The sequence below is a fragment of the Streptomyces sp. NPDC004327 genome (genome assembly GCF_042873935.1).
Taxonomy (GTDB): domain Bacteria; phylum Actinomycetota; class Actinomycetes; order Streptomycetales; family Streptomycetaceae; genus Streptomyces.
In genome coordinates this window covers 220,861-276,005 of record NZ_JBIAME010000005.1, presented here as the reverse complement: position 1 = coordinate 276,005, position 55,145 = coordinate 220,861, and the positions used below count along the sequence as shown (strand labels likewise).

Below are 55,145 nucleotides of genomic sequence, written 5' to 3'. Positions count from 1 at the left end.
ACGCCGTCGACCACGCGTCCGCGCCCTCCTTCCCGCAGGAGGCGCGATGAGCTGGCGTCCGGCGCTCGCCCCGGCGGTCGTGCTGCGGCCCGACCGGGTGCGCGGCACCGATCTGCTCGTCATGCCCGAACGGGTGGCCGTGCTGCGCGGCGCGGCCGCCGGCATCCTCGGCCTGTGCGACGGCCGGCGCACGGTGCCCGCGATCCTCGCCGAGCTGACGGCGCGCTTCCCCGGAGCCCCGGTGATCGAGGAGGTCCCGGAGTTCCTGGACGGGCTGCGCGCCGAGGGCTGGCTGCGGTGACGGCGGGCGGGCGCGTGCCACGGCCCTGGGCGCTGCTCGCCGAGCTGACCCACCTGTGCCCGCTGCGCTGCCCTTACTGCTCCAACCCGCTGGAGCTGACCGGCCGTTCGCGCGAGCTGGACACCGCGCGGTGGCGGGACGTGCTGCGGCAGGCCGCCGACCTGGGCGTCGTCCAGACCCATCTGTCCGGCGGGGAGCCGCTGCTGCGCGCGGATCTCGCGGAGATCGTCGAGGCGGCCGAGTCGGCGGGCGTGCACACCCAGCTCGTCACCAGCGGCGTCGGCCTGGACGCGGAGCGGCTGGCCGGTCTGACGGCGGCCGGGCTGCGCGGCGTACAGCTGTCGGTGCAGCACGCCGACGCGCCGGCCTCCGACCGGATCGCCGGGCGCCGGTCGTACGGGGCGAAGGAGCGGGCCGCCGCGCTGGTGAAGGAGGCGGGGCTGCCGCTCGGGCTCAACGTGGTCCTGCACCGGGACAACCTCGATGCCGTCGACGCCCTGGTGGAGCTGGGGCTGGCGTGGGGCGCGGACCGGATCGAGCTGGCCAACGCGCAGTACTACGGCTGGGCCCTGCGCAACCGTGCCGCGCTGCTGCCGAGCGCCGAGGTGCTGGCCCGGGCGGAGGAGCGGGTGCGGTGGTGGCGGTCCCGCCTCGCCGGGCGTACCGAGCTGGTGTGGGTGGCGGCGGATCACTTCGGGGGAGTGGCCAAGCCCTGCATGGGCGGCTGGGGAGCGGTCTCGCTCACGGTCACCCCCGACGGGACCGTCCTGCCGTGTCCGGCGGCGGCCGCGCTGCCCGGCCTGGACGCCCCCAGTGTGCTGGACCGGCCGCTCGCCTGGATCTGGGAGCACTCGGCGGCCTTCCGCCGGTACCGCGGCACCGACTGGATGCGGGAGCCGTGCCGGACCTGCCCGCGCCGCGAGGAGGACTTCGGCGGCTGCCGCTGTCAGGCGTTCGCGTTCACCGGTGACGCCGCCGGCGCCGATCCGGCCTGCCGGCTGTCGCCCGGCCACGGTCTGGTGCGTACGGCGGTGGCGGGCGCCGAGGCGGCGGACGCCGCGGGCACCCGGCCCGGATACGTCTACCGCGCGCACGCACGCGCGCACTCCGGGAAAAGGACCAGGGCCTGACCCCTGTGCAAGGTCAGGCCCTGGTCTTCGAACGCGCCGCGCGGGACCGTAAACCGCGCTGCGCGACGTGGTGACCGTCCGACGGCGCGAGGCTGGCGCGACAGGACGTTCGCGCCGCCGGACGGAGTCTTGTCCCCCTTCCGTGCGAGAAGGGGGAGGCGTTGGGACCGCGGTGGTGCCGACGGGCGCCGCGGCCGGCCCCCTTCCTTCAGGTCAGGAAGAGGAGCCGCGGGCCCTTACCACCGCACTGGCTCGGCGCCACCGCGGTCCGCACGCTGTCCGGCTCGACGGCCACCCCTCATCCGGGCCGGCGAGCCGGACCGCGCACGGCACTGACCTCCCGTCAGGTGCCGTACGCAGCCTTGGAGTCGAAGGCTCAGTCCTCGCGCAGGGCGCGGACGGCCTCCTCGACACGCCGGCCGTACTCGGCGTCGGCGGCGGCGAAGTGGGCGAGGTTCTTCTCGATGATGTCCTCGCGGGCGACCTGGGAGAGGCTGCCGGCGATGTTGGCCACCAGGCGGGACTTCTCGTCCTCGGACATCAGGCGGTAGAGCTCACCGGCCTGGAAGAAGTCGTCGTCCTTGGCGTGCTCGGGCGCCGCGTGGGTGCCCGTCCAGCCGTGGATGGCGAGCGGCGCGGAGAGCGGGGTGTCGGTCTGCGCCGGACCCGAGTACGAGTTGGGCTCGTAGTTCTTGTCGTGGCGCGAGCCGTTGCGGGTGGCCATGAAGCCGTCGCGGCCGTAGTTGTCGGCCGAGGTCGCCTTGGGGGCGTTGACCGGCAGCTGGGTGTGGTTGACGCCGAGGCGGTAGCGGTGGGCGTCCGCGTAGGCGAAGAGGCGGCCCTGGAGCATCTTGTCCGGCGACGGGCCGATGCCCGGGACGAAGTTGTTCGGGGAGAAGGCGGCCTGCTCGACCTCGGCGAACACGTTGTCCGGGTTGCGGTCGAGGACCAGGCGGCCCACGCGCTGCAGCGGGTAGTCGCCGTGCGGCCACACCTTGGTGAGGTCGAACGGGTTGAAGCGGTAGTCCGCGGCCTCGGCGGCCGGCATGATCTGGACGTAGAGCGTCCAGGACGGGGACACGCCGCGCTCGATGGACTGCAGCAGGTCGGTCTGGTGCGAGTTGGGGTCCTTGCCGACCAGCTCGGCGGCCTGCTCGGCGGAGAGCGAGCGGATGCCCTGGTTCGTCTTGAAGTGGTACTTGACGAAGAAGGCCTCGCCCGCCTCGTTGGTCCACTGGTAGGTGTGCGAGCCGTAGCCGTTCATGTGGCGGTACGAGGCCGGGATGCCGCGGTCGCCGAACAGCCAGGTCACCTGGTGGGTCGCCTCGGGGGCGTGGGCCCAGAAGTCCCAGACGTTGTCCGCCTCCTGCTTGCCCGTGAACGGGTCGCGCTTCTGGGAGTGGATGAAGTCGGGGAACTTGATCGGGTCCTTGATGAAGAACACCGGGGTGTTGTTGCCGACGAGGTCGTAGTTGCCGTCCTCGGTGTAGAACTTCAGCGCGAAGCCGCGCGGGTCGCGGACCGCGTCCGCGCCGCCGAGCGAGTCGGCCACGGTGGAGAAGCGCAGGAAGGTCTCGGTCTTCTTGCCGACCTCGGCGAGGAACGCGGCCTTGGTGTAGGCCGTGACGTCGTCGGTCACCTCGAAGTAGCCGTACGCGCCGGAGCCGCGGGCGTGCACCACGCGCTCCGGGATGCGCTCACGGTTGAAGCGCGCGAGCTTCTCCAGGAGGTGCTGGTCCTGGAGCAGGATGGGGCCACCGACGCCGGCGGTGGCGGAGTTCTGGTTGTCGGCGACGGGGGCGCCGGACTCGGTCGTAAGCACGCGCTGAGGCATCGTGTCGGGTCGGACCTTCCGTGAGCTGCACTGCCTGACTGGTTCAAGTGCTCTGGAGCGTAGGTACGCCCGGCAAATGACGTCAACAGTTTGTTGAAAATGAAGTGTGGTGTTCCGGACGGCGGCGACGCCTGGGCGCGACAGGACAGGTTGTCAGCGCCGCCGCCGCCCGGAAATCTGGGTCAGACCTGCTGGCCGGAGAGGCGCTCGACGGCGCGCAGCAGGGCCGAGTGGTCCAGGCCGCCGTCGCCCTGGGCACGCAGGGAGGCGACGAGCTGGGCGACCACGGCGCCGACCGGGAGGGCCGCGCCGACGTTGCGGGCGGCGTCGGTGACGATGCCCATGTCCTTGTGGTGCAGGTCGATCCGGAAGCCGGGCTTGAAGTCCCGGTTCAGGAAGTTGTCCTTCTTGCGGGTCAGCACGGTGGAGCCGGCCAGACCGCCGTTGAGGACGTCGAGGGCGGCGCCCAGGTCCACGCCGGACTTCTCCAGGAAGACCACGGCCTCGGCGCACGCCTGGATGTTGACGGCGACGATCAGCTGGTTGGCGGCCTTCACCGTCTGGCCGGAGCCGTGCGGGCCGCAGAGCACGATGGTCTTGCCGAGGGCCTGGAGGATCGGCAGGGCCTCGTCGAAGTCGGCCTGCTCGCCACCCACCATGATCGACAGGACGGCCTCGATGGCGCCGGCCTCGCCGCCGGAGACGGGGGCGTCGATGACGCGGATGCCCTTCTCCTTGGCGTTCTTGGCCAGGTCGACCGAGGTCTGCGGGGTGATCGACGACATGTCGACGATCAGGGCGCCGGCCCTGGCGTTCTCCAGGATGCCCGCGGGGCCGTAGGAGATGGCCTCGACCTGCGGGGAGGCGGGCACCATCGTGATGATCACGTCGGCGTCCTTGACGGCCTCGGCGATCGAGCCGGCCGCGGTGCCGCCGGCGGCGGCCAGGCGCTCCAGCTTGTCCTGCTCCAGGGTGAAGCCGGTGACGGAGTAGCCGGCCTTGATCAGGTTCTCGGACATGGGGGAGCCCATGATGCCGAGGCCGATCCACGCGATCTTGGGAAGAGTGCTCATGAGGGTGCCTCTCAAAACAGGGTGGTACGGGGAGGGGGCGAGGGTCAGCGCGCCGCGCGGCCCTCGGCGGGCAGCCAGTCGAAGGAGGCGGCGGCGTCGGCGGCCTTGTACTCCAGGCCCACCCAGCCGTCGTAGCCGGCCTTCCGCAGCTCGCCGAGCAGCTGCTCCAGCGGGAGCTCGCCGGTGCCCGGGGCGCCGCGGCCCGGCATGTCCGCGATCTGGACGTGGCCGGTCTTGTCGGCGTAGCGGGCGATGACGTCGCCGACGTCCTCGCCGTTCATGGCCAGGTGGTAGATGTCCAGCAGGAACTTGGCGTTGCCGAGCCCCGTGGCCGCGTTGACCTTGTCGACGATCTCGATCGCGGAGGGGGCGCTCACCAGCGGGTAGAGCGGCGACTCCGGCTTGTTGAGGGTCTCGATCAGCAGGATCGCGCCGACCCGGTCGGCCGCGCGGGCCGCCAGGACCAGGTTCTCCAGGGCGAGTTCGTCCTGCACGGCCGGGTCCACGCCCTCGACGCGGTTGCCGTAGAGCGCGTTCAGCGCCTTGCAGCCCACCGAGGCGGCGAAGTCCGCGGCGATGTCGATGTTGGCCCGGAAGCGGTCCGACTCCTCGCCGGGCACGGAGACCGCGCCGCGGTCCGGGCCGGGGAGCCGGCCCGCGTAGAAGTTCAGCCCCACCAGCTGGGTGCCGGCGTCCTCAAGGGCCTTCTTGAGGGCGTCGAGCTCGCTCTGCTCGGGGGTGGCGGTGTCGATCCAGGGCCACCACAGCTCGACCGCGGTGAAGCCCGCCGCGGCGGCGGCCGCGGGGCGCTCCAGGAGCGGGAGTTCCGTGAAGAGGATCGACAGATTGACGTCGAAGCGCTGGTCCGTGACTGCGCCGTCTGAGAAGCGGGCCATGAGGGGCGGCGCTCCTTCCGTATTGCGGAAGTGACTTTCTGTCTGACGGAATGTTGTAGCGAGGGTGACCGACTTGTCAAGAGCTCCCCGCAGGTCCGGGGCTCCCGCTGGGGCCCGGACGGGCCGTAGCGTGGGGGCATGGTGCGTTTGAGAGTGGAGTTCACGACCGAGCCGTTCGACCTCGACGAGGCGCCGGCGCACGCGGTGGTGGCTCGTGAGGTCATCCAGTCGGCCGAGCTGGACGCGGTGGACGTCGGCCCCTTCGGCAACACGGCGGAGGGCGGCGCCGACGCCGTGCTCACCGCCGTGGACGAGCTGCTGCGCAAGTCCCTGGCGGCGGGCGCCACCCGCGTCTCGCTCCAGGTGAACGTCCTGGACGAGACGGGAGGGGCACGGAAGTGACCGAGCACCCCCTCGTCGCGGCCGTGAAGCCGCTGGTCGACGCGATGGGTGCCGAGCTGCTCGGCCCCGAGCAGGCCGGCACCGACGACGTCGTCCTCGCCTGGGAGGGTGAGGACGTGCTCGCCGTACGGCTGCCGCAGCTGTCCGAGTCCCTGGACCACATCCTCGTGGCGATGGAGCGGCGGCACGGTATGCCGCTGTCCGAACTCGACCGCAAGGCGAAGCAGGAAATCGTCCGCGTCCTGGAGGCGCGCGGGGCCTTCTCGGTGCGCCACGGCGTGGAGACGGTGGCCTCCGCGCTCGGCGTCAGCCGTTTCACCGTCTATAACTACCTGAACCGGGAGACCGCCCTGAACAGGCAAAAACCCCCGAAGAACGCGTAGTTGATCATGTCTTGCCACAAGCCGTCGTCCGCATGTCGGGACGACGGCTTTTGTATGGCCGAGTTTTCAACAAAGTGTTGACGTGATGTTGCCGAGGGCGTTAGCTATCCGCAGCCCGTCCGACGCACAGCGAAAAACAGCCACGGAGGCTTCCCGTGACTTCAGGTACGACTCCGGGTCTCACCCGGTTCAACACCTCGGCGGAGGGCGACGCCGTCGCCGCACTCCACGAGGTGTGCTCCAGTTCGGCGTGGGGGAGCAAGATCCTCGCCCAGCGCCCGTACACCACCGCCGAAGCCCTCTTTCTCGCCAGCGACGCCGCCATGGCCGAGCTGACCGCCGAGGACCTGGCCGAGGCGATGGCGGGCCACCCGCCGATCGGTCGTCCGAAGGCCGGGGACCCGACCTCCTCCCGCGAGCAGAGCGGGATGGCCGGCGCCTCCGCGGAGCTCAAGGCCGAGATGCTCGAACTCAACCTGGCCTACCAGGACCGGTTCGGTCATGTCTTCCTCATCTGCGCCACCGGGAGGACCGGCGAGCAGATGCGCGACGCGATCCGCGCACGGATCGAGAACTCGCCCGAGCAGGAGCGGGAGATCGTCCGCACCGAACTGGGCAAGATCAACCGCATCCGTCTGACCCGTCTCGTAGAGACCGAGGAAGAGAACTGATGAGCACCGACACCTCGGCTTCGCCGAGTAGCTCTGTGTCCACCCACATCCTGGACACCAGCCTCGGCCGTCCGGCCGAGGGTGTGGCCATCGCGCTCGCGGCCCGCGCCGGCTCCGACGCCGAGTGGGTCGCCCTGGGCGGCTCCGCCACCGACGCGGACGGGCGCTGCAAGGACCTGCCGGCCCTGCCGGAGGGCACGACCCACGTACGCCTCGACTTCCAGACCGAGGCGTATTTCCTGAGCAAGCAGAACAAGCAAGCCGAGGCGCAGCAGGACGCCCCCGCGAATCGGGACAGCGGTGCGACCGGAGCGTTCTTCCCGGAGGTGGCGATCACGTTCGCCGTCGTCCCGGGCGAGCACTACCACGTACCGCTGCTGCTCAACCCGTTCGGCTACTCCGTTTACCGAGGGAGCTAGCAGACATGCCCACGATTCTCGGCCAGAACCAGTACGGCAAAGCAGAGAACCGCGTCGTCAAGATCACGCGCGACGGCGGCACGCACCACATCAAGGACCTGAACGTCTCCGTCGCCCTCTCCGGCGACCTCGACGACGTCCACCTCACCGGCTCCAACGCCCACTGCCTCCCCACCGACACGACGAAGAACACCGTCTTCGCGTTCGCCAAGGAGTACGGCATCGAGTCCGCCGAGCAGTTCGGCATCCACCTCGCCCGCCACTTCGTGACGAGCCAGGAGCCGATCAAGCAGGCCCGGATCCGGATCGAGGAGTACTCCTGGGAGCGGATCGCCACCTCGGACGCCAACTCCAAGTTCATCGGCTCCGACGAGGTCAACCACTCCTTCGTCCGCAAGGGCCAGGAGACCCGCACCACCCAGGTCACCTTCGACGGCGAGAAGTGGGAGGTCATCTCCGGCCTCAAGGACCTCGTCGTCATGAACTCCACCAACTCGGAGTTCTGGGGCTACATCAAGGACAAGTACACCACCCTCCAGGAGGCGTACGACCGCATCCTCGCCACCCAGGTGTCCGGTCAGTGGCGGTTCAACTGGACCGACGACGAGCAGCGGATGCCGAACTGGGAGCGGTCCTACGAGCAGACCAAGAAGCACATGCTCGAGGCGTTCGCCGAGACCTACTCGTACTCCCTGCAGCAGACGCTGTACCAGATGGCCACGCGGATCATCAACCACCGCGCGGAGATCGACGAGGTCCGCTTCTCGCTCCCGAACAAGCACCACTTCCTCGTCGACCTCGAGCCCTTCGGCCTCAAGAACGACAACGAGGTCTACTACGCCGCCGACCGCATGTACGGCCTGATCGAGGCCACCATCCTCAGGGACGGCGCCACGGCCCGCATCCCGGTCGACATGACCAACCTCTAAGCGGCACGGAAAAGCCCCCGAGGCACTGCAGTCGCCTCGGGGGCGAGTTCCCGCAACAACCGGTTTCGACCGGAGGGAACCTCACGTGACTCCGCCCCATCGGGGCTTCCCGTTCGGCCGTTCGGCCTCGCGGCGGTCAAGCCCTGACCGCCCCCTTTGAGAGGGGGCGGCCAGTCTACTACGGCTCAGGAGACGTGCATGGCCCGGCAATCGGCCGTCCATCCGGTGGACGAACAGCTCCCCGCCTCGCGGCTCGTCCCCGCCGCGCTCCAGCACATCGCCGCCATGTACGCAGGCGTCGTCACCCCTCCGCTCATCATCGGCCAGGCCGTCGGCCTGGACGCCGCCGGAATGACCCGGCTCATCGCCGCCAGCCTGCTCATCGCCGGCTGCGCCACCATCCTGCAGACCCTCGGCCTCGGCCGCTTCGCCGGCAACCGGCTGCCGTTCGTCAACGCGGCCTCCTCCGCCGGCATCGCGCCCATGCTCGCCATCGCCGAGACCAGCGCCAAGGGCCACCAACTCCCCGCCATCTACGGCGCGGTGATGGTCGCAGGCGTCTTCTGCCTCGCCGTCGGCCCCTTCTTCGGCCGGCTCCTGCGCTTCTTCCCGCCCCTCGTCACCGGCGTCGTGATCACCCTCATTGGGGTCACCCTGATGCCCGTCCCGGTGAGCTGGGCCCAGGGCGGCGACAAGAACGCCGCCGACTTCGGCGCCATGAAGTACCTGGCGCTCGCCGGCTTCACCCTCGTCGTCATCCTGCTCTTCCAGCGCTTCGGCAAGGGCTTCGTCAAGCAGATCGCCCTGCTCCTCGGCCTGTTCATCGGCACGCTCGCCGCGATCCCCTCCGGCATGGCGGACTTCAGCGCCCTGCGCGAGGCGCCGGTCGCCGCGCTGCCCGCCCCCTTCGCCTTCGGCGCCCCCGAGTTCCAGCCCGCAGCGATCCTCTCCCTGTGCATCGTGATGCTGGTCCTGATGACCGAGTCCAGCGCCGGCATGCTCGCCCTCGGCGAGATCTGCGAGCGGCGCAGCGACGGCCGGACCATCACCCGCGGCCTGCGCACCGACGGCATCGCCACCCTCCTCGGCCCGGTCTTCGGAGGCTTCCCCACCTCCGCCTTCGCCCAGAACGTCGGCGTCGTCTCGCTGACCCGGGTGCGCAGCCGGTACGTGGTCGCCGTCGCCGGCGGAGCCCTGCTGATCCTCGGCGCCTTCCCGGTGCTCGGCGCGGTCGTCTCCCTCGTACCGATGCCGGTCCTCGGCGGCGCGGGCATCGTGCTCTTCGGCTCGATCGCCGTCAGCGGCATCCGCACCCTCTCGGAGGCGGGCCTCGACGACAGCTCCAACATCATCCTGGTGGCCGTCGCGCTCGGAGCGGGCATCATCCCGCTCGCCGCGCCCACCTTCTACGCCGGATTCCCCGCCTGGGCGCAGACCGTGCTCGGCTCCGGCATCAGCGCCGGAGCGCTCGTCGCCGTCCTGCTGAACCTCTTCTTCCACCATCTCGGCACCCGGAGCCACCAGACGGCCCCGGCACTCAAATCCTCCTAGGGTCCTGCCGTGCCCGATCGTCCCCCCTGTTGTGAAGGAAGCAGCACCATGGCAGCACCTTCGGCAGCACCCCGGCGCATCGTCATCGAGAACGCGGCGATCGCCACCGTCGACGCGAACGACACCGAGTACGCCGCCGGCCATCTCGTCGTCGCCGGCAACACGATCGAGTCCGTCGGCACCGGCCGCGCACCCGAGGGCCTGGAGAACGTGGTCCGGCGGATCGACGCCACCGGCCACCTGATCACGCCCGGTCTGGTCAACACCCACCACCACTTCTACCAGTGGATCACCCGCGGCCTCGCCACCGACCACAACCTGTTCGACTGGCTGGTCGCGCTCTACCCGACCTGGGCGCGGATCGACGAGGAGATGGTGCGCGTCGCCGCCCAGGGCTCGCTCGCCATGATGGCCCGCGGCGGTGTCACCACCGCGATGGACCACCACTACGTCTATCCGCGCGGCTCCGGCGACCTGTCCGGCGCCATCATCGGCGCCGCCCGCGACATGGGCGTCCGCTTCACCCTCGCCCGCGGCTCCATGGACCGCAGCGAGAAGGACGGCGGACTGCCCCCGGACTTCGCCGTCGAGACCACCGAGGGCGCGCTCGCCGCGACCGAGGAGACGGTGGGCAAGCACCACGACGCCTCCTTCGACGCGATGACGCAGATCGCCGTCGCCCCCTGCTCGCCCTTCTCCATCTCCACCGAACTGCTCCGCGAGGGCGCGGCCCTCGGCCGCCGGCTCGGCGTGCGGATGCACACCCACGGCTCGGAGACCGTGGAGGAGGAGAAGTTCTGCCACGAGCTGTTCGGCATGGGCCCGACCGACTACTTCGAGTCCACCGGCTTCCTCGGCGAGGACGTGTGGATGGCGCACTGCGTCCACATGAACGACTCCGACATCGAGGCCTTCGCCCGCACGAGGACGGGTGTCGCCCACTGCCCCTCGTCCAACGCGCGGCTCGCCGCCGGCATCGCCCGCGTCCCCGACATGCTCAGGGCGGGCGTGCCCGTCGGCCTCGGCGTCGACGGCACCGCCTCCAACGAGTCGGGCGAACTGCACACCGAACTGCGCAACGCGCTGCTCGTCAACCGCCTCGGCGCCCACCGTGAGGCCGCGCTGACCGCCCGCCAGGCCCTGCGCCTGGGCACCTACGGCGGCGCGCAGGTCCTCGGCCGCGCCGACAGCATCGGCTCCCTGGAGCCGGGCAAGCTCGCCGACTTCGTCCTCTGGCGGATCGACGGCCTCGGCCACTCGTCGATCGCCGACCCGGTCACCGCGATCGTCCTCGGCGCGGCCGCCCCGGTCACCGCGTCCTTCGTCAACGGCAGGCAGATCGTCGAGAACGACCGGCTGCTCACCGCCGACGAGGACGCCATCGCGCGCGACGCGCGCACTCAGGCGCAGCGCCTGGCCCGCATCGCGGCCGGCGGCTGACCCTTCCCCCAGCGTCCGACCGAGGGGGACGGCCCTCGGTCGGTCGCCGTGGACCCGAGCGGGGTCCACGGCAGCCGGGCCGGGGGGTGTGCGTACGCCCACGTCGTGCGCCACCCCCCGGAGCGGTGAACCCGTGCCCGTCCCCACCGGGCACCCCGTCCCGCGCCGCACCCCCTCCGCAGGCGCACCTGAGCACCATCCCCCGCACCACCCCCCGACGAGCCGCACCCTTCGCACCCGCTTCGCCTCGCACCACCTCCCTGAAACCACCGTCACCGCCGACGGGTCACCGACCGGAGGAACCCCGCCGTGGCCGCCAAGCCCCAGGTTCGCAACGCACAAGACGCAGGCACCGCCCCCGAAGGCGCCGTTCCCGGCGCCGACCCGACCAGGCATCCGGTCGACGAGGCCCTGCCCCCACTGAAGATGCTCACGAGCGGTCTGCAACACGTGGCCGCCATGTACGCGGGCGTCGTCGCCCCGCCCCTGATCGTCGGAGCGGCCGTCGGCCTCTCCCCGACCGAACTGACCTTCCTCACCGGCGCCAGCCTCTTCACCGCCGGCCTCGCCACCTTCCTCCAGACGCTCGGCGTCTGGAAGATCGGCGCCAAGCTGCCCTTCGTCAACGGCGTCACCTTCGCCGGCGTCGCCCCGATGCTCGCCATCGTCGACACGACGAAGAACAAGGCCGACGCGCTCCCGGTGATCTTCGGCGCGATCATCGTCGCCGGACTCCTCGGCTTCGTCGCCGCCCCGTACTTCTCCCGGCTCGTGCGGTTCTTCCCGCCGGTCGTCACCGGCTCCGTCATCACGCTCATCGGCGTCTCGCTGCTGCCGGTCGCCTTCGGCTGGGCACAGGGGCCCAATCCGAAGGCCGACGACTACGGTTCGACGACCTATCTCTCGCTCGCGGGCATCACCCTCGTGATCGTGCTGCTGCTCCGCCGCTTCACCACCGGCTTCCTCAAGCAGGTCGCCGTCCTGGTCGGGCTGGTCCTCGGCACGCTCCTCGCGATCCCGTTCGGCGTCACCGACTTCTCCCCGGTGACGACGGCCGACATCGTGGGCTTCCCGACGCCCTTCCACTTCGGCGCCCCGCAGTTCGCCGCCGCCGCGATCATCTCCATGTGCGTGGTCATGCTGGTCTCCATGACCGAGTCGACCGCCGACATGCTGGCGCTCGGCGAGATCGTCGAGCGGCCGGCCGACGAGAAGACCATCGCGGCCGGACTGCGCGCAGACACCCTCGGCTCCGCGCTCAGCCCGCTCTTCAACGGCTTCATGTGCAGCGCCTTCGCCCAGAACATCGGCCTGGTCGCCATGACCCGGATCCGCAGCCGCTTCGTCGTCGCCTGCGGCGGCGGCTTCCTGGTCCTGATGGGCCTGTCGCCGGTGGCCGCCTCGCTGATCTCGGTCGTGCCGCGGCCGGTGCTCGGCGGCGCGGGTGTCGTCCTCTTCGGCTCGGTTGCCGCCAGCGGCATCCAGACGCTGGTCAAGGCGGGCCTGGAGAAGGACAACAACGTGCTGATCGTCGCCGTCTCGCTGGCGATGGGCATGATCCCGATCACCAAGCCGGAGTTCTACCACGCCTTCCCGGAGACCGCGCAGATCATCCTGGACTCCGGCATCTCCACCGGCTGCGTCGCCGCCGTCCTGCTCAACCTCGTCTTCAACCACATCGGCGGACGCCGGGACGCCGACACGGTGACGGCGCCGATGGAACCGGGCGAGGAGATCTCGGAGACCGCCGCGGCGAAGGCGGCACACGCACACTGAACCAGTGAGCCGACACCAGCCGTCCCCGCCCGCCCCGGGCCCCGCGCACCCCGCGGGGCCCGGGGCGCCGGCCGTGGTCCTGATCAACCCCAACACCTCCGCGGCCACCACCCGGACGATGACGGCCATCGCCCGCCGCACGCTCGCCGCCTCGGGCCTGCGGGTGCGCGGTGTGACCGTCGCCGCCGGCCCCGCGATGCTCACCGACCCGGCCGCCCTGCGGGAAGCCGCCCCGCACGTCCTCGCCGCCGCGCGCGAGGCACTCGCGTCCGGCGACTGCGCGGCCCTGATCGTGGCCGCGTTCGGCGACCCCGGCGTCGCGGAGCTGCGCGCGTGGCTCGGCGAGGCGGACGGCGGGACCCCGGAGTCCCCGCCCGGCCCCGGCCCCGGCCCGCGGGGTACGGCGGACGGCCCCGGACCCGTCCCCCTTCCCGCCCCCGTGACCCTTCCCGTCCCCCTTCCCGTCGTCGGCATCGGCGAGGCCGCGCTCGCCGAGGCGGCGGAGGGCGGCCGGCGCTTCGGCATCGCCACCACCACCCCGCGCCTCGCCGCCGCCATCGACGCCCATGTCGCCCGCCTGGGCCTGGCCGCCCCGTACACCGGCACCCGCTTCACCTCCGGCGCCCCCGAACACCTCGCCGCCCGCCCCGACGCGCTGCTTGCCGCGCTGACGGCGGCCGCCCGCGCCTGCGTCGTACGCGGCGGCGCCGAGGCCGTCGTCATCGGCGGCGGCCCGCTCGGCGACGCGGCGGACGCGCTCCGCACCCGCCTCGCCGTCCCGGTCGTCGCGCCGGTCCCGGCGGCCTGCCGCCAAGTGGCGAGACTGCTCGGCGTCCCCCTGGAGGACCCCTCGGACGACACCCCGGGCACGGCCCCCACCCCCTGACGCCCGCTCACCGCTCCACCGCCGATCGCCTCCGGCACTCGTGGGCCAAGTGCGGATAGGCCGCTGCGATCGCCTCGTACACCCGGCGGCGCAGCAGCCGTTCGGCCTCGGCGCGGCCGGTGTCGCCGTAGAGGTCGTCGAGGAGCGTGTCGTAGCGGGAGAGGGCGTGGCGCAGATAGCCGACCTGCCAGCGGACCATGGCGCCGGCCGGGACGCCGCCGGGGCCGCGGGCGCCGAGCAGATGGCGGTGCCGGACGGCGCGGCGCTCCAGCTCGGCGGCCGGGAGCCGGGGCACCTCGATGGGCTCCGCGCGGATCGCCGCGAGGACCGCGCGGCGGCGCCGGTCGGCCGCCACCAGACTCGCGGCGCCGGCCCGGCCCGCGGTCTCGGCGGAGGCGGCGAACTCCGGCGTGCGCTCCACGGCTTCGACGCGCGCCAGGAGATAGAGCAGCACGGGCGCGAGCGACCAGCGCCGCGGGTCGCGGCCCTGCACATCGGCCTGGCCGAGCATCTCGCTGACCATGGCGTCGCTCCAGCCGCGCAGGCGCAGCCCGGCCAGTGACACATACGTCGTACGGTCCGTCACGATTCCCCCAAATTCGACTACGGAGAGTGATGGAACTAGTGAAGCGCACCCCACTGACAACGCCCCCGGCCGCGCCCCTCTTGTCGTCGTGCCACCCGTCGTGCGATACAGGTCCAGACCTTTACCGGATCCCGGCCGGACGGAGGCACCCCCCATGCAACGCCCGTACCCCGCACCCCCGTTGACCGCCCCCGCGCCCGCCCCCGCGCCCGTCCCCGTGCTCGTCTCCGTGCTCGTCCTCACTCTCGCGCTCGTGCTCACCGGCTGCGCCGGCGCCGCCGAAGCCGCCAAGGACACCCGCGCCCCCACCGCCCCCACCGGAGTCACCGCCACCGCCGGCAGCGCGGCCACCGTCCACGTCATGTGGCGCGCCGCCGCCGACGACCGGGGCGTCACCGGCTACACCGTCTACGACCAGGGCCGTCAGGTCAGGGAAGTGCCCGCCGCCACGCTGATGACCGACGTCACCGGCCTCGCCCCCGCCTCCCGCCACTCCTTCACCGTCCGCGCCCGCGACGCCGCCGGAAACGTCTCCGCCGACAGCGCTCCCGTCACGGCCACCACGCCCGCCGCGACCGCCGAGGACCGCACGCCGCCGACCCGCCCCACCGCCCTGCGCGTCACACCCGCCGGCCCCGGCGCCGCCGTCCTCGCCTGGCGGCCCGCCCGTGACGACACCCGCGTCACCGCGTACGACGTCTACCAGGCGGACACCCGCATCCACACCGTCCCCGGCACCGCCACCACCGCCCGCCTCACCGGCCTGCGCCCCGGCACCGCCTACTCCTTCACCGTCCGCGCCCGCGACGCCGCCGAGAACTCCTCCCCGGACAGTGCCCCCGCCGACCTCACCACCGCCACCGCACCCGGCGCCCCGCCCTCCACCGCACCGACCGCCGTCACCGTCCGCCCCGCCCACGGCGCCCTGATCCTCACCTGGACCCCGCCCCGTACCGCCGAACCCGTCAAGGAGTACGAGCTCCATCTGAACGGCCGCTTCGCCACCACGATCGTCTGGGGCGCCCAGCCCGCCCCCGGCCCCGTCACCTACACCCTCACCGTCCCCGACAGCCCCGGCCTGCGCTACACCGTCACCCTCCGCGCCAAGCTCCCCGACGGCACCTGGGGCGACTTCTCCGCCCCCCGCACCGCGGTCACCCCCTGACCCTCCGGCAACGGTCCCGGCCGCACGTGGCCGAAACGGCTCCCTTTCCCGACCGGCCGCCCCCGCCGCACCCTGCGAACGGGGCACCTGCCGAGGGGCGTTGGGGGAGCCGATGGCCGAGCCGAGCTACGTACCCGTACTGCCCGCACGACCGAGCGCACGGAAGGCGTACGCACTCCTGGAGCCCGCCGCGCGCGCCGCCACCGCGCCCCTGTGGGTCCTCCCGTCGCGCGGTCCCGCCACCCGCCGGCACCCGGTGCGCGAGACCCTCGACGAGCTCGCCCGGACGCGGGGCGGCGGGCCGGCCTGGGTGGACACCCGGGGCGCCGAGTCCGACGCCGATCCCCGCCCGGTCGAGGAGGCGCTGCGCGAGGTGCTGGCCCGCACCGCCCTGCGACCCGTGACGGGTCCCGAACGGCCCGTCCGGCAGCAGGACGCCTGCGCGGCCGCGGCCGCCGCGGGCGGCGACGGGCTCGGGCTGCGGATCGTCCCGGCCGCCCTCGCCGACGAGCGCCTCGCCACCCGGCTGCACCACCTGCTGCCCCGGCTCGCCGGCCTCCCCGTGGACCTGCTGCTCGACCTCGGCGCCGTCCACGACCGCCACCGCCACGGCCTCGCCGAGAAGTCGGCCCTGACCGCCCTCGCCCTGCTCGGCCCGCTGCGCGACTGGCGGACCGTCGCCGTCCTCGCCGGATCCTGCCCGGGCGCCGACGCCGTGCCCGACGACTACGGGGCCCCCTTCGCGGAGGCCGAGCGATACGACTGGGACCTGTGGCACTTCCTCGTCCGCTCGCCGGACGGCCGGCGCCCGCGCCTCACCTACGGCGACTACGGAGCCGGGCACCCCCGGAGCACCGACCAGCCGGCCGCTCCCGGCGGCGGTCCGCCCTGGGGCCTGCTGCGCCTCACCGGCGAACGCACCTTCCTCCTCGGCAAGGTGCCCACGCGCGGCGACGCGCACGCGGCCGACGTCCGGCGCGCGGCGGCCGCGCTCGTCGACACCGAGGACTTCGAGGAGGCCCCGCACAGCGAGGCCCGGGAATGGCTCCGGGCCTGCGCCACGGGACGGGGCCGCGAGGGCGCGGGCCACCCGGGGGTGTGGGTCTGGGCCGCGCACAACCAGCACCTCACCTTCGTCGTCCATCAGCTCCGCCGGCTCGACCGCCTCGACCCGCTCGATCCTCGCCACCCGAGCCACCCGGCCCACCCGCCTCACCCGTTCCGCCGCGCCGCGTGACCCGCCTGGCCGCACCGCACCGCGCCCCGCCCCGCCCCGAATTACGCTGGGAAGCGTGGCCGAGATCGTGCTCACCAACACGGGTCGTGACGCGTTCCTTGAGAAGAGCCCCGAGTTCCGGGGGCCGGGAGCGGTCAGGGCGGTGGACGCCGTGCTCGGGCTGCTCGCCCTGCGCGGCGCGGACCGGGGATCGGGAGTGCCGGAGCCGACGCCCGGGCTCGTGAAACTGCTCCTCGTGGAGGACCTGCCGGCGTTCGTGTGGGCGGCGCCGGAGGAGCTGGCCGTGTATCCGGCGGTGCTGCGGGCGCTCGCCGGTCGGTTCGACGGGGAGCGGCGCACCCGGGTCGAAGGGGTGATCGAGGAGGCCGTGGCCGACTTCGAGCGGGCCATGGGCGACCCCGGGAACCTCACCTGGCCCCGCTGGTACGCCCAGCTGCTGCGGGCCGACGGCACCGACCCCGCCGACCCCGGCGCCGTACGGGCCTGGCTGGCCCGGCTCGACGGGCCGCCGGTGCCCGACGGAGTGCGGCGGGCGGACCTGGTGGGGCGCACCGCCGTCGCGGACCTGGTCCTCACCGAGGTGCTGACCAGGGCGTACGTACGCGATGCCGAGCACGAGCCGGCCGCCGGGCCGCTGCTCAGCGACCACGACGTGGCCCAGGGCATCGGCCGGGTCGCGCAGGCGCTGCTCGACCGCTGGACGGCGGCCGGGCTCGCCGAGGGACTGGCGGGGGAGTACGCGCACCTCGCGCCCGGGCCCGACGACCTGCCCCATCTCGTCCTCGCCGACGCCCTGCTCGACGAGCACCTCGACTACTACGGCGACGCCTCCGTGCCGCTCCCGCCGCCCGAGCGGGAGGCCGCGGAGGCCGCCGGCGACGTGGAGAAGGACGCCGACCTGCTGGCCGCCGCCGTCGACGAGCTCGCCGACGAGGGAACGTACGGCGGCGAGGCCGCCCACCTGCTCTACACGCTCTACCAGCGCGGCTGCTCCGCCGAATCGGTCGCCCGCCGGGCCGCCGAGTTCGAGGACTGGACCGTCGATCCGGCCCTGGAGGACGCGCCCGTGCGCGTATCGCCGCCCGCCTCGCCCGGCTACACGACCCCGACCGCCACCGAACTCGCCCGCCTGCTCGGCACGCCCGGCATCACCGACACCGACCGGGCCCGGCTCGACAAGCCCGCCCACTGCCTCGCCGCCGTCATCGACCGGCTGGCCGCCACCGGCCTGGTCTTCCGGCGCGGCGACGCCTTCGGGCTCACCCCGGGCGGCTGCGCCGCCGTGCGCTACCTGCTCGCGGTCCGGCGGGTCGCGGTGCCCGACGCCGAGGAGACGTCCGGCTGGGGCGCGGGCGCCCTGGTGGCCGCCGCCGCGGGCTGGCCGCCGGCCGTCGCCGAACGGGTCCTGGACGAGTGGCTGCACGCCCGCGGGCAGGACGAGGACGCCTGGTCCGGGCTGTTCGCCGCGCTCGGGACGGTCAACGCCGGCACCTCCGAAGCCGCCGCCACCCGCGCCCTGCTCGACGTCCTGGACCTGTCCGCCGCGCCGGCCGCGGCGCTGCGCGGCGCCCTCGCGAACCCGGCCGCGGGCCTGCGGGCGGCGGAGGCGCTGCGAGACCGCGGGGAGCCGGTCGACCCGGACCGGGTGTCGCCCGCCGCGCGGGCCCTGCGCGTGCTCGACGGGCTGCCCGCCAAGAAGGGGCCGCTGGAGTCCCGGCGCGCCGCCTTCGACGCGGCGGCCTCGCGCTGGCCGGGCGGCTCGGCGGCGCTGCTCTCCGCCCTGTCCGCCGCCGACCCGCACGAGGCCGCCAGGGTCCTCGGACCCCTCGGGATCACCCTGCCGTGATCAGCCAGCGGTGAGGTACATCCCGGAGGCGCCGGCGCCCGCCGTGTTCCTGCAGCTGTAGTCGCCGCTCGGCTGCGCGTTGATCAGCGCGAGGCATCGGCCCTGCGCCAGCTGCCCGTAGTAGTTGGGGTGCATGTCCTCCTGGATCGGCCCCTGGGTCTCGTTCTGGTCGATCCAGCGCGCCCACTCGCTCGTCGTCGCCGACGCCGGCACGGTCGGGCTCACCAGCTTGCTGCTCTTCGCGCACACCTCACGGCCCTGGAGCATGTCGCGCAGATCCATGAACTGCGCGCCCTTGGCGTCGGCGACCGCCTTCAGCCGGTCCGCGATCTGCGGCACGAGGGAGTCGCGCGCCCAGGTGGAGTCGAGGTTCCAGAAGGGGCAGCCGCCGGTGTTCGTCCGGCTCCAGCCGCTCTCGCCGTAGCGGTTCTCGGCGGCGCGGGGGATGGGCGAGGGGTAGGACTGGAGCACGATCCGGTAGTCGGCGGAGGTGTAGCCGGCACCGGTCATCACGGCTCTGATCTCGTCGATCGACTTGCCGACGTCCGCCATCACGCCGTCGATCTTCGCGTCGACGACGGCCTGCTGGTCGTCGTGGCAGTAGGAGTACCAGACGACGTAGTCGGTGGCGCAGGTGCGGATGATGTCGGCGAAGCCGAGGTCGTTGCCGCCGACCGACAGCGCGATCAGCTTGACGTCATGGGTGGCGGCGACGGCCGCGAGCCGGTCGGCCTGCGGGGCCTCGCCCTTGTAGGCGGTCCCGCCGGAGCTCGTGCGGAAGACGTTCCTCGTGACGGCACCCGAGCAGGCGAGGTTGACCAGCTCGGTGGCGATCGGCCCGGCGCTGTTCACCTCGGCCGAATCGGAGCGGTGGCAGCCGTTGGCCTCGGTCGCGCCGTACACCCGGCTCGGGTCGTACGCGCTGCCGGTCCAGGCCCGGTCGGTGCCGCTGCGGTTGCCGCTGGTGGTCAGGCTGTTGCCCTGCCAGCGGCCGCCCTCGCCGGAGATGTAGCTGTCGCCCATGGTGACGACGGTGGAGGGGCCCGGGCCGGCGGCGGCGAGAGCGGGGGAGGGAGCCAGGGCGGCGAGCCCGGCGGCGAGACACAGGGTGAGCAGGCCGCGCAGCGCGCGGTGGGGGGACGACGAAGACATGGCTGTGCTCCTGCGGGGTGCGGTGCGCAGTGAGTGGGGGACAGCCGCCGGCCGGTGGCATGGCGGAATTTCGCATGCGCCGACTTGTTACCGCTAGGTAGTTGCGTATCTCGGTTGCGTCACGTGACTTGTGAAACGCCATGGATCGAAAACCGGCCACATGATCGACTGCTTTTCCGCAAATACGGAAAGACCCCGCCCCCGGCGCTGTGCGGCACCGGGGGCGGGGTCGGTTCGGGCGAGCTGTTCGGCCGCTGTGCGGTCAGCCGACCAGCTGGTCGTACGCGGGGAGGGTGAGGAAGTCCGCGTAGTCGGCGTCCAGGGAGACGTGCAGCAGAAGATCGTGGGCCTGCTGCCACTTTCCGGCCGCGAAGGCCTCCGCGCCGATCTCCTCGCGGATCGCGGCCAGCTCCTCGGCGGCCACCTCGCGGGCCAGTTCCGGCGTCGCCGCCTTGCCGTTCTCGAAGACGACACCCGCGTTGATCCACTGCCAGATCTGCGAGCGCGAGATCTCGGCCGTGGCCGCGTCCTCCATCAGATTGAAGATCGCGACGGCGCCGAGACCGCGCAGCCACGCCTCGATGTAGCGGATGCCGACCTGGACCGCGTTGCGCAGGCCGTCGTACGTCGGCCGGGCGTCCAGCGAGGCGATGTCGATGAGCTCGGGGCCCTCGACGTGGACGTCCTCGCGCAGCCGGTCCTTCTGGTTCGGCTTGTCGCCGAGGACCGCGTCGAAGGAGGCCATGGCGATCGGCACCAGGTCGGGGTGGGCGACCCAGGAGCCGTCGAAGCCGTCGCCGGCCTCGCGGTCCTTGTCGGCCTTGACCTTCTCGAAGGCGACCTTGTTGACCTCGGCGTCCTTGCGGGACGGGATGAAGGCGGCCATGCCGCCGATCGCGTGCGCGCCCCGCTTGTGGCAGGTGCGGACGAGGAGTTCGGTGTACGCGCGCATGAACGGGGCCGTCATGGTGACCGCGTTGCGGTCCGGCAGCACGAACTTGGCGCCGCCGTCACGGAAGTTCTTGACGATGGAGAACAGGTAGTCCCAGCGGCCCGCGTTCAGTCCGGCGGCGTGGTCGCGGAGTTCGTAGAGGATCTCCTCCATCTCGTACGCGGCCGTGATGGTCTCGATGAGGACCGTGGCGCGGACGGTGCCCTGCGGGATGCCGACGTGGTCCTGGGCGAAGACGAAGATGTCGTTCCAGAGGCGGGCCTCCAGGTGCGACTCGGTCTTCGGCAGGTAGAAGTACGGGCCCTTGCCGAGGTCGATCAGGCGCTGGGCATTGTGGAAGAAGTAGAGGCCGAAGTCGACCAGGGCGCCGGGGACCGCGCGGCCGTCGACGGTGAGGTGACGCTCCTCCAGGTGCCAGCCGCGCGGCCGCATGACCACCGTGGCGAGCTGGTCGGCCGGCTTCAGGGCGTACGACTTGCCCGAGCGCGGGTCCGTGAAGTCGATGCTCCGGGTGTAGGCGTCGATCAGGTTGACCTGGCCGAGGACCACGTTCTCCCAGGTGGGCGCCGAGGCGTCCTCGAAGTCGGCGAGCCAGACCCTGGCACCCGAGTTCAGCGCGTTGATCGTCATCTTGCGGTCCGTCGGGCCGGTGATCTCCACCCGCCGGTCGTTCAGGGCCGCCGGGGCCGGCGCGACCTTCCAGGACTCGTCGGCGCGGATCGCCGCGGTCTCGGGCAGGAAGCCCAGCGTGGAGGTGCGGGCGATCTCGGCGCGGCGCTCGGCGCGGCGGGCGAGCAGCTCGTCCCGGCGCGGGGTGAACCGGCGGTGCAGCTCGGCCACGAAGGCGAGCGCGGCGTCGGTGAGCACCTCCTCCTGGCGCGGCAGGGGCTCGGCTTCGACGACGACCAGGGAGGACGGCGCTGGTGCGGACATGAACTGTCACTTCCTTCAGCGGGCTTCACGGGCGGTGCCTGCCGGCCGCCGGGCGTCGTCGTGTGGCACGCGGTGCCACAGGCGCCGAGATACGGCCGGGAGCGCCGTCACGGAGGATCAGGCGCTTCTGAACAGTGGATACTAGTTTCCTCATGGTGGAAGTTCAATGGTTTGTTGATGTCGAGATTCTTCGGGTCGACACAATGTGGCTCCGAGTGTCACCGCGCTCACTCCAGACGCCACAGATCCGCCTCCGTGTCGATGTCATAGGGCTCGGCCACATCCGAACAGTCCACGAGGGTGATCGCATCCCGGTGCGCCGTCAGGTAGTCCCGCGCCCCCCGGTCCCCGACAGCCGCCGCCGCGATCCCGGCCCGGTGCGCCGCACCGAACAGCACCGGATGACCCCGCCGCCCGCCGTACGAGGCCGCCGCCAGGCTCTCCCGCGTCCGGTACGCGCCCCGCACCCGGGCCACCGCCGCCGCCCCGATCCCCGGCTGGTCCACCAGCGACACGAGCACCGCTTCCGCCCCGCCGGGACCGGCCGCGAGCGAGGCGAGCCCCGCCCGCAGCGAGGACCCCATGCCCTCGGCCCACTCCGGGTTGTCCACCAGGACGCATCCCGGCAGCCGCGCCTCCCGCCGTACGCGCTCCGCCGCCGCTCCGAGCACCACGTGCACCGCCTCGCAGCCGCCCTCCCGCAGCACCCGCACCGCGTGCTCGACCAGCGGCCGGCCGCGGTACGCGAGCAGGGCCTTCGGCCGCCCGCCGAGCCGCCGGCCGCCGCCCGCGGCGAGCAGCAGCCCCACGGTCCTGGCCCCCCGAGGGCGGCCGGCCGCCGTCTTCTCCGATGTCTCTCCCGTCATGGGGAGTGCATACCGCACCAGGCCCCACCACCCGGATGCCTGAATGTCCGTCCGCCTGCTGGCGCACCGGGCGCACGAAGGAGTTAACTGGCCCGCGACCCCGAGCGCCCGACCACCGCCCGCTGGGTCGCACAGCGACGTGCACGTGCACGAGGGGGGCCCGTGGCCCCCTGGGGGGAGAACCATGTTGCGAAGCGTGGGGCAGAGGCGAGTGAGCGCTGACGGCGTGGACGTGAGGGTGGCCGAACTGCGCGCCGCCGTGTCCCGGCTCAGGCGCGAACTCGCCGGTCACCGGCCCGAGTTCGCCGACCGGGCCATCGCCGAGGACGAGCTCGCCGCGCTCGACGCGATGGCGCTCAGCGGCGCCCCCGAGGTGTGGCGGCTGCGCCGCTCGCTGCTCCTGATCGCGGGCGCCACCGGCTCCGTCAGCGCCCTCGCCGAGGGCCTCGCCGCGGTCCGCCGCGCCGTCGAGCTCTTCGGCCCGGCGGCCCCCCGGCAGCCGGGCGCCTGAGCCGCCGGACACCGTCCCGGGACCTTCGGATACCGGGGAGGGGCTCACCGGGTCCTGGGCGGCCAGGCGGAATCGCGGGGACACTTCTGTTGAAGGACGTACAGGAGGGCTCTGCCCGCGATCCGACCGGAGGGTGGTGGCGAGCGTGGCAGCGGTGCGCGACGACCCACCGGGCGCCCCCGGCGCGACCCCCCACGGCGTGGAGCCGACGGGCCCCGGCGTGGAGCCGCCGGGCGTCCCCGGCGCCGGCTCCCCGGGTGCGTCCGGCGACGAGCCCCGGGACGTCCTCGGCGGGGACCCGCCGGGCTTCCCCGGCGCCGCCCCTACGGAAGCCCTCGGCGTGGACCCGATGGGCCCCGGCGTGGACCCTCCGAGCCTCCCCGCCGCCGACGTCCTCGGCGCCGCCCCTCCGGACGTCCTCGGCGCCGCCCCTCCGAGCCTCCCCGCTGCCGCCCCTCCGGACGTCCTCGGCGCCGCCCCTCCGAGCCTCCCCGCCACCCCTCCCGGCGTCACCGGCACCGACCCGCTCGGCGACCCGTTTCTGCGGACCCGCTTCGTCCCGCCCGCGCGGCCCGAGACGTATCTGCGGCGCGCGCGGCTGGACGAGCACCTGGGCCAGGCGCTGCGGACGCCGCTGACGGTGGTGGGCGGGTGTGCCGGGGCGGGCAAGACGCTGCTGGTGGCGGAGTGGGCCGCGGGGCTCGACGAGCCGGTCGCCTGGCTCACCCTCGACGACGCGATCCAGGGGCCCGGCATGTTCTGGGCCCATTTCCTCCAGGCCCTGCGCGCCGGCGGGGCGCCGGTGCCCGCGTCGGTCGGCGCGCCGGCCCGGGCGGACGAGGTCGACCACCCGCTGCTGTCCCGGCTCGCCGAGGAGCTGGCCGGGCGCGACCGGCCCGTCGTCGTGGTGATCGACGAGTTCGACCGCACGACCGCCCCGGAGATCGCGCGCCAGCTGGAGTTCGTCCTGCACCACGGCGGCGCCGGACTCCGGCTCGTCCTGGTCACCCGAACCGAGCCGCTGCTCCCGCTGCACCGCTACCGGGTGGCCGGGGAGATGACCGAGATCCGCGACGCCGACCTGGCGTTCACCGTCGACGAGGCGGTCGCCCTGCTCGGCCTGCACGGCCTCGGTCTCTCCGCCGAGGCGGCCGGGGCGCTGGTGGAGCGCACCCGGGGCTGGGCGGCCGGCCTCCGGCTGTGCGCGCTGGCCGCACGGCTGAGCCCGGACCCGGAGCGCTACCTCAAGGAGTTCGAGGCGGGCCGCAGCACCATCGCCGACTTCCTGCTCGCCGAGGTGCTCGACCGGCAGCCGCCCCGCACCCAGGACCTGCTGCTGCGGGTGAGCGTCCTGGACCGGTTCCGTCCCGAGCTCGCGGACGCGCTGACCGGACGGCACGACGCCGCGCCGGTCCTGGCCGGGCTGCTGCGCGACAACGCGTTCGTGGAGGACTTCGGGGAGGGCTGGTACCGGCTCCATCCGCTGTTCCGGGAGATCCTCCGGACCCATCTGCGCCGCCGCTCTCCCGGTCTGGAGCGGCATGTGCACCGGCGGGCCGCGCAGTGGCTGCGGCACTCCGGGACGCTGCCGGAGGCGCTCGCCCACGGCGCCGCCGCCGGGGACCTCACGCTCGCCGCCGGGGCGCTGGTCGACGAACTGGCGATCGGCCAGCTGTTCACCGGGCCGCGCGCGGACGAGCTGGCGGAGCTCTTCGCCGGCCTGGGGGCGGAGCCGGAGCAGGAGGCTGCGGCGCCGAGCCCGGCCGCGGATCTCGTCCGCGCCGCGCGCGAGCTCTCCCGCCACGACCTCGCCCGGGGCCTCGCCCACCTCGGCCGCGCCGAGGAACGGCTGGACGCGAGCACCGGCGACCTCGCGGCGGCGCGGCTGAGCTGCGCGCTGCTCGGCGCGCTCGCGGGCCGGCTCGGCGGCTCCGTGGACCGCGCGGAGGAGGCCGCCCGGTCCGCCGCGCGGCTCCTCGGATCGGTGCCCGTCCCGCTGCTCGACGAGCACCCCGAACTCCTCGCGCTGCTGCGGACCCATCTGGGCGCGGCCCGGCTGTGGGCCGGACTCCTCGCCGAGGCGCGGACCGCGCTCGGCGAGGTGACCCGGGTGCCCGGCGACGCCGCCACGGCACTGCCGCGCAGGGACTGCCTGGAACACCTGGCGCTCATCGACTACCTCGACGGGTGGCCGGGCGGCGCGGAGCGCCGGATCCGCGCGGCGACGGCCGAGGCGGAGCGCTTCGGCCTCGGCCCACCGGGCGGCCCCAGCCTCGGCCGGGCGGTCCTCGCCGCGGTCGCCGTCGAGCGGGACGAGCCGGACCAGGCCGAGGCGCTGCTCGGCCGGCTGCCCGACGGGCCGGCGCCGGACCCGGTGACGGCCGCCGCGCGCCGCGTCGCCACCGCCCGGCTGCTCCTGGCCCGGGGCCGTCACCGCGCCGCCCTGGCCGCCGTACGGCAGGACGCCCGCACCGAAGAGGACGCTCCGTGGGTCCGGGGCCACGCCGCCCTGGTGGCCGCCGCCGTCTGTCTGGCCGAGGGCCGTCCGGAGGCCGCCGTCGAGCTCCTCCGGGGGACGGCCGAGGACCAGCCGTGGTGCCTGGTCGGCGCGGCGCGGGCGCACCTGGCGGCCGGTGACCGGGCCGAGGCCGGCCGGCTGCTCGACGTCCTCGACCGGCTCCCCGGCCTCCCGGGCCGCCCGCGCACCGGCCCGGCGGTGACCGTGCGCGCCGCGCTGGTGCGGGCCCGGGCGGCGAAGGTGGAGGGCGACCTCGGCTCCGTAACCGGACTGCTCGACCGGGCGCTGCGGGAGGCCAGGCCCGAGGAGCTGCGGCGGCCCTTCGTGGAGGCCGGGCCCTGGATCGCGCCGTTCCTGGCGGCGGCGCCCCTGCGGACCCTCGCCGCGGGCTGGCTGGTGCCGGAGGCCGCGCGGGACGGCGCGGCGGCCCGCGCGCCGGCGGAGCGGGCGGAGCCCCCGGCTGAGCCGTTCCCCGAACCGCTCAGCGAACGGGAGCGCGAGGTGCTGGAGCGGCTCGCCCGGATGATGTCGACCGAGGACATCGCCGCCGATCTGTATCTGTCGGTCAACACGGTGAAGACCCACCTCAAGAGCGTCTACCGGAAGCTGTCGGTGCACCGGCGCAACGAGGCCGTGCGCCGGGCCCGCGACCTGGGCCTGCTGTGACGGCCGGGGCCCGCCCGCCCACCCGCCGCGGGTGAGGCGGCCGGCGGGCGTTTCGGGTGCGATGGCAGGAGCGGGCGCGTGCCCGGCGCCGTGACGGCGCCCCGCGGCCGCCCGTCCCGACCCGGTGAGGTGGACACGATGAGACGGTGGGGTGCTCTGATCGTCCTGGGGGCGGCGCAGTTCCTGATGGTCCTCGACACGGCCGTCATGAACGTCTCCATCACCCAGCTGGTCGAGGACTTCGACACCGATGTGACCGCGATCCAGGCCGTCATCACCCTGTACGCGCTGGTCATGGCCGCGTTCATGATCGTCGGCGGGCGGATCGGCGACATCCTGGGGCGCCGCCGGGTCTTCCTGACCGGCATGGTCGTCTACGGCATCGGATCGGCCCTCACCGCCGTCTCGCCCACCCTGTGGGTCCTGGCGCTCGGCTGGTCGGTCATCGAAGGGCTCGGCGCCGCCCTGGTGCTGCCGTCGATGGCGGCCCTCGTCGCCGAGTCCTACCGCGGCCGGGACCGCTCCGTCGCGTACGGCGTCATCGGCGGTCTCGCGGGCGCCGGCATCGCGGTGGGGCCGCTGCTCGGCGGCTGGGTGACGACGTACCTCACCTGGCGGCTGGTCTTCGCGGGCGAGGTGGTCGTGGTCCTCGCCGTGCTGCTCTTCCGGCGGGCGATCAAGGAGCAGCCGCCGACGGGCCGGCGCCCCGGCCTGGACGTCGTCGGCGCCGTGCTGTCGGCGGCCGGCCTGGCCGTCGCCGTCCTCGGGGTGCTGCAGAGCACCACCTGGGGATGGGTGGCGCCCCGCGATCCACCGTTCACGATCTTCGGCTTCGCCCCCACCCTCTTCGTGGTCGCGGCCGGAGTGGCCCTCCTCTACGCCTTCGTGGCCTGGCAGCGGCGGCGTGAGTCCCGCGGCCAGGACCCCCTGGTCCACCTGGCCCTGTTCCGCAGGCCCGCACTGCGCTCCGGGCTGATGACCCTGGTGAGCCAGAACCTCATCCTGCTCGGACTGTTCTTCACCATCCCGCTGTATCTGCAGGTGGTGCAGGGCTTCGACGCCTTCGAGACGGGACTGCGGCTGCTGCCGGTCTCCGTCACCATGCTGGTGGCCTCGCTGGGCGGGGCCCGGCTCGGACGCAGCGTGGGACCGCGCCGCGTCGTGCGGGTGGCTCTCGTGCTGCTCGCCGGGTCGATCGTCTGGCTCCTCGCCACCATCGACCCTGTCATCGACAACAGCCAGTTCTTCGGGGCCATGGCGCTCCTCGGCCTGGGCATGGGCCTGCTCGCCTCGCAGCTCGGCAACGTCGTCCAGTCCACGGCCTCGGAGCAGGAACGCAGCGAGGTCGGCGGACTGCAGTTCACCGCGCAGAACCTGGGCTCCTCCCTGGGCACGGCCCTCATCGGATCGATCCTGATCGGAGCCCTGGCCCATGCCTTCACCACGCAGGTCGAGCAGAACCCGAGACTCTCCGAGGAGGCCCGCCGGCAGACGAGCATCGCCCTGGAGAGCGGCGTCAGCTTCGTCTCCACCGACCAGGTCCACACCGCGGCCGAACGGGCCGGACTGCCGCCGGGCGAGGTGGACGCCGTCACCGAGTCCTACGCCACGGCCCAGCTGAACGGCCTGAAGGTGGCCGTCCTCGCCACCGGTGGCATCACGCTCGCCAGCTTCCTGGTCACGCGCGGCCTGCCCGTCGCGAGCCCGGCCCCGGGCGCGGGCGAGCAGGCTCCACCGCCGGGGTCGCCGCCGGCCTCCCCACCGCCCGGGTCCGCACCGCCGTCGTCGGCAGGGCCGAAGCGGCAGCCCCGACAGCCCAGGAGGTCGTGATGGCCGGAACCGGACGCGTGGGTCACCCCCGAGGGGTGAGGCCGAACGGGGGCCCCGGGGCGGACGATCGCAGCATGCAGTACGAGATCCGCGTCGACGGGCACATGTCGCAGACGCTGGTCAGCGCCTTCCCCGAGCTGGAGCACGTGGTGATCTCCGGCCAGACGGTGCTGTACGGCCCCGTCGTCGACGAGGCGCACCTCTACGGACTGCTGGCCCGCTTCCAGTCGCTCGGCCTGCACGTGGTGGAGCTGCGCAGGCTGCCGGACTGACCGCGCCGAAGGACGCGGCCACAGTCACCCGCAGCGGGTGAGGCCGCCCCGCGAGGGGCCGCGCACCCTGAAGACAGCCCGCAACGGCAGCCGGGACCCGACCCGACCCGACCCGAAACGAACCGACCCGGAACCCCGACCCGGAACGGAGCAGAAAGATGCTTCTCGCCTACGACTATCCACTGCTGAGTGCCTTCTGGACCATGCTGTGGTTCTTCCTGTGGATCCTGTGGTTCATCCTGCTGTTCCGGATCATCGGCGACATCTTCCGCGACGACGAACTGAGCGGCTGGGGCAAGGCCGGCTGGCTGGTGTTCGTCATCGTGCTGCCCTTCCTCGGCGTGTTCGTCTACCTGATCGCGCGCGGCAAGTCCATGGGGCAGCGGGAGATCACGCACGCGCGCAAGCGGCAGGCGGAGTTCGACTCCTACGTCCGTGAGACCGCGGGCACCGGCGGCGGTGGCAAGAGCCACGCCGAGGAACTCGGCAGGCTCGCCGACCTGCGCAGCCGCGGTGACATCACCGAGGAGGAGTTCCGCCGCGCCAAGGAGCTCGTGCTGAGCGACGGCGCCCCGGCCGGCGGCCCGTCCGCCACCGCCTGAAGCGGCGCCGCCTCCCGGCAGCAGCCCGTGGGGGACAGGGAAAGGAAACCGAGATGGCCACCACACACGATCCCCGGATGCATTCGACCCGGTACGCCTGGGCCGAGGGGCTGACGGCCTTCGCCGCCGTCATGCTCGCCCTCGCGGGACTGCTCGGCATCTTCCGCGGCATCATGGCGATCGCCAAGGACGACGTCTTCGTCAGGACGCCCAACTACGTCTTCCAGTACGACCTGAGCGGATGGGGCTGGGTCCACCTCGGCCTCGGCATCGCCGCGCTGCTCGTGAGCTTCGGACTCTTCCGGACGGCGACCTGGGCGCGGTACACGGGCGTGGGCATCGCCGGGCTCGTGATCATCGCCAACTTCCTCTCGCTGCCGTACTACCCGGTGTGGTCCGTCATCGTGATCGCGATGTCCGGATTCGTCATCTGGGCCCTGTGCGTCAACAAGGCACCGAACGCGTGAGGAAGGCCCGGCCGGCCCGCAGGAGGAAGCCGTGAAGGATCTGAAGTTCGAGCAGAAGCGCTCGCTGACCCGTGACGAGGCCGCGGACCTGCTGGCCGAGCTCGCCGAGGCGTTCCGGGAAGGAGGCGAGGCCGAACTCACCCTGGGCAAGGGTGTCGAGCTGAGCCTGCGGGTCCCGGACGAGTTCCGCACCGAGGTGGAGTTCGAGGTGGGCGACGGCGAGATCGAGCTGGAGATCGAGCTGAAATGGCCGATCGGCGGCCGGCGCGCCGCGCCGCCCGTCACCCCCAGCCCGACGGCCGCCAAGGGCGAGAGCGCGGCCGCCCCGGCCCCACCGCCCGCGAAGCCGGAGCCCGAGCCCGCCGAGGAGCCCGTCACCACGGCGCCGACCCCCGCTCCCCGCAGCCGGAAGAGCGCGAAGCGGGCCCCCGCCAAGCGGACTCCCACGAAGAAGGCCGCCGCCAAGCGCGCCTGAACCGACCGCCCGGCGGCCGATCCGGCCCGGCCCTAGCGCCGGATCAGCCGCCGGGCGGTCGCGGCCGCCACCGCCGCCGTGCGCGAGTCCACGCCCAGCTTGGCGAAGATGTGCACCAGATGGGACTTCACCGTCGCCTGGCTCAGGAACAGCGCCTTGCTGATCTGCTGGTTCGACAGTCCCTCGCTCACCAGCTGGAGCACCTCCAGCTCCCGTTTGGTCAGCGCCTCCGCCGGGGTGCGCATCCGGTCCATCAGCCGGTGCGCGACCGCCGGGGCCAGCGCCGACTGGCCCGCCGCGGCCGTCCGTACCGCCGCCGCCAGCTCCTCCGGCGGGGCGTCCTTCAGGAGGTAGCCGGAGGCGCCGGCCTCCACCGCCGCGAGGATGTCGGCGTCCGTGTCGTACGTGGTGAGGACGAGGACCCGCGGCCCGCCCCGTACGGCGGTGATCGCGGCCGTCGCCTCCGAGCCGTGCATCCCGGCGCCGAACTGGAGGTCCATCAGGACCACGTCCACGCCGCCGGCGGCGGCCAGCTCGACCGCGCGCTCGGCCGTCGCGGCCTCCCCGACCACGGCGAAGTCCGGCTCGGTGTCGAGGACGGCCCGCAGTCCGGCCCGGACCACCGGGTGGTCGTCGGCGAGCAGCAGTCGGATGGTCATGCGTCGCACTCCATGCTTCAGGATCCCGCGGGCAGCGGAAGGGAGACGGCCACGGCGGTGCCCTGGCCGGGGGCGGACTCGACGGTGAACGACCCGCCCAGCGACTCCGCGCGCGAGCGCATCGCCGGCAGTCCGAAGCCGCCCTCGGAGGACGGGCGCACGGAATCGGGCTCGAAGCCCTTGCCGTCGTCCACCACGTCGAGCGTCACCGAGCCGCCCATGAACGACAGGGTGATCTCCGCCCGTGAGGCCGAGGCGTGCCGCACCGTGTTCGCGAGCGCCGACTGGGCGATCCGCAGCAGCGCCACCTCGTACGGCGTGGGCAGCCCGGCCGGCGTCCCGCTCACCGAGAACCGCACCCGCGGCCCGTCCGGACCGGCCGTCTCGGACAGCCGCTCCAGCGCTCCGGCGAGCGAACCGTGCTCCAGATCGGGCGGGGTGAGCGCCCGCACGAAGCGGCGCGCCTCCGCCAGGTTGTCCTGCGCCGCCCGGCGAGCCGCGTCGATGTGCCCGGCGGCCGGCGAGCCCTCCGGCAGTGCCCGCTCGGCGGCCCGCAGCAGCAGCTGGATCGAGGACAGCCCCTGCGCCAGGGTGTCGTGGATCTCCCGGGCGAGCCGCTCGCGCTCGGCGAGCGTCCCCGCGTGCCGCTCGGCCGCCGCCAGCTCGGCCCGGGTCGAGATCAGCTCCTCGATCAGCCGGCGCCGCCGCTCGCTCTCCCGGTACAGCGCCTGGTAGCCGAGTACGGTCGCCACCGCGACCGCCGCGCCGAGCAGCGGCCCGATGAACACGCCCGGGCTCAGCGCCGCCCCGTGCCGGACGTACGACAGGATCGCGGCGGACGCGGTCAGCGCCACCGCCGGCAGCGACCAGCGCGCCGGCAGCAGGTGCAACTGAAGGAAGTACAGCGGGAAGGCCAGCCACAGCCCCTCGGGCGTCAGCCACAGCAGCACCAGCCAGGACAGGCACAGCGCGCCGAGCCAGACCGCCGCGCCGCGCTGCGAGCCGCGCACGGCCGGCACCAGCGAACCCGCCGCGTACACGGCGCCGCACACCACCGCAGCCGCCACCCCCGCCGCGGTGTGCGAGCGCACCGCCGCCAGGACGAGCAGGCCCGCCATCAGCAGATGGAGACACAGGCGCAGGGCGCGCAGGGCGGGGGTGAGGGAGCGGGGATCCATGATGGTTCCAGGGTAGGCGGGCCCGGGAGCCGGTCCGGACAATCCGGACTCAACCGAAAGTTTGATTGGCGAGCCATCCGTGGCGCGATGCCCGGGGACGGCCTCGCCGAGCAGTCTTGGTCCCATGTTCGTGGCATGGAGAGACCTGAGATTCGCCAAGGGGCGTTTCACCTTGATGGGCACCGTGATCGTCCTGATCACCCTGCTCGTCGGACTGCTTTCGGGACTGACCGCCGGGCTCGCACGGGAGAACATCTCGGCGATCACCGGCCTCCCGGCGGACCGGCTGGCCTTCGCCGCGCCGCCCGCCGGCCAGTCGGTCTCCTTCACCAACTCGGCCGTCGGCGCCTCCCAGTGGCGCGACTGGGCCAAGCGGCCGGGCGTCGAGAGCGCGGCGCCGCTCGGCATCCGCACCCTCAACGCCTCCGCGGGCGACCACACCGCCGCCCTCTCCGCCTTCGGCACGGAACCGGGCGCGGGCCTCGCGCCGGAGGGCTCCAAGCTCGGACCCGGCAAGGCGGTCCTGTCCGAGTCGGCGGCGAAGGAGCTGGACGTCACCGCCGGCGACGCGGTCCGCCTCGGCCCGGTGGACGCCACCGTCGTCGCGGTCTCCGGCGACGCCTCGTACAGCCACACGCCCGTCGTGTGGACCTCGCTCGACGACTGGCAGAAGCTCGGCCGGGCCGGTGCGGGCACGGAACAGCAGGCCACGGTGATCGCGCTGAGCGGCTCCGGAGTCGACTGGGCGGCCGGCGACAAGGCCCTCGGCACGGCCGCGAAGACGACCGACGAGGCGCTCGGCGCCATAGGGTCCTACCAGGCCGAGAACGGCTCGCTCCAGCTGATGCGCGGCTTCCTCTTCGTCATCTCCGCGCTGGTCATAGGAGCCTTCTTCACCGTCTGGACCATCCAGCGCAGCGCCGACGTGGCCGTCCTCAAGGCGCTCGGCGCCTCCACCCCGTACCTGCTGAAGGACGCCCTCGGGCAGGCCGTGGTGATGCTCGGCGCCGGCACCCTGCTCGGCACCGGGCTGGCCTCCGGCTTCGGCGCGCTGATCAGCGGCGGCGACGTGCCGTTCGTGCTCCAGCCGCTCACCGTGCTCGGCCCGGCCGCCGTGATGATCGTGCTCGGTGTGCTCGGCGCGGCCCTGTCCATCCGGCGGATCACCGCCGTCGACCCCCTGACCGCGCTCGGGAGCGCCCGATGAGCCTGCTGCTCGACCATGTGACCCTGACCTACCCGGACGGCGACGGCCGGCTCACCGCCCTCGACGACGTCTCCCTGGACGTGCCCGCCGGCCGCCTCACCGCCGTCGTCGGCCCCTCCGGCTCCGGCAAGTCCAGCCTGCTCGCCGTCGCCGCGACGCTCGTCACCCCGGACACCGGCCGGGTCGTCGTCGCCGGCACGGAGACCGGCTCGCTCAGCCCGGCGGCCAAGGCGGGACTGCGGCGCGAGCACATCGGCATCGTCTTCCAGCAGCCCAACCTGCTGCCCTCGCTCAGCGCCCTGGAGCAGCTCCAGGTGATGGCGCACCTGTCCGGGCGCGGCGCCGGGGCCGCGCGGGAGCGGGCCCTGGAGCTGCTCGACGCGGTCGGCCTCGCCGACCAGGCGCACCGCCGCCCGCACCAGCTCTCCGGCGGCCAGCGCCAGCGCGTCAACATCGCGCGGGCCCTGATGAACGAGCCGTCGGTGCTCCTGGTCGACGAGCCGACGAGCGCGCTCGACCACGAGCGGGGCGCGGCCGTGATGGAGCTGCTCGGCCGGCTGACGGCCCAGCGGGGCACGGCGACGGTGCTGGTCACCCACGACCGGACGCACCTGGGGCGGGCGGACCGCACGGTGACGGTGGTGGACGGCCGGCTCACGCAGGACACCGCGGACGTGGCCGTCTGACCGGCCCGCACACGGCGAGGGCGCCCGGAGCCTGATCGGCTCCGGGCGCCCTCGCGTCCGTCCTGCTCCGGCGGGGCTCAGCCCTGGCCGTTGGCGGCCGTGCTCACGAGCGCCGCCGACAGCTCCCCGGCGACCTGCTGGAGGATCGGGACGATCTTCTCGGTGGCCGCCTCGGTGACCCGGCCGGCCGGGCCCGAGATGGAGATCGCGGCGGCGGTGGGGGAGTTGGGGACGGGGACCGCGAGGCAGCGGACTCCTATCTCCTGCTCGTTGTCGTCGACCGCGTACCCCGTCTCGCGCACCGCGACCAGGGCCTCCAGGAAGCCGTCCGGCGTGGTGATCGTCTTCTCGGTGGCGGCGGGCATGCCGGTACGGGCGAGCAGCGCGCGCACCTCGTCGGCGGGGGTGTCCACGAGCAGCGCCTTGCCGACGCCGGTGGAGTGCGGCAGCACCCGGCGGCCGACCTCGGTGAACATGCGCATCGAGTGCTTGGACGGCACCTGGGCGACGTACACGACCTCGTCGCCGTCGAGCAGCGCCATGTTCGCGGTCTCGCCGGTCTCCTCGACGAGCCGGGCCAGATAGGGGCGGGCCCAGGTGCCGAGCAGCCGGGAGGCGGACTCGCCGAGCCGGATCAGGCGCGGGCCGAGGGCGTAGCGGCGGTTCGGCTGCTGGCGCACGTAGCCGCAGGCGACGAGCGTGCGCATCAGGCGGTGGATGGTCGGCAGCGGCAGGCCGCTGCTGGCGGAGAGCTCGCTCAGCCCGACCTCGCCGCCCGCGTCGGCCATCCGCTCCAGGAGGTCGAAGGCACGCTCGAGGGACTGGACGCCACCGCTCGCGGCGGCGGGCTTGGCGGCGTCGGTGGTGCTGGCGCTGGACGTCGGCACGGCAACGGTCCTTTCGGGGCAGGCGGGCAAGGCAGCAGCCTACCGGGCGACCGGGCCGTGCACACGGCCCAGGTCCCGGTGTCCGGGCCGGTCAGCGGGGTGTTTGTCCGTTGTCGGCGGCTGCCCGGAGGGGTCCTGGTCCGCCCCGCATGTGCGGAGCTACGTTCTACTGTACGAAATTCTCATTCCACTTCATGGAAACGTCCAATCAGCCCTCGCGGGGGCGGTCCGCGCCGGGCGATCCTGAAAACGAGCCCTTGACGGCATGTCGTCACGGACGCAGACTCCTTCAACAGTTCGTTGAATTTCTGCTTCGCGGAAGAAGAAGGGGTACGGGTGGACGTCAACCTGGTCCTGCGCTCGACGCGCGTCATCACCCCCGAGGGGACACGTGCGGCGTCCATCGCCGTCTCCGGCGGGACGATCGCGGCCGTATGGCCCCACGACGCCGAGGTCCCGGCCGGTGCCCGGCTGGAGGACGTCGGCGACGACGTCGTACTCCCCGGTCTCGTCGACACGCACGTCCATGTGAACGATCCCGGCCGCACCGAGTGGGAAGGCTTCTGGACCGCGACGCGCGCCGCGGCCGCCGGTGGCATCACCACCCTGCTCGACATGCCGCTGAACTCCCTGCCGCCGACCACGACGGTCGAGCACCTGCGCGTCAAGCAGGACGTGGCCCGCACCAAGGCGCACATCGACACCGGATTCTGGGGCGGGGCCCTGCCCGACAACGTCAAGGACCTGCGGCCGCTGCACGACGCCGGCGTCTTCGGCTTCAAGTGCTTCCTGTCCCCGTCCGGCGTCGACGAGTTCCCCCAGCTCGACCAGGACCAGCTGGCCGCCTCGCTGGCCGAGATCGCCGGCTTCGACGGGCTGATGATCGTCCACGCCGAGGACCCGCACGAGCTCGACGCCGCCCCGCAGAAGCCCGGCGCGAAGTACGCCGACTTCCTCGCCTCACGGCCGCGGGTCGCCGAGAACACCGCGATCGAGAACCTGATCAACCAGGCCCGCAGGCTGCGCGCCCGCGTCCACGTCCTGCACCTGTCCTCCTCGGACGCGCTGCCGCTGATCGCCGCCGCCAAGGCGGAGGGCGTGCGGGTCACGGTCGAGACCTGTCCGCACTTCCTGACCCTGACGGCCGAAGAGGTCCCGGACGGCGCCACCGAGTTCAAGTGCTGCCCGCCCATCCGCGAGTCCGCCAACCAGGACGCGCTGTGGGAAGGGCTGGCCGACGGCACGATCGACTGCATCGTCTCCGACCACTCGCCGTCCACCGCCGACCTCAAGACCGGCGACTTCGCCTCCGCCTGGGGCGGCATCTCCTCCCTCCAGCTCGGCCTGCCCGCGATCTGGACCGAGGCCCGCCGCCGCGGCCACGACCTCACCGACCTCGCCCGCTGGATGTCCGAGGCCCCCGCCCGGCTCGCCGGCCTGACGGCCAAGGGCGCCATCGAGCCCGGACGCGACGCCGACTTCGCGGTCCTCGACCCCGACGCCACCTTCACCGTCGACCCCGCCGAACTCCAGCACCGCAACCGCGTCACCGCCTACGCCGGCAAGACCCTCCACGGCGTCGTCACCTCCACCTGGCTGCGCGGCGCACGCATCAACGACCGCGGCACCCTCACCGAGCCCACCGGCCGTCTCCTCGAAAGGAACAACTGACGTGACCGTCATACCCAGCTTCACCGGAGACGCGAGCCCCTACGGCGGCGGTGACCCCTACGCCGACTACCGCACCGCCGACTTCCCCTTCACCCAGTACGCCGACCTCGCCGACCGCCGCCTCGGCGCGGGCGTCATCGCCGCCAACGACGAGTTCTTCGCCGAGCGCGAGAACCTCCTCAAGCCCGAGGCCGCCGAGTTCGACCCCGAGCACTTCGGCCACAAGGGCAAGATCATGGACGGCTGGGAGACCCGCCGCCGCCGCGGCGTCTCCGCCGAGCAGCCCCACCCCACCGAGGACGACCACGACTGGGCCCTCGTCCGCCTCGGCGCCCCCGGCGTCATCCGCGGCCTCGTCGTCGACACCGCCCACTTCCGCGGCAACTACCCGCAGGCCGTCTCCGTCGAGGCCACCTCCGTCGCCGGCTCGCCCTCGCCCGACGAACTCCTCGCCGACGACGTCAAGTGGACGACGATCGTCCCGCGCACCGCCATCGGCGGCCACGCCGCCAACGGCTTCGCCGTCGACGTCGAACAGCGCTTCACCCACCTGCGCGTCAACCAGCACCCCGACGGCGGCATCGCCCGTCTGCGCGTGTACGGCGAGGTCGCCCCCGACCCGCGGTGGCTCGGCGTGCTCGGCACCTTCGACCTCGCCGCCCTGGAGAACGGCGGCCAGGTCGAGGACGCCTCCGACCGCTTCTACTCCCCGGCCACCAACACCATCCAGCCCGGCCGCTCCCGCAAGATGGACGACGGCTGGGAGACCCGCCGCCGCCGCGACAAGGGCAACGACTGGATCCGCTACAGCCTCGCCGCCGAGTCCGAGATCCGCGCCGTCGAGATCGACACCGCGTACCTCAAGGGCAACAGCGCCGGCTGGGCCGCGCTCTCCGTCGCCGCCGAAGGCTCCGACGACTGGACCGAGATCCTCCCCCGGACGCGCCTCCAGCCCGACACCAACCACCGCTTCGTGCTCGACGCGCCGGCCGTCGGCGCCCGCGTACGGATCGACATCTTCCCCGACGGCGGCATCTCCCGCCTCCGTCTCTTCGGCTCGCTCACCGAAGCGGGCACGGCGCGCCTGACGGCCCGCCACCAGGAACTGGGCGGGTAACGACACCCCGCCCGGCCCACGAGGGCGCACCGACCCGACAGCACCGGTGCGCCCTCGGCTTTTTGCGGCCCGGTTCTCCTCCGGGGCGCTGGTGCCGGGCTCGCGGCCCCGACCGTGCTCGCCTCCCTCGTCTCCTCGGGAGACTCCGCGCGCTCGGGACCGTTCCCCCGGCGCACCCCTTCGGCTCACTCGCCTTCGCGTTCGGCGGGGTGATCTACGCGGCGTGGCCGCCGTCCACCGCGAACTCGGCGCCCGTCACGTACGCCGCGCCCGGGCCCGCCAGGAACGCCACCATCGCCGCGACCTCGCCGGCCGTGCCGAAGCGGCCCAGGGCCGTCATGGCCGCCTGGCCCTGCGCGTACGGACCGTCCGCCGGGTTCATGTCGGTGTCCGTCGGGCCCGGGTGGACCAGGTTCGCCGTGATGCCGCGGTCGCCCAGCTCGCGCGCCAGCGACTTCGTCAGGCCGACGAGGGCCGCCTTGCTCGTCGCGTACAGCGTGCCGCCGGGGCCCGGCACGCGGTGGGTCATGCAGGTGCCGATCGTGATGATCCGCCCGCCCTGCTCCATCCGCCCCGCGGCCGCCTGAGCGGCCAGGAAGGCCCCGCGGACGTTCACCGCGAGGACCCGGTCCACGTCGGCGAGCGTCAGGGACTCCAGCGGGCCGAGGACGCCGACGCCGGCGTTGTTCACCAGGACGTCGAGGCGGCCCAGCGCGTCCGCCGCCCACTCCACCGCCCCGGCGGCGTCGCCCGCGTCCGCCGCGTCGGCGCGCAGGGCCAGCGCCTTGCCGCCGGCCGCCTCGATCCGGGCGGTGACCTCGCGGGCCCGCTCCTCGCCCTGGACATAGGTGAAGGCGACGTCCGCGCCCTCCTCGGCGAGCCGGACGGCCGTCGCCGCGCCGATGCCCCGGCTGCCGCCGGTGACCAGGACCGCCTTGTCGCGCAGGCCGTTCATCGTGGACATCTCGAACTCCTCGTACCTCGTCGACCAGTTGTCGTTGCGAGTTCAATCAAACGCGGGGCGCGGCCCCCGTGCTGGCGGGAATCGGACGGCGAGCCGATCGGCCGCGCGGCCACCGATGAGTTCCGCGGGCGGGCGCGGTCTCCAGAGGAGAGACACGATGACAAGGAACGGAAGGGGCCCCTCATGGCCACCCTGAGCCTCACCCAGTTCGTCACGCTCGACGGCGTGTACCAGGCACCCGGCGGTCCCGAGGAGGACCCCAGCGGCGGCTTCGCGCACGGCGGCTGGTCCGTCCCCTACGGCGACGAGGACTTCGGCCGCTTCATGGACGAGGTCTTCACGCGGCCCACCGCCTTCCTCCTCGGCCGCCGCACCTACGACATCTTCGCGGGCTACTGGCCGAAGCACGACGACCCCGACAACCCCATCGCGGCCAAGCTCAACGCCCTTCCCAAGTACGTCGCCTCCCGCACGCTCACCCACGCCGACTGGGAGCCGACGACGATCCTCTCCGGCGACGTCGTGCAGGAGGTCGCCGCCCTCAAGGAACGCCTCGACGGCGAGATCCAGACGCACGGCAGCGGAGGCCTCGCGCAGACCCTGCTGCGGCACGACCTCGTCGACACGCTCCACCTGCTCGTCTTCCCGGTCGTCCTCGGCTCCGGCCACCGGCTGTTCCCCGAGGGCGCCCGGCCCAGCGCCTTCCGGCTCGCCGGCGCCCGTACGACGCCCGCGGGCGTCACCCTGCAGACGTACGAGCCGGCGGGCCGGCCCACGTACGGCAATTACGAGTAGCCACCACCCGCGGGCGCCGGTACGGTGATCACCCCCGTGTGCGAGCCGTCGAAGTCTCCACCCCACCTCCTGCGCCGGAGACGCCATGTCGACGCTCGCCGCCCCCGCGACCCTCGGCACCCCGCGCCGCGCCTGGCTCACCGACCTGCCGGTGCTGCTGGTCGCGGTGGTCTGGGGCGCCAGCTATCTCGCCGCCAAGGGCGTCACCACCTCGCACACCGTGCTCGCCGTCCTCGTGCTGCGCTTCGCGCTCGTGCTGCCGGTGCTCGTCGCCGCCGGATGGCGCAGACTGCGGGTGCTCGACGCGGCCCAGTGGCGCGGCGCGGCGGTCCTGGGGCTGATCCTCGCCGGGATCTTCCTCCTGGAGACGTACGGAGTGGTCCACACGTCCGCCACCAACGCGGGCCTGATCATCAGCCTCACCATGATCTTCACGCCGCTCGCCGAGGCGGCCGTGACCAGGACCTTCCCCCAAGCTCTCGGCTTCGCTCGAGCAGGGGCCATGCCCCGCGCCTTCCTCGGCGCGGCGGCGCTCTCCGTGGCGGGCGTGGTGCTGCTGACCCAGGGCGCCGGCTTCACCACGCCCTCCGCCGGCGACCTGCTGATGCTGCTCGCCGCCCTCGCCCGTACCGTGCACGTCCTCGCGATGTCCCGGACCAAGGCCGTCGGGAGCGCCGACTCGCTCTCCCTCACCACCGTCCAGCTCGGTGCCGCCGTCGCCGTCTTCGCCCTCCTCGCCGCCGTCCCCGGCACCGGCGACACGCCCTGGGCGACGGCCCTCGGCTTCGGTCCGCGCGAGTGGGCCGGGCTCCTCTTCCTCTCCGTCTTCTGCACCCTCTTCGCCTTCTTCGTCCAGATGTGGGCCGTCCGCCGCACCTCGCCCTCCCGCGTCAGCCTCCTGCTGGGCACCGAACCCCTCTGGGCCGCCGCCGCGGGCATCGCGCTGGCCGGCGACCGGCCCGGCACCCTGGGCCTGGCCGGCGCCGTCCTGGTGCTCGCGGGCACCACATGGGGCCGCCGGGCCGCCGACCGGGACGCGCGCCAGGGCCTGCCCGGCGGATCAGGGTCGGACAGGCCCTAGCCGCGGATCACTCGCGCACCCCGGCCGGCTCCGGCGTCAGCTCTTCACCCGGTCCGACATCGCCATGACCACCAGGCCCAGCGCGGCGATCACGATGTTCGCGTACAGCTCGCGGCCCTGGAGGAAGCCGATGCCGTCGGTCAGGAAACGGGTCACGCCGAACAGCTTGAACCAGCCGTCGGTCAGCTCCCGGAGCACCCCGCAGACGCCGAAGACCATGACCAGAAAACCCGTGACCTCAAGAAACCTCTTCATGCCCCGAGCATGATCCACAGCCGCCCCGGCCCGCGTCGGCCACCGGTATCCCCTCCCGGAGACTTCCGTACGACCTTCGTACGACCCGGGTTCCGGCCCGCGCGACTTTGGTATCGACCGCCCTGCTCGGGGCCGCGGCACGCCGCTCACCTGCGTACATTTCCGGTATGACGCGTACCTGGCTGCTCCCCTCCCATCTGGTCGAGGCCGCCCGTACCGGCGGCCGGGGGCCGGGGGAGGGACGGCCGCGGCGGACCGTGCGGGACTGGGTGGTCGACACCACGATCTTCCTGCTCGCCGCGTTCGTCGGGCTGCTCGCGGCCGAGACCAGCGCCACGTACAGCAGCGAGGCCGTCGCGCTGACCGACCAGATCGTCGGCGGGCTCGCCTGCTGCGCGCTGTGGCTGCGCCGCCGCTGGCCGGCCGGGCTCGCCATCACGCTCAGCGTCGTCAGCGTCGTCGCGCCCACGGCCGGCGGCGCCGTGCTCGGCGCGCTGTTCAGCGTCGCCGTGCGCCGCCCGTTCAAGGAAGTCGCCGGGATCGGGCTGCTCGCCATGGCCGCCTCCACCGTCCAGGTCTTCGTACGCCCCGACCCCTCCACCCGCACTCCGCTCGCCATCGGCATCGGCATCGTGCTGATCCTCCTCGTCACCGCCTGGGGCATGCTGGTCCGTTCCCGGCGCCAGCTCGTCGAGGCACTGCGCGACCGCGCGCTGCGCGCCGAGGCCGAGGCGGAGCTGCGCGTCGAGCAGGCGCAGCGGCAGGCCCGGGAGGCCATCGCCCGGGAGATGCACGACGTGCTCGCCCACCGCCTCACCCTGCTCAGCGTGCACGCCGGCGCCCTGGAGTTCCGGCCCGACGCCCCGCCCGCGCAGGTCGCCCGGGCCGCCGGAGTGATCCGCGACAGCGCCCACGAGGCCCTCCAGGACCTGCGGGAGATCATCGGCGTGCTGCGCGCGCCCGACGAGGACGGCGGCGCCGCGAACCGGCCCCAGCCCACCCTCCTCACCCTCGACGCCCTCGTCGACGAGGTCCGCGAGGCCGGCATGAAGGTCGCCCTCGACTCCACCGTCGCCGCACCGGACGCCGTGCCCGCCGCCACCGGCCGCACCGTCTACCGGATCGTCCAGGAGGCCCTGACCAACGCCCGCAAGCACGCGCCCGGCGCCGAGGTGACCCTCACCCTGCGCGGCCGACGCGGCGAGGGACTCACCCTCGACATCAGCAACCCCGCCCCCACCGGTCCCGTTCCGCCCGTCCCCGGCTCCGGCCAGGGCCTCATCGGACTGACCGAACGCGCCACCCTCGCCGGCGGCCGGCTGACCCACGGCCCGGCCCCCGACGGCGGCTTCAGCGTGCACGCCTGGCTACCGTGGCCCGCATGACACTCACCCCGCCGCCCGCCCCTCCGCCCGTCCGGCTGCTCGTCGTCGACGACGACCCCCTGGTCCGCGCGGGCCTCGCCCTCATGCTCGGCGGCGCCGAGGACATCGAGATCGTCGGCGAGGGCGCCGACGGCGACGAGGTCCCCGGCCTCGTCGACCGGCTCGCCCCCGACGTCGTCCTCATGGACATCCGCATGCCGCGGGTCGACGGCCTCACCGCGACCGAACGGCTGCGCGCCCGGCCCGGCGCCCCCGAGGTCGTCGTCCTCACCACCTTCCACGCCGACGAGCAGGTGCTGCGCGCGCTGCGCGCCGGGGCCGCCGGCTTCGTCCTGAAGGACACCCCGCCCGCCGAGATCGTCACGGCCGTACGCCGGGTGGCCGCCGGTGATCCGGTGCTCTCCCCGGCCGTCACCCGCCAGCTCATGGCCCATGTCTCCGGCCAGGAGGCGCCGTCCGCCGGCCCGCAGGAACCGCCGCGCCGCGCCGTCGCCGTCCGCCGGCTCGCCGGACTGGCCGAGCGCGAACGGGAGGTGGCCCTCGCCGTCGGCCAGGGCAGCTCCAACGCCGAGATCGCCGCGGCCCTCTACATGAGCGTCCCCACCGTCAAGACCCACGTCTCGCGCATTCTGGCCAAGCTCGGCCTCAACAACCGTGTCCAGATCGCGCTGTTGGTCCACGACGCCGGCCTGCTCGACCTCCCCGGGCCGGAGGGCGACGCGTAGCCTGAGCCGATGTCCGTCATCAAACTGGGGGAATTCGGCGCGGACTTCACCGCCGATCCGTACCCGTACTACGCGAAGCTCCGCGAGACCGGCCCGGTGCACGAGGTCGAGACACCGGACGGCATCCCGGCCTGGCTCGTCGTCGGCTACGACGAGGCCCGCGCGGCCCTCGCCGACCAGCGGCTCTCCAAGTCCTTCGACGACTTCGGCCTGTTGCGGCCGCAGGACGAGGTCATGGGACCCCACCTGCTCAGCACCGACCCGCCCGACCACGCCCGGCTGCGCAAGCTCGTCGCGGGCGAGTTCACCGCCCGCCGGGTGGAGGCGCTGCGGCCACGCGTCCAGGAGCTCACCGACGAACTCCTCGACGCGATGGCCCCGGCCGGCCGCGGCGACCTCATCGACTCCCTCGCCTTCCCGCTGCCCATCACCGTCATCTGCGAACTGCTCGGCGTCCCCGCCGCCGACCGCGACACCTTCCGGGCCTGGTCCAACGAGCTCGTCGCGCCGACCGGGACCCCGTCCGACATGGAGGCGGCCGCGCTCGCCTTCCGCGACTACCTCGACGAACTCATCGAGGACAAGCGGTGCTCGGGCCCCGGCGACGACCTGCTGTCCGCCCTCATCGCCGGCCGCGCCGAGGACGGCGACCGGCTCTCGCTGTCCGAACTGCGCGCCCTCGCCTACCTGCTGCTCATCGCGGGCCACGAGACCACCGTCAACCTGATCGGCAACACCGTCCGCGCCCTGCTCACCCACCCCGGGCAACTGGCCGCGCTGCGCGCCGACTTCGGCCTGATCGACGCCGCCGTCGAGGAGGGCCTCCGCTACGACGGACCGGTCGAGAACGCCACGTTCCGCTTCACCAGGGAGCCGCTCACCCTCGGCGGCGCCGAGATACCCGCCGGCGCGATCGTCCTCGTCGCCCTCGCCTCCGGAGCCCGCGACCCGGGCCGCTTCCCCGAACCCGACCGCTTCGACATCCGCCGCGAACCGCGCGGCCACCTCGCCTTCGGCCACGGCATCCACTTCTGCCTGGGCGCCCCGCTGGCCCGTCTGGAGGGCAAGACGGCCATCGAGTCACTTCTCCGCCGCTTCCCGCGGCTGGAAATCGACCCCGAGGCGGGCTCCTGGGAATGGCTCCCGGGCATGCTCATCCGCGGGACGAGGCACCTGCCCGTCGTCTGGTGATCCGCCGCCCCCGGGAGCCGGCGAAGCCGCCCCCGGCCGTCCGGCGATCCCCTGAACCCGGAGGCCGGTGACGCCGGTCCCGGGTTCACTTCACCGGGATCTCCCCTGAACCCGGAGGCCGGTGACGCCGGCCCGGGTTCACTCCGCCGGGATCTCCGCCACCCGCACCGGGCGGTGCTCCCGGCGCGAGCGCTCGCACGCCTCCGCGACGCGCAGCGCGGCGAGCGCCTCGCCGCCGTCGCACGGGTTGTCCCGCTCGCCGCGCACCAGGCCGACGAAGGCGTCCAGCTCCGCCTCGTACGCCGGACCGAAACGCTCCAGGAAACCGGGCCACGGCTTGCCGGGTGGCGGCGGGCCCTGTGGCTCGACCGACTCCAGCGGGGTCCGCTCGTCGAGGCCGACCGCGAGCTGCGCCCGCTCGCCGGCCAGCTCCATCCGTACGTCGTACCCGGCGCCGTTGCAGCGGGTCGCGGTCGCCGACACCAGCGTGCCGTCGTCCAGGGTGAGCAGCGCGGCCGCCGTGTCCACGTCGCCGGCGTCACGGAACATCGCGGGCCCCGCGTCCGACCCGGTCGCGTACACCTCCACGACCTCCCGCCCGGTCACCCAGCGCACGATGTCGAAGTCGTGCACCATGCAGTCGCGGAACAGCCCGCCGGACAGCGGCAGATAAGCGGCGGGCGGCGGCGCGGGGTCCGACGTCGCCGTCCGCACGGTGTGCAGCCGGCCGAGCCCGCCCGCCGCCACCGCCTCGCGCGCCGCCCGGTATCCGGCGTCGAACCGCCGCATGAAGCCCAGCTGGAGCTCCGTCCCGGCCGCCGCCACCGCCCGCAGCGCGCCCAGCGTCCCGGGCACGTCGAGCGCGATCGGCTTCTCGCAGAACGCCGGCAGCCCGGCCGCCGCGGCCCGCCCGATCAGCTCCGCGTGCGCCGCCGTCGCCGACGCGATCACCACCGCGTCCAGCATGTGGTGCCCGAACAGCGCCTCCACCGAGGGCGCCGGCTCGGCCCCGAGCGCCCCCGCGACCCCCGCCGCCCGCTCGGCGTCGGCGTCCGCGAGCACGAGCGCCGTGACCTCCGGGTGCCGGGCGAGCACCCCCGCGTGAAAGGCGCCGATCCGCCCCGTCCCGACCAGTCCGATCCGCATGGCCCCAAGGTGGTGCGGAAGGCGACGGGTGTCAAGGAAAGGTCAGGACAACCGGACGTCCGGGGGGTGTCCCGTGCCCCGTCCGCGGGGCTACCCTCCCGTCCGTGTCCGCGACACCCCCTGAGCCGCCACTGCGTCCGCCCGGTCTGTCCGTGGACCGGAGCAGCCCCGTGCCGCTGTACTTCCAGCTCGCCCGGCAGCTGGAGGCGGCCATCGAGAACGGCACGCTGAGCCCGGGCAGCCGGCTCGGCGGCGAGGTCGAGCTCGCCGCGCGGCTCGGGCTCTCGCGGCCCACCGTGCGGCAGGCGATCGGCTCGCTCGTGGACAAGGGGCTGCTCGTGCGGCGCAGGGGAGTGGGGACGGTCGTGGTGCACACCAGGGTGCGGCGCAGGGTGGAACTGAGCGGGCTCTACGACGACCTTGCGGAGGCCGGGCAGCGGCCGGCGACCCGGGTCCTGGTGGACCGCCTCGAGCCCGCCGGGGCGGAGGTCGCCGCGGCGCTCGGCGTGGCCGAGGGCGCGCAGGTGCGCTATCTGGAGCGGCTGCGTTCGGCGCACGGCGAGCCCCTCGCGTACCTGCGCAACCATCTGCCCGCCGGGCTGCTCGACGCGGACGCCGTGAGCCTCGCCGCCACCGGCCTCTACCGGCTGCTCGGCGCCGCGGGGGCGGCCCCGCACCACGCCACCCAGACCGTCGGCGCGCGGTCCGCCGGGCCGGGGGAGGCGTGGCTGCTCGGCGAGCGGGAGGGGGCGGCGCTGCTGACGATGGAGCGCGTGACCTTCGACGCGACCGGCCGCGCGGTGGAGTTCGGCCGGCACCTCTACCGGGCCTCCCGCTACTCCTTCGAGTTCCCGCTGCCCGCCCGCGGGTAGGACCGGACGGGGCCGTGAGGCCCCGCCGGGGCCCCGCTGGAGATCGGCGGGACCCCCATGACCGATACTGCAATGCACGCAGAAGGACACAAAGGAGGGCAGGTCCTGGTGACCAGGGTTCCCACAGGAGGGGTACGGGCGGCCATCGGCGCCGTGCTCGCGGTGGCGCTGACCGCCGCGCTCGCGGGCTGCAGCAGCACCGGCGGCAAGCGCGGGGAGGACGCCCGCAAGGCGGCCGCCGCCCAGGGGCGGGCGGCCGTGAACACTCCCCGCTGGACCTTCGCCATGATCACCCACTCGGGCGACGGCGACACCTTCTGGGACATCGTCCAGAACGGCGCCAAGCAGGCCGCCGTCAAGGACAACATCAACTTCCTCTACGCCCACAGCGACGAGGCCCAGGCCCAGGCCCAGCTCATCGACTCGTACGTGGCCAAGAAGGTCGACGGCATCATCGTCACCCTCGCCAAGCCCGACGCGATGAAGGCGTCCGTGGAGAAGGCCGTCAAGGCCGGCATCCCGGTGATCACGGTGAACTCCGGCGCCGAGGCGTCCAAGGCCTTCGGCGCGCTCACCCACATCGGCCAGGACGAGACCGTGGCCGGCGAGGCCGTCGGCGAGGAGCTCGACAAGCGGGGCCGCAAGAAGGCCCTGTGCGTCCTGCACGAGCAGGGCAACGTCGGCCACGAGCAGCGCTGCGCCGGCGCGAAGAAGACCTTCGGCGGCGAGATGCAGAACCTGTACGTCGACGGCACCAACATGCCCGACGTCCAGGCGTCCATCCTCGCCAAGCTCCAGTCCGACCCGTCCATCGACGCCGTCGTGACCCTCGGCGCGCCGTTCGCCGACGCCGCCGTGCAGGCCAAGCGGAGCGCCGGCAGCAAGGCCGAGGTCGACACCTTCGACCTCAACGCCAAGGTCGCCACCGCGCTGGAGTCCGGCACCCTCGGCTTCGCCGTCGACCAGCAGCCGTACCTCCAGGGCTACGAGGCCGTCGACCTGCTCTGGCTCTACCGCTACAACGCCGACGTCCTCGGCGGCGGCAAGCCGGTCCTCACCGGCCCGCAGATCATCACCAAGGACGCGGCCGCCGCGCTCAAGGACTACACGGAGCGGGGCACCCGATGAGCGCCGCCGCACCACCCTCGCCCTCGCCGTCCGACGGCATCGACCACGTCGACGAGCGGCTGCTGCGCACCTCGCCGCTGAAGAAGCTGCTCGCCCGGCCCGAGCTCGGCTCGGTCGTCGGCGCCGTCGCCGTCTTCGCGTTCTTCTCGATCGCCGCCGACAGCTTCCTGCGCCCCGCCAGCCTCGGCACCGTCCTGTACGCGGCCTCCACCATCGGCATCATGGCCGTGCCCGTGGCCCTGCTGATGATCGGCGGCGAGTTCGACCTGTCGGCCGGCGTCCTGGTCACCACCTCGGCGCTGGTCTCCTCGATGTTCAGCTACCAGATGACCGCGAACGTCTGGGTCGGCGTCGGCGTCTCGCTGCTCGTCACCCTCGCCGTCGGCGCGTTCAACGGCTTCATGCTGACCCGCACCAAGCTGCCGAGCTTCATCATCACCCTCGGCACCTTCCTGATGCTGACCGGTCTGAACCTCGGCTTCACCAAGCTGATCAGCGGCACCGTCTCCACCAAGTCGATCGCCGACATGGAGGGCTTCCCCTCCGCCCGCGCGCTCTTCGCCTCCACCTGGACGGTCGGCGGCGTCGAGCTGAAGGTCACCATCCTGTGGTGGCTGGTCCTGGTCGCCCTCGCCACCTGGATCCTGCTGCGCACCCGCTTCGGCAACTGGATCTTCGCGGTCGGCGGCGGCGCCGACGCGGCCCGCGCGGTCGGCGTGCCGGTCTACAAGACCAAGATCGGCCTCTACATGGGCGTGGCGTTCTGCGCCTGGATCTCCGGCCAGCACCTGCTCTTCTCGTTCGACGTCGTCCAGTCCGGCGAGGGCGTCGGCAACGAGCTGATCTACATCATCGCGGCCGTCATCGGCGGCTGTCTGATCACCGGCGGCTACGGCTCGGCCATCGGCTCCGCCGTCGGCGCCTTCATCTTCGGCATGACCGGCAAGGGCATCGTCTACGCCGAGTGGAACCCGGACTGGTTCAAGTTCTTCCTCGGCGCCATGCTGCTGCTCGCCACCCTCCTGAACGCCTGGATCCGCAAGCGCGTGGAGGCCGTCAAGTGACCACCGCCCCGACCACCACCGGCACCGCGAGCCCGCTCGTCGAGCTCGACGACGTCAGCAAGTACTACGGCAACATCCGCGCCCTCGAAGGGGTCTCCCTGGAGGTGAACGCGGGCGAGATCTCCTGCGTCCTCGGCGACAACGGCGCCGGCAAGTCCACCCTCATCAAGATCGTCGCAGGTCTGCACCGGCACGACGCCGGCACCTTCCGCATCGAGGGCGAGGAGGTCACCCTCGCCAACCCGCGCGACGCCCTGGACCGCGGCATCGCCACCGTCTACCAGGACCTCGCCGTGGTCCCGCTGATGCCGGTGTGGCGCAACTTCTTCCTCGGCTCCGAGCCCACCCGCGGCAAGGGCCCCTTCAAGCGCCTCGACGTCGGCCTGATGCGCGAGACCACCCGTACGGCCCTGCTGCGCATGGGCATCGACCTGCGCGACGTCGACCAGCCCATCGGCACCCTGTCCGGCGGCGAGCGGCAGTGCGTGGCCATCGCCCGCGCCGTCCACTTCGGCGCCAAGGTCCTCGTCCTCGACGAGCCGACCGCCGCGCTCGGCGTGAAGCAGTCCGGCGTCGTCCTGAAGTACGTCGCCGCCGCGCGTGACCAGGGCCTCGGCGTGGTCCTCATCACCCATAACCCGCACCACGCCTACCTCGTCGGTGATCGTTTCGTGCTGCTCCGGCGCGGCGTCATGGCGGGCAGCCACACCAAGGACTCCATCAGCCTCGACGAGTTGACCCGCCAGATGGCCGGCGGCAGCGACCTGGAGGACCTGCGGCACGAGCTGGAACGCCCCTCCGGCGCGTAATCCGTTCATCACACGCCCCTCACACCCCACCTGGCAGAATCGAGCCGATGAGTACCTACCGTGACCTGACGCTCAGGGGCGCCTCCCGTGGCACGGTCCTGCGGACCGTCGGCACCCGGGAGCGGCGCTCGCACCTGACCGCGCCCCGGGTGCCGACCGTCGGCATCGACATCGGCGGTACGAAGGTGATGGCCGGCGTCGTCGACGCGGACGGCAACATCCTGGAGAAGCTCCGCACGGAGACTCCCGACAAGTCCAAGAGCCCCAAGGTCGTCGAGGACACCATCGCCGAGCTGGTCCTGGACCTCTCCGACCGGCACGACGTGCACGCCGTCGGCATCGGCGCCGCAGGCTGGGTCGACGCCGACCGGGCCCGCGTGCTCTTCGCCCCCCACCTCGCCTGGCGCAACGAGCCGCTCCGCGACGCCCTCCAGGACCGCCTCGCCGTCCCCGTCATGGTGGACAACGACGCCAACACCGCCGCCTGGGCCGAGTGGCGCTTCGGCGCCGGACGCGGCGAGGACCACCTCGTCATGATCACCCTCGGCACCGGCATCGGCGGCGCCATCCTCCAGGACGGCCAGGTCAAGCGCGGCAAGTACGGGGTCGCCGGCGAGTTCGGCCACATGCAGGTCGTCCCCGGCGGCCACCGCTGCCCCTGCGGAAACCGCGGCTGCTGGGAGCAGTACAGCTCCGGCAACGCGCTGGTCCGCGAGGCCCGCGAGCTCGCCGCCGCCGACTCCCCGGTCGCGTACAACATCATCGAGCGGGTCAAGGGCAACGTCCCCGACATCACCGGACCGCTCATCACCGAGCTCGCCCGCGAGGGCGACGCCATGTGCGTCGAGCTGTTCCAGGACATCGGCCAGTGGCTCGGCGTCGGCATCGCCAACCTGGCCGCCGCCCTCGACCCGTCCTGCTTCGTCATCGGCGGCGGCGTCTCCGCCGCCGACGACCTGCTCATCGGCCCCGCCCGGGACGCCTTCCGCCGCCACCTCACCGGCCGCGGCTACCGCCCCGAGGCCCGCATCGCCCGCGCCCAGCTCGGCCCCGAGGCCGGCATGGTCGGCGCCGCCGACCTCGCCCGGCTCGTCGCCCGCCGCTTCCGCCGCGCCAACCGGCGCCGCGTCGAGCGCTACGAGAAGTACGGGCGCTACACCCAGGCCCTGCGCGCCTCCGCCGACCGCAGCTCCCGCACCACCCCCCAGGACCCGCAGACATGACCGTGGCCCCGCCCCCGCCCACCGTGCCCCACCCCTCCCCGCCGCCGGACGGCAGGCTGCCCGAGGACCGGCGGCACATGCTGCGCCGCCGCTTCCTCACGCTGCTCACCATCGTGCTGCTCATCGGCGTCCCGGCCGGCTATCTGGTGATCTCCGCCAACCAGAGCCGGGACAGCGGGCTCGACAAGGAGCGCGAGTCCTCCGCCATGGGCCTCCAGGACAACTGGCCCTCGCAGATGAAGCGCCGCGTCTTCGAGATCCCGGTCCCCGACGACGCCTGGCACGTCGCCTACTACGAGACCAGCAACTGGAAGACCAGCCGGCTGTACGTGCAGTTCACCACCACGGCCAACGGGCTCGACACCTACCTCGCCGAGAGCGGCACCAGCCGCGCCGCCCTCACGGCCGGCAAGGTCACGGTCGGCGAGCACGACTCCGGCATCGTCGGCTGGAACTTCACCGCCGGCCACCACGCCTGGTCCGGCACCACCGTCACCCGCGACAAACCCCGCCCCACCAGCGACATCACCGTCAACCTCGACGACCCGGCCTTCCCCCGCGTGTACGTGGTCTCCACGACGTCCCCGTGACCCCCACGCCCGCCGGGCCGCCGGATGTGAGAGCGTGCAGGGCGTGAGTGAGACACCGACGAACAACCTGCAATACCGACTGGACGGCCGCGACGACGCTCCGGTGCTGGTCCTGGCACCGTCGCTCGGCGCCACCTGGCACATGTGGGACCGGCAGATACCCGAACTCACCCGCACCTGGAGAGTCCTCCGCTTCGACCTGCCCGGCCACGGCGGCGCCCCCGCCCACCCGGCGAGCTCCGTCGCCGAACTCGGCGACCGGCTGCTCGCCACCCTCGACGAGCTCGGCGTCCAGCGCTTCGGCTACGCCGGCTGCGCCCTCGGCGGCGCCATCGGCATGGACCTCGCGCTGCGCGCCCCGCACCGGGTCGCCTCCCTCGCCCTGGTCGCCACCTCGCCGCGCTTCGGCACTCCGGACGAGTTCCGCCGGCGCGCGGTGATGGTGCGCGCCAACGGCCTGGAGCCGATCGCCCGCAGCGCGCCCGAGCAGTGGTTCACGCCGACCTTCGCGAGCGCCCAGCCGGCCATCGTCGACTGGGCCGTGCAGATGATCCGCACCACCGACCCCGGCTGCTACATCGCCGCCTGCGAGGCGCTCGCCGTCTTCGACGTCCGCGAGGCCCTCGGCCGGATCGGCGTCCCCGCGCTCGTCCTCGTCGGCTCCGAGGACGCGATCACCGGACCCGCCGAGGCCCGCACCCTCGTCGCCGGCATCGCCGACGCCCGGCTCGCCGTCGTCCCCGGCGCCTCGCACCTGGCCCCGGTCGAACAGCCCGCCGCCGTCACCGAACTGCTCGCCGGCCACTTCGCCGAGCTCGGCACCGACACCCACGGCGCCCTCACCGTCGTCCCCGCGCCGCCCGGCAGGCCGGTCCCGCAGGGCCCGCCCGCCCCGCCGGTCCCGCCGGTCTCCGCGCCCGTCGTCCCGGCCGGCGAGACGGCGCCCGCCGGGACCGCCGAGGAGCCCGAGGTCCCGCGCCCCGACCCGTACGAGAGCGGGCTCAAGCTGCGCCGCGAGGTGCTCGGCGACGCCCATGTCGACGAGGCCCTCGCCGAGCCCTTCGACGCCGACTTCCAGACCCTCCTCACCCGCTTCGCCTGGGGCGAGGTGTGGAGCCGCGAGGGCCTCGACCGGCGCACCCGCAGCGCCGTCACGCTCGCCGCGCTGATCGCCGGCGGTCATCTCGACGTCCTCGCCGACCACACCCGGGCCGCCCTGCGCAGCGGCCTGAGCCCCGACGAGCTGCGCGAGATCCTGCTCCAGACCGCCGTCTACTGCGGCCTGCCGGCCGCCGAGAGCGCGCTGCGGGTCGTCCGCCGCGTGATCAAGGAGGAGACCACCCCGCAGGCGTAGCCTGCCGGGTGTGAAGCTCACGAAGAACACCCATGCCTGCGTCCGTCTGGAGAAGGACGGGCGCACGCTCGTCATCGACCCCGGGATGTTCACCGAGGAGGACGCCGCGCTCGGCGCGGACGTCCTCCTCGTCACCCACGAGCACCCCGACCACTTCGACGAGGGCCGGCTGCGCGCCGCCCTGGAGGCCGACCCCGCCGCCGAGGTGTGGACGCTGCGCAGCGTCGCCGAGCAGCTCGCGGCCGCGTTCCCCGGCCGCGTCCACACCGTCGGGCACGGCGACGCCTTCGCCGCCGCCGGCTTCGACGTCCAGGTGCACGGCGAGCTGCACGCCGTGATCCACCCGGACATCCCGCGGATCACCAACGTCGGCTTCCTGATCGACGGTTCCGTCTTCCACCCGGGCGACGCGCTCACCGTGCCCGAGGCGGCCGTGGAGACGCTGTTCCTGCCCGTCATGGCCCCGTGGAACAAGATCTCCGAGGTCATCGACTACGTACGGGAGGTCAAGCCGGTCCGCGCGTACGACATCCACGACGCGCTCCTCACCGACCTGGCCCGCCCGATCTACGACCGTCAGATCGGCGCCCTCGGCGGCACCGATCACCGCCGCCTCACCCCGGGCGACTCGACCGAGCTCTGAGTCGCCGCCGCGGAGAACGCCGGCTGTCACACCCCACGGCTAGGCTTGCCGTCATGCGCATCGCCACCTGGAACGTCAATTCGATCACCGCCCGGCTGCCCCGGCTCCTGGCCTGGCTGGAGAGCAGCGGCACCGACGTGCTGTGCATCCAGGAGACCAAGTGCACCGCCGAGCAGTTCCCCACCGAGGAGCTGCGCGAGCTGGGGTACGAGTCGGTGGTCAACGCCACCGGCCGGTGGAACGGGGTCGCCCTGGTCTCCCGCGTCGGCCTGGACGACGTCGTCACCGGCCTGCCCGGCGGCCCCGACTACGGCGGCGCGCAGGAGCCGCGGGCCGTCTCCGCGACCTGCGGCCCGCTCCGCCTCTGGTCGGTCTACGTGCCGAACGGCCGCGAGATCGGCCACGAGCACTACGCGTACAAGCTGCTCTGGCTGGACGCCCTGCGGACGGCCGTCGCCGCCGACGCGGCCGGCTCGCGCCCCTTCGCCGTGCTCGGCGACTTCAACATCGCGCCCACCGACGACGACGTCTTCGACATCGCCGTCTTCGAGGGCGCCACCCATGTCACCGAGCCGGAGCGGGCCGCGCTCGCCGCGCTGCGCGAGGCCGGCCTCGGCGACGTGGTGCCGCGCCCGCTGAAGTACGCCCACCCGTACACGTACTGGGACTACCGCCAGCTCTGCTTCCCGAAGAACCGTGGCATGCGCATCGACCTGGTCTACGGCAACAAGCCGTTCGCCGACGCCGTCAAGGACAGCTACGTGGACCGCGAGGAGCGCAAGGGCAAGGGCGCCTCCGACCACGCCCCGGTCGTCGTCGACCTCGACCTCTGACCGTCCCGGGCGGGCTCCGCGAAGCGCGGACGATCTCCGCGTGCCGGGTGGTGCCGGACAGGGCGCGGTGGGACGCTGTCCGGATGCACATCCCCTTCCTGGACAACTGGCGCAAGCGGCACGAAGCCGAACGCTCCCCGCTGGTCCCGGTCTTCGACCGGGACCCGGAAGGGGCCGCCGAGCTGCTCGCCGAGTGCGAGCTGCTGCGCCACCGTGCCCAGGACGCCGGGGTGCGGCTCGACGACACCGCCCGCTCGCTCGCCGAGCTCGACCAGCTGACGCCGCGCTGGCGCCAGGACCCCGAGGAGCTGCCGTGGATCGGCAACGACGCGGGGCTCTACCTCGGCACGGTCGTCGTGCGGACCGTGCCCGGCGCCCGCTGGCGGCTGCGGCCCGACGGCCAGCCGGTCGTCCGGCTCGCCTCGGGCCGCGAGATCGACGTGGTGGCCGCCGGCCTGGACTGGGCCACCACCGGCATCCCGGAGCTGTCCCAGGTCTACGGCGAGTCCGCCGAGCACTGACCTGGGGCCTGTCCGACCCTGATCCGTCGGACAGGGCCCAGGCGGGCGGTCACTCCGCCCGCAGCGGCACCGACAGATACGACGGATCGTCCGCCGGGGACGAGAACGACAGCCGCGCACCGGCCGGGTTGTGCGCGATGTACAGCGGGTCGGCGCTGTCCACGACCAGGGCGAGCCGGTGGCCGGCCGGCACGTCGTACGCGGTGGAGAACAGCTCCAGGTCCACGGCGAACGGCCGGCCGGGCGTGCGCTCGTGGAAGGTGTACGGGGCGTTGCTCACCAGCTTGCCGAGGCCCAGCGGGCCCACGTCGTAGAGGTACGCGACGAAGGTGCCGTCCCCGGCGGTGGGCGTGACCGTGGTGTGCAGCCGCACCGTGCCGCGCACCCGCTGCGGGGTGGCGGCGCGCTCGGTCTGCCACACGGCCGCGAAGGCGCGCGGGAGCAGCGGGACGGAGGCGACCGGCGGGGTCTTCAGGAACTGGTCGAGGGTGTTGGAGAGCATCACGATGCCGCCGTCGGCGCCGGAGTCGACGCCGGTGAGGATGCCGTGGGTGTCGTCGAGGGCGAACTTCCGCTGGTTCGCCTGGACGGACTTCCAGTCGGGGTAGCCCTCGTAGCCGCCGTCGGAGCGCGGCTTCAGCTGGACGGGGCGCTCGCGGTCGATGCCGTTGTCGGCGCCCTTGAGGTAGTGGTCGAACCAGCGGTGGGCGCTGGTCCAGGTGTCGTTGGGCAGCCCGAAGAGTCCGGTGGCCTCGGCGGTGGCGTGGTCGCCGGGACGGAACTCCAGGCGCTTGGGGCCGGTCAGCTTCTCGTAGAAGCTCGCGTACTGGTTGGGCGGGAAGATGGTGTCGCCCCAGGCGTTGCCCAGCATGACCGCCGGGTGGCTGGCGTTGAGCGCGTCGAGGTGGGTGGTGGCGGAGCGCTCGCGCCCCCAGGCGATCATCTTGTCCTCCTCGGCCAGGTGGGAGGAGAGGAAGTCGCCCAGGATCCGCCGGAGTTCGGGACCCGGCCGCCCGGTCAGAAAGCCCGCGCCGCCGAGCAGCGCGGCGGCCTGGAGGTGCTGGGTGCGGCCGCTGTAGATGGAGTCGATGAGGTCGGCCCAGCCGCTGAGCGCGGCCACCGCGCGGATCCGCTTGTCGTGCGCGGCCGCGAGCAGGCTGATACCGGCGCCGTACGACACCCCGGCCATCCCGACCTTCGCCGGGTCGGCCGGGGTGTGGGCGAGCGCCCAGTCGATGACGAGCGAGGCGTCGGCGACGTCCTTGGGTCCGGCGGTCTCGATCTCGCCGCCCGACTGCCAGAAGCCGCGGCTGTTGTAACTCACCACGACATAACCGGAGTCGGCGAGCTGCCGTGCCTGCGCGAGGTACTCGATCTGCGGCATCGCCCAGC

Annotated in this window: 55 protein-coding genes (2 of these 55 only partly in view); 41 read left to right on the top strand and 14 right to left on the bottom strand. The window is 73.4% G+C overall.

Going from position 1 to position 55,145, the window contains the following annotated elements; translation table 11 throughout:
* The 3 genes in view from pqqC to pqqE are tightly spaced (at most 14 nt apart) and all read left to right on the top strand, a layout consistent with a single transcriptional unit that may run on beyond the window.
* A protein-coding gene (gene pqqC, locus ACFYU9_RS19020) for a pyrroloquinoline-quinone synthase PqqC (protein WP_389207250.1) crosses the window boundary here: on the top strand, positions 1 to 50 show its final stretch. 691 nt of this gene lie to the left of the window's left edge; only the last 50 of its 741 coding nucleotides appear in the window; its start codon lies off the left edge, out of view; the stop codon is at positions 48 to 50.
* On the top strand, positions 47 to 301 hold the full coding sequence (pqqD, locus tag ACFYU9_RS19015) for a pyrroloquinoline quinone biosynthesis peptide chaperone PqqD (RefSeq protein WP_389207249.1): 255 nt from the start codon (positions 47 to 49) through the stop codon (positions 299 to 301). Before pqqC ends, pqqD begins: the two co-directional genes overlap by 4 nt.
* A 14-nt stretch (positions 302 to 315) precedes the next feature.
* Positions 316 to 1,431, top strand: a complete 1,116-nt coding sequence (gene pqqE, locus ACFYU9_RS19010; RefSeq protein WP_389345445.1) for a pyrroloquinoline quinone biosynthesis protein PqqE — start codon at positions 316 to 318, stop codon at positions 1,429 to 1,431.
* Between the two features lie 376 nt (positions 1,432 to 1,807).
* Here pqqE and ACFYU9_RS19005 read toward each other — a convergent pair whose 3' ends face one another.
* From ACFYU9_RS19005 to ACFYU9_RS18995, 3 genes are all read right to left on the bottom strand, one after another.
* Complete coding sequence (locus ACFYU9_RS19005; protein WP_389207246.1) at positions 1,808 to 3,265, bottom strand: catalase; 1,458 nt, start codon at positions 3,263 to 3,265, stop codon at positions 1,808 to 1,810.
* A 182-nt stretch (positions 3,266 to 3,447) separates the two neighbouring features.
* Positions 3,448 to 4,338: a 2-hydroxy-3-oxopropionate reductase gene (locus ACFYU9_RS19000; protein ID WP_389207244.1), complete on the bottom strand. Its 891-nt coding sequence runs from the start codon at positions 4,336 to 4,338 to the stop codon at positions 3,448 to 3,450.
* 44 nt (positions 4,339 to 4,382) lie between these two features.
* Entirely contained in the window at positions 4,383 to 5,234 is an 852-nt protein-coding gene (locus tag ACFYU9_RS18995; protein WP_389207243.1) for a TIM barrel protein, read from the bottom strand.
* 141 nt (positions 5,235 to 5,375) lie between these two features.
* Here ACFYU9_RS18995 and ACFYU9_RS18990 point away from each other — a divergent pair, with 141 nt between their 5' ends.
* The 9 genes from ACFYU9_RS18990 to ACFYU9_RS18950 all read left to right on the top strand — a co-directional run bounded on the left by ACFYU9_RS18990 (position 5,376) and on the right by ACFYU9_RS18950 (position 13,691).
* A complete protein-coding gene (locus tag ACFYU9_RS18990) occupies positions 5,376 to 5,636 on the top strand; it encodes a thiamine-binding protein (RefSeq protein WP_389208048.1) in 261 nt (86 codons plus the stop codon).
* Positions 5,637 to 5,680: 44 nt separating this feature from the next.
* Complete coding sequence (locus ACFYU9_RS18985) at positions 5,681 to 6,019, top strand: helix-turn-helix domain-containing protein (RefSeq protein WP_389208046.1); 339 nt, start codon at positions 5,681 to 5,683, stop codon at positions 6,017 to 6,019.
* 155 nt (positions 6,020 to 6,174) lie between these two features.
* Entirely contained in the window at positions 6,175 to 6,690 is a 516-nt protein-coding gene (gene uraD, locus ACFYU9_RS18980) for a 2-oxo-4-hydroxy-4-carboxy-5-ureidoimidazoline decarboxylase (protein ID WP_389207241.1), read from the top strand.
* A complete protein-coding gene (uraH, locus tag ACFYU9_RS18975) occupies positions 6,690 to 7,109 on the top strand; it encodes a hydroxyisourate hydrolase (protein WP_389207239.1) in 420 nt (139 codons plus the stop codon). The genes uraD and uraH overlap by 1 nt, the downstream gene beginning before the upstream one ends.
* Positions 7,110 to 7,114: 5 nt before the next feature.
* Positions 7,115 to 8,038, top strand: coding sequence for a factor-independent urate hydroxylase (pucL, locus tag ACFYU9_RS18970; RefSeq protein WP_389207237.1), 924 nt, complete (start codon positions 7,115 to 7,117; stop codon positions 8,036 to 8,038).
* A 198-nt stretch (positions 8,039 to 8,236) separates the two neighbouring features.
* Positions 8,237 to 9,589, top strand: a complete 1,353-nt coding sequence (locus ACFYU9_RS18965) for a nucleobase:cation symporter-2 family protein (RefSeq protein ID WP_389207235.1) — start codon at positions 8,237 to 8,239, stop codon at positions 9,587 to 9,589.
* A gap of 48 nt (positions 9,590 to 9,637) precedes the next feature.
* Positions 9,638 to 11,029, top strand: a complete 1,392-nt coding sequence (locus ACFYU9_RS18960) for an 8-oxoguanine deaminase (RefSeq protein WP_389207233.1) — start codon at positions 9,638 to 9,640, stop codon at positions 11,027 to 11,029.
* Between the two features lie 426 nt (positions 11,030 to 11,455).
* The gene (locus ACFYU9_RS18955; protein WP_389208044.1) at positions 11,456 to 12,805 is read left to right on the top strand and encodes a nucleobase:cation symporter-2 family protein; all 1,350 of its coding nucleotides are present in this window, start codon (positions 11,456 to 11,458) and stop codon (positions 12,803 to 12,805) included.
* A 4-nt stretch (positions 12,806 to 12,809) separates the two neighbouring features.
* Complete coding sequence (locus ACFYU9_RS18950) at positions 12,810 to 13,691, top strand: aspartate/glutamate racemase family protein (protein WP_389345444.1); 882 nt, start codon at positions 12,810 to 12,812, stop codon at positions 13,689 to 13,691.
* A 7-nt stretch (positions 13,692 to 13,698) separates the two neighbouring features.
* Here the strand turns inward: ACFYU9_RS18950 and ACFYU9_RS18945 are convergent, their stop codons facing one another.
* A complete protein-coding gene (locus ACFYU9_RS18945) occupies positions 13,699 to 14,277 on the bottom strand; it encodes a hypothetical protein (RefSeq protein WP_389207230.1) in 579 nt (192 codons plus the stop codon).
* Between the two features lie 154 nt (positions 14,278 to 14,431).
* On the opposite strand from ACFYU9_RS18945, the gene ACFYU9_RS18940 reads away from it, so the two are divergent.
* The 3 genes from ACFYU9_RS18940 to ACFYU9_RS18930 all read left to right on the top strand — a co-directional run bounded on the left by ACFYU9_RS18940 (position 14,432) and on the right by ACFYU9_RS18930 (position 18,525).
* Positions 14,432 to 15,442, top strand: a complete 1,011-nt coding sequence (locus ACFYU9_RS18940) for a fibronectin type III domain-containing protein (protein ID WP_389345443.1) — start codon at positions 14,432 to 14,434, stop codon at positions 15,440 to 15,442.
* Between the two features lie 112 nt (positions 15,443 to 15,554).
* Positions 15,555 to 16,679, top strand: coding sequence for a hypothetical protein (locus ACFYU9_RS18935; RefSeq protein ID WP_389345442.1), 1,125 nt, complete (start codon positions 15,555 to 15,557; stop codon positions 16,677 to 16,679).
* A 55-nt stretch (positions 16,680 to 16,734) separates the two neighbouring features.
* On the top strand, positions 16,735 to 18,525 hold the full coding sequence (locus ACFYU9_RS18930; RefSeq protein WP_389345441.1) for a hypothetical protein: 1,791 nt from the start codon (positions 16,735 to 16,737) through the stop codon (positions 18,523 to 18,525).
* On the opposite strand, the gene ACFYU9_RS18925 is transcribed toward ACFYU9_RS18930, so the two are convergent.
* The 3 genes from ACFYU9_RS18925 to ACFYU9_RS18915 all read right to left on the bottom strand — a co-directional run bounded on the left by ACFYU9_RS18925 (position 18,526) and on the right by ACFYU9_RS18915 (position 22,428).
* Positions 18,526 to 19,677 (bottom strand): hypothetical protein, encoded by a 1,152-nt coding sequence (locus tag ACFYU9_RS18925; protein WP_389345440.1) that lies wholly within the window; start codon positions 19,675 to 19,677, stop codon positions 18,526 to 18,528.
* Positions 19,678 to 19,939: 262 nt separating this feature from the next.
* Positions 19,940 to 21,562, bottom strand: a complete 1,623-nt coding sequence (aceB, locus tag ACFYU9_RS18920; protein WP_389345439.1) for a malate synthase A — start codon at positions 21,560 to 21,562, stop codon at positions 19,940 to 19,942.
* A gap of 227 nt (positions 21,563 to 21,789) precedes the next feature.
* The gene (locus ACFYU9_RS18915) at positions 21,790 to 22,428 is read right to left on the bottom strand and encodes an NTP transferase domain-containing protein (protein WP_389207218.1); all 639 of its coding nucleotides are present in this window, start codon (positions 22,426 to 22,428) and stop codon (positions 21,790 to 21,792) included.
* Positions 22,429 to 22,612: 184 nt separating this feature from the next.
* Between ACFYU9_RS18915 and ACFYU9_RS18910 the strand changes: the two genes are divergently transcribed.
* The 7 genes from ACFYU9_RS18910 to ACFYU9_RS18880 all read left to right on the top strand — a co-directional run bounded on the left by ACFYU9_RS18910 (position 22,613) and on the right by ACFYU9_RS18880 (position 29,769).
* Positions 22,613 to 22,939: a DUF5955 family protein gene (locus ACFYU9_RS18910; RefSeq protein WP_389207217.1), complete on the top strand. Its 327-nt coding sequence runs from the start codon at positions 22,613 to 22,615 to the stop codon at positions 22,937 to 22,939.
* A gap of 349 nt (positions 22,940 to 23,288) precedes the next feature.
* The gene (locus ACFYU9_RS18905; protein ID WP_389345660.1) at positions 23,289 to 26,123 is read left to right on the top strand and encodes a LuxR C-terminal-related transcriptional regulator; all 2,835 of its coding nucleotides are present in this window, start codon (positions 23,289 to 23,291) and stop codon (positions 26,121 to 26,123) included.
* Positions 26,124 to 26,261: 138 nt separating this feature from the next.
* Complete coding sequence (locus ACFYU9_RS18900) at positions 26,262 to 27,953, top strand: MFS transporter (protein WP_389345438.1); 1,692 nt, start codon at positions 26,262 to 26,264, stop codon at positions 27,951 to 27,953.
* Between the two features lie 74 nt (positions 27,954 to 28,027).
* On the top strand, positions 28,028 to 28,225 hold the full coding sequence (locus ACFYU9_RS18895; RefSeq protein WP_389207213.1) for a hypothetical protein: 198 nt from the start codon (positions 28,028 to 28,030) through the stop codon (positions 28,223 to 28,225).
* Between the two features lie 158 nt (positions 28,226 to 28,383).
* Entirely contained in the window at positions 28,384 to 28,827 is a 444-nt protein-coding gene (locus ACFYU9_RS18890) for an SHOCT domain-containing protein (protein WP_389207211.1), read from the top strand.
* A 77-nt stretch (positions 28,828 to 28,904) separates the two neighbouring features.
* Entirely contained in the window at positions 28,905 to 29,294 is a 390-nt protein-coding gene (locus ACFYU9_RS18885) for a hypothetical protein (RefSeq protein WP_389345437.1), read from the top strand.
* A 31-nt stretch (positions 29,295 to 29,325) separates the two neighbouring features.
* On the top strand, positions 29,326 to 29,769 hold the full coding sequence (locus tag ACFYU9_RS18880; protein WP_389207207.1) for an amphi-Trp domain-containing protein: 444 nt from the start codon (positions 29,326 to 29,328) through the stop codon (positions 29,767 to 29,769).
* 32 nt (positions 29,770 to 29,801) lie between these two features.
* Here ACFYU9_RS18880 and ACFYU9_RS18875 read toward each other — a convergent pair whose 3' ends face one another.
* Entirely contained in the window at positions 29,802 to 30,428 is a 627-nt protein-coding gene (locus ACFYU9_RS18875; RefSeq protein ID WP_389207205.1) for a response regulator, read from the bottom strand.
* 17 nt (positions 30,429 to 30,445) lie between these two features.
* On the bottom strand, positions 30,446 to 31,606 hold the full coding sequence (locus tag ACFYU9_RS18870) for a sensor histidine kinase (protein ID WP_389345436.1): 1,161 nt from the start codon (positions 31,604 to 31,606) through the stop codon (positions 30,446 to 30,448).
* A gap of 124 nt (positions 31,607 to 31,730) precedes the next feature.
* Between ACFYU9_RS18870 and ACFYU9_RS18865 the strand changes: the two genes are divergently transcribed.
* Entirely contained in the window at positions 31,731 to 32,813 is a 1,083-nt protein-coding gene (locus tag ACFYU9_RS18865; RefSeq protein WP_389207201.1) for an ABC transporter permease, read from the top strand.
* A complete protein-coding gene (locus ACFYU9_RS18860) occupies positions 32,810 to 33,499 on the top strand; it encodes an ABC transporter ATP-binding protein (protein ID WP_389345435.1) in 690 nt (229 codons plus the stop codon). Before ACFYU9_RS18865 ends, ACFYU9_RS18860 begins: the two co-directional genes overlap by 4 nt.
* A gap of 77 nt (positions 33,500 to 33,576) precedes the next feature.
* Here the strand turns inward: ACFYU9_RS18860 and ACFYU9_RS18855 are convergent, their stop codons facing one another.
* On the bottom strand, positions 33,577 to 34,386 hold the full coding sequence (locus ACFYU9_RS18855; protein ID WP_389207197.1) for an IclR family transcriptional regulator: 810 nt from the start codon (positions 34,384 to 34,386) through the stop codon (positions 33,577 to 33,579).
* A 336-nt stretch (positions 34,387 to 34,722) separates the two neighbouring features.
* Here ACFYU9_RS18855 and allB point away from each other — a divergent pair, with 336 nt between their 5' ends.
* Both allB and alc read left to right on the top strand, forming a co-directional pair.
* Complete coding sequence (gene allB / locus ACFYU9_RS18850) at positions 34,723 to 36,057, top strand: allantoinase AllB (RefSeq protein WP_389207195.1); 1,335 nt, start codon at positions 34,723 to 34,725, stop codon at positions 36,055 to 36,057.
* Position 36,058: 1 nt separating this feature from the next.
* Positions 36,059 to 37,174: an allantoicase gene (gene alc / locus ACFYU9_RS18845; protein WP_389345434.1), complete on the top strand. Its 1,116-nt coding sequence runs from the start codon at positions 36,059 to 36,061 to the stop codon at positions 37,172 to 37,174.
* 214 nt (positions 37,175 to 37,388) lie between these two features.
* On the opposite strand, the gene ACFYU9_RS18840 is transcribed toward alc, so the two are convergent.
* On the bottom strand, positions 37,389 to 38,138 hold the full coding sequence (locus tag ACFYU9_RS18840; RefSeq protein ID WP_389345433.1) for an SDR family NAD(P)-dependent oxidoreductase: 750 nt from the start codon (positions 38,136 to 38,138) through the stop codon (positions 37,389 to 37,391).
* Positions 38,139 to 38,321: 183 nt separating this feature from the next.
* On the opposite strand from ACFYU9_RS18840, the gene ACFYU9_RS18835 reads away from it, so the two are divergent.
* Both ACFYU9_RS18835 and ACFYU9_RS18830 read left to right on the top strand, forming a co-directional pair.
* Complete coding sequence (locus ACFYU9_RS18835) at positions 38,322 to 38,933, top strand: dihydrofolate reductase family protein (protein ID WP_389207190.1); 612 nt, start codon at positions 38,322 to 38,324, stop codon at positions 38,931 to 38,933.
* Between the two features lie 85 nt (positions 38,934 to 39,018).
* Positions 39,019 to 40,014 carry a DMT family transporter gene (locus tag ACFYU9_RS18830; protein WP_389345432.1) on the top strand — a complete coding sequence of 332 codons (996 nt, stop codon included), beginning with the start codon at positions 39,019 to 39,021 and terminating at the stop codon, positions 40,012 to 40,014.
* A 36-nt stretch (positions 40,015 to 40,050) separates the two neighbouring features.
* On the opposite strand, the gene ACFYU9_RS18825 is transcribed toward ACFYU9_RS18830, so the two are convergent.
* Positions 40,051 to 40,269, bottom strand: a complete 219-nt coding sequence (locus ACFYU9_RS18825) for a hypothetical protein (RefSeq protein ID WP_389207186.1) — start codon at positions 40,267 to 40,269, stop codon at positions 40,051 to 40,053.
* Positions 40,270 to 40,436: 167 nt separating this feature from the next.
* Here ACFYU9_RS18825 and ACFYU9_RS18820 point away from each other — a divergent pair, with 167 nt between their 5' ends.
* Genes ACFYU9_RS18820 through ACFYU9_RS18810 form a run of 3 tightly spaced genes read left to right on the top strand, consistent with a single transcriptional unit; the run spans position 40,437 to position 43,570 of the window.
* A complete protein-coding gene (locus ACFYU9_RS18820) occupies positions 40,437 to 41,654 on the top strand; it encodes a sensor histidine kinase (RefSeq protein WP_389345431.1) in 1,218 nt (405 codons plus the stop codon).
* Positions 41,651 to 42,379, top strand: a complete 729-nt coding sequence (locus ACFYU9_RS18815; RefSeq protein WP_389345430.1) for a response regulator — start codon at positions 41,651 to 41,653, stop codon at positions 42,377 to 42,379. The genes ACFYU9_RS18820 and ACFYU9_RS18815 overlap by 4 nt, the downstream gene beginning before the upstream one ends.
* Before the next feature lie 9 nt (positions 42,380 to 42,388).
* Positions 42,389 to 43,570 carry a cytochrome P450 gene (locus tag ACFYU9_RS18810; protein ID WP_389345429.1) on the top strand — a complete coding sequence of 394 codons (1,182 nt, stop codon included), beginning with the start codon at positions 42,389 to 42,391 and terminating at the stop codon, positions 43,568 to 43,570.
* Between the two features lie 138 nt (positions 43,571 to 43,708).
* Here ACFYU9_RS18810 and ACFYU9_RS18805 read toward each other — a convergent pair whose 3' ends face one another.
* Positions 43,709 to 44,716 (bottom strand): Gfo/Idh/MocA family oxidoreductase, encoded by a 1,008-nt coding sequence (locus tag ACFYU9_RS18805; protein WP_389345428.1) that lies wholly within the window; start codon positions 44,714 to 44,716, stop codon positions 43,709 to 43,711.
* Between the two features lie 104 nt (positions 44,717 to 44,820).
* Here ACFYU9_RS18805 and ACFYU9_RS18800 point away from each other — a divergent pair, with 104 nt between their 5' ends.
* From ACFYU9_RS18800 to ACFYU9_RS18755, 10 genes are all read left to right on the top strand, one after another.
* A complete protein-coding gene (locus ACFYU9_RS18800) occupies positions 44,821 to 45,588 on the top strand; it encodes a GntR family transcriptional regulator (protein ID WP_389207176.1) in 768 nt (255 codons plus the stop codon).
* A gap of 108 nt (positions 45,589 to 45,696) precedes the next feature.
* A complete protein-coding gene (locus ACFYU9_RS18795) occupies positions 45,697 to 46,716 on the top strand; it encodes a sugar ABC transporter substrate-binding protein (protein WP_389345427.1) in 1,020 nt (339 codons plus the stop codon).
* Positions 46,713 to 47,780 carry an ABC transporter permease gene (locus ACFYU9_RS18790; protein WP_389207173.1) on the top strand — a complete coding sequence of 356 codons (1,068 nt, stop codon included), beginning with the start codon at positions 46,713 to 46,715 and terminating at the stop codon, positions 47,778 to 47,780. Before ACFYU9_RS18795 ends, ACFYU9_RS18790 begins: the two co-directional genes overlap by 4 nt.
* Positions 47,777 to 48,589 carry an ATP-binding cassette domain-containing protein gene (locus tag ACFYU9_RS18785; protein ID WP_389207171.1) on the top strand — a complete coding sequence of 271 codons (813 nt, stop codon included), beginning with the start codon at positions 47,777 to 47,779 and terminating at the stop codon, positions 48,587 to 48,589. The genes ACFYU9_RS18790 and ACFYU9_RS18785 overlap by 4 nt, the downstream gene beginning before the upstream one ends.
* A gap of 47 nt (positions 48,590 to 48,636) precedes the next feature.
* On the top strand, positions 48,637 to 49,812 hold the full coding sequence (locus tag ACFYU9_RS18780; RefSeq protein WP_389207169.1) for an ROK family glucokinase: 1,176 nt from the start codon (positions 48,637 to 48,639) through the stop codon (positions 49,810 to 49,812).
* Positions 49,809 to 50,402 (top strand): hypothetical protein, encoded by a 594-nt coding sequence (locus ACFYU9_RS18775; protein ID WP_389345426.1) that lies wholly within the window; start codon positions 49,809 to 49,811, stop codon positions 50,400 to 50,402. Before ACFYU9_RS18780 ends, ACFYU9_RS18775 begins: the two co-directional genes overlap by 4 nt.
* A gap of 43 nt (positions 50,403 to 50,445) precedes the next feature.
* The gene (locus ACFYU9_RS18770; protein ID WP_389345425.1) at positions 50,446 to 51,756 is read left to right on the top strand and encodes an alpha/beta fold hydrolase; all 1,311 of its coding nucleotides are present in this window, start codon (positions 50,446 to 50,448) and stop codon (positions 51,754 to 51,756) included.
* A gap of 10 nt (positions 51,757 to 51,766) precedes the next feature.
* Positions 51,767 to 52,399, top strand: coding sequence for an MBL fold metallo-hydrolase (locus ACFYU9_RS18765; RefSeq protein ID WP_389207163.1), 633 nt, complete (start codon positions 51,767 to 51,769; stop codon positions 52,397 to 52,399).
* A 53-nt stretch (positions 52,400 to 52,452) separates the two neighbouring features.
* A complete protein-coding gene (locus ACFYU9_RS18760) occupies positions 52,453 to 53,232 on the top strand; it encodes an exodeoxyribonuclease III (RefSeq protein WP_389207162.1) in 780 nt (259 codons plus the stop codon).
* 83 nt (positions 53,233 to 53,315) lie between these two features.
* Positions 53,316 to 53,753, top strand: coding sequence for a DUF6278 family protein (locus ACFYU9_RS18755; protein WP_389207161.1), 438 nt, complete (start codon positions 53,316 to 53,318; stop codon positions 53,751 to 53,753).
* A 49-nt stretch (positions 53,754 to 53,802) separates the two neighbouring features.
* On the opposite strand, the gene ACFYU9_RS18750 is transcribed toward ACFYU9_RS18755, so the two are convergent.
* Positions 53,803 to 55,145, bottom strand: partial view of an alpha/beta fold hydrolase gene (locus tag ACFYU9_RS18750; protein ID WP_389345424.1) — the 3' portion only. It continues 223 nt past the right edge of the window; only the last 1,343 of its 1,566 coding nucleotides appear in the window; the start codon falls outside the window, past its right edge; its stop codon occupies positions 53,803 to 53,805.

Excerpts from the sequence above, each read along its gene's own strand:
- ACFYU9_RS18885 (WP_389345437.1), top strand. The coding sequence starts at position 28,905 with ATGCATTCGACCCGGTACGCCTGGGCCGAGGGGCTGACGGCCTTCGCC.
- ACFYU9_RS18775 (WP_389345426.1), top strand. The coding sequence starts at position 49,809 with ATGACCGTGGCCCCGCCCCCGCCCACCGTGCCCCACCCCTCCCCGCCG.
- ACFYU9_RS18890 (WP_389207211.1), top strand. The coding sequence starts at position 28,384 with ATGCTTCTCGCCTACGACTATCCACTGCTGAGTGCCTTCTGGACCATG.
- ACFYU9_RS18925 (WP_389345440.1), bottom strand. The coding sequence starts at position 19,677 with ATGTCTTCGTCGTCCCCCCACCGCGCGCTGCGCGGCCTGCTCACCCTG.
- pucL (WP_389207237.1), top strand. The coding sequence starts at position 7,115 with ATGCCCACGATTCTCGGCCAGAACCAGTACGGCAAAGCAGAGAACCGC.
- ACFYU9_RS18870 (WP_389345436.1), bottom strand. The coding sequence starts at position 31,606 with ATGGATCCCCGCTCCCTCACCCCCGCCCTGCGCGCCCTGCGCCTGTGT.
- ACFYU9_RS18810 (WP_389345429.1), top strand. The coding sequence starts at position 42,389 with ATGTCCGTCATCAAACTGGGGGAATTCGGCGCGGACTTCACCGCCGAT.
- uraH (WP_389207239.1), top strand. The coding sequence starts at position 6,690 with ATGAGCACCGACACCTCGGCTTCGCCGAGTAGCTCTGTGTCCACCCAC.
- ACFYU9_RS18835 (WP_389207190.1), top strand. The coding sequence starts at position 38,322 with ATGGCCACCCTGAGCCTCACCCAGTTCGTCACGCTCGACGGCGTGTAC.
- ACFYU9_RS18815 (WP_389345430.1), top strand. The coding sequence starts at position 41,651 with ATGACACTCACCCCGCCGCCCGCCCCTCCGCCCGTCCGGCTGCTCGTC.
- ACFYU9_RS18790 (WP_389207173.1), top strand. The coding sequence starts at position 46,713 with ATGAGCGCCGCCGCACCACCCTCGCCCTCGCCGTCCGACGGCATCGAC.
- ACFYU9_RS18895 (WP_389207213.1), top strand. The coding sequence starts at position 28,028 with ATGCAGTACGAGATCCGCGTCGACGGGCACATGTCGCAGACGCTGGTC.
- ACFYU9_RS18780 (WP_389207169.1), top strand. The coding sequence starts at position 48,637 with ATGAGTACCTACCGTGACCTGACGCTCAGGGGCGCCTCCCGTGGCACG.
- ACFYU9_RS18755 (WP_389207161.1), top strand. The coding sequence starts at position 53,316 with ATGCACATCCCCTTCCTGGACAACTGGCGCAAGCGGCACGAAGCCGAA.
- ACFYU9_RS18860 (WP_389345435.1), top strand. The coding sequence starts at position 32,810 with ATGAGCCTGCTGCTCGACCATGTGACCCTGACCTACCCGGACGGCGAC.
- ACFYU9_RS18995 (WP_389207243.1), bottom strand. The coding sequence starts at position 5,234 with ATGGCCCGCTTCTCAGACGGCGCAGTCACGGACCAGCGCTTCGACGTC.
- aceB (WP_389345439.1), bottom strand. The coding sequence starts at position 21,562 with ATGTCCGCACCAGCGCCGTCCTCCCTGGTCGTCGTCGAAGCCGAGCCC.
- ACFYU9_RS18965 (WP_389207235.1), top strand. The coding sequence starts at position 8,237 with ATGGCCCGGCAATCGGCCGTCCATCCGGTGGACGAACAGCTCCCCGCC.
- ACFYU9_RS18960 (WP_389207233.1), top strand. The coding sequence starts at position 9,638 with ATGGCAGCACCTTCGGCAGCACCCCGGCGCATCGTCATCGAGAACGCG.
- ACFYU9_RS18830 (WP_389345432.1), top strand. The coding sequence starts at position 39,019 with ATGTCGACGCTCGCCGCCCCCGCGACCCTCGGCACCCCGCGCCGCGCC.
- ACFYU9_RS18915 (WP_389207218.1), bottom strand. The coding sequence starts at position 22,428 with ATGACGGGAGAGACATCGGAGAAGACGGCGGCCGGCCGCCCTCGGGGG.
- ACFYU9_RS18910 (WP_389207217.1), top strand. The coding sequence starts at position 22,613 with ATGTTGCGAAGCGTGGGGCAGAGGCGAGTGAGCGCTGACGGCGTGGAC.
- ACFYU9_RS19005 (WP_389207246.1), bottom strand. The coding sequence starts at position 3,265 with ATGCCTCAGCGCGTGCTTACGACCGAGTCCGGCGCCCCCGTCGCCGAC.
- ACFYU9_RS18840 (WP_389345433.1), bottom strand. The coding sequence starts at position 38,138 with ATGTCCACGATGAACGGCCTGCGCGACAAGGCGGTCCTGGTCACCGGC.
- ACFYU9_RS18900 (WP_389345438.1), top strand. The coding sequence starts at position 26,262 with ATGAGACGGTGGGGTGCTCTGATCGTCCTGGGGGCGGCGCAGTTCCTG.
- ACFYU9_RS18955 (WP_389208044.1), top strand. The coding sequence starts at position 11,456 with ATGCTCACGAGCGGTCTGCAACACGTGGCCGCCATGTACGCGGGCGTC.
- ACFYU9_RS18825 (WP_389207186.1), bottom strand. The coding sequence starts at position 40,269 with ATGAAGAGGTTTCTTGAGGTCACGGGTTTTCTGGTCATGGTCTTCGGC.
- ACFYU9_RS18805 (WP_389345428.1), bottom strand. The coding sequence starts at position 44,716 with ATGCGGATCGGACTGGTCGGGACGGGGCGGATCGGCGCCTTTCACGCG.
- pqqD (WP_389207249.1), top strand. The coding sequence starts at position 47 with ATGAGCTGGCGTCCGGCGCTCGCCCCGGCGGTCGTGCTGCGGCCCGAC.
- ACFYU9_RS18760 (WP_389207162.1), top strand. The coding sequence starts at position 52,453 with ATGCGCATCGCCACCTGGAACGTCAATTCGATCACCGCCCGGCTGCCC.
- ACFYU9_RS18820 (WP_389345431.1), top strand. The coding sequence starts at position 40,437 with ATGACGCGTACCTGGCTGCTCCCCTCCCATCTGGTCGAGGCCGCCCGT.
- ACFYU9_RS18865 (WP_389207201.1), top strand. The coding sequence starts at position 31,731 with ATGTTCGTGGCATGGAGAGACCTGAGATTCGCCAAGGGGCGTTTCACC.
- ACFYU9_RS18905 (WP_389345660.1), top strand. The coding sequence starts at position 23,289 with ATGGGCCCCGGCGTGGACCCTCCGAGCCTCCCCGCCGCCGACGTCCTC.
- ACFYU9_RS18940 (WP_389345443.1), top strand. The coding sequence starts at position 14,432 with ATGCAACGCCCGTACCCCGCACCCCCGTTGACCGCCCCCGCGCCCGCC.
- ACFYU9_RS18985 (WP_389208046.1), top strand. The coding sequence starts at position 5,681 with ATGGGTGCCGAGCTGCTCGGCCCCGAGCAGGCCGGCACCGACGACGTC.
- ACFYU9_RS19000 (WP_389207244.1), bottom strand. The coding sequence starts at position 4,338 with ATGAGCACTCTTCCCAAGATCGCGTGGATCGGCCTCGGCATCATGGGC.
- ACFYU9_RS18875 (WP_389207205.1), bottom strand. The coding sequence starts at position 30,428 with ATGACCATCCGACTGCTGCTCGCCGACGACCACCCGGTGGTCCGGGCC.
- ACFYU9_RS18935 (WP_389345442.1), top strand. The coding sequence starts at position 15,555 with ATGGCCGAGCCGAGCTACGTACCCGTACTGCCCGCACGACCGAGCGCA.